The 57671-nt window shown below is 67.7% G+C and carries 41 protein-coding genes and 3 pseudogenes (1 of these 44 running past the window's edge); 30 read left to right on the top strand and 14 right to left on the bottom strand.

Annotated features, from left to right (window positions below):
- Positions 1-819 precede the first annotated feature (819 nt).
- The 4 genes from FHU30_RS42095 (at position 820) to FHU30_RS42080 (ending at position 8454) form a co-directional block, all read left to right on the top strand.
- Entirely contained in the window at positions 820-1482 is a 663-nt protein-coding gene (locus FHU30_RS42095; RefSeq protein WP_253883333.1) for a response regulator transcription factor, read from the top strand.
- Between the two features lie 717 nt (positions 1483-2199).
- A complete protein-coding gene (locus FHU30_RS42090) occupies positions 2200-3360 on the top strand; it encodes a glycosyltransferase 87 family protein (protein WP_253883332.1) in 1161 nt (386 codons plus the stop codon).
- Between the two features lie 496 nt (positions 3361-3856).
- On the top strand, positions 3857-8011 hold the full coding sequence (locus tag FHU30_RS42085) for an RHS repeat-associated core domain-containing protein (protein WP_253883331.1): 4155 nt from the start codon (positions 3857-3859) through the stop codon (positions 8009-8011).
- 80 nt (positions 8012-8091) lie between these two features.
- Positions 8092-8454: a hypothetical protein gene (locus FHU30_RS42080; RefSeq protein WP_253883330.1), complete on the top strand. Its 363-nt coding sequence runs from the start codon at positions 8092-8094 to the stop codon at positions 8452-8454.
- Positions 8455-8483: 29 nt separating this feature from the next.
- On the opposite strand, the gene FHU30_RS42075 is transcribed toward FHU30_RS42080, so the two are convergent.
- The 3 genes from FHU30_RS42075 to FHU30_RS42065 all read right to left on the bottom strand — a co-directional run bounded on the left by FHU30_RS42075 (position 8484) and on the right by FHU30_RS42065 (position 10030).
- Positions 8484-8645, bottom strand: a complete 162-nt coding sequence (locus FHU30_RS42075; protein ID WP_253883329.1) for a hypothetical protein — start codon at positions 8643-8645, stop codon at positions 8484-8486.
- A gap of 258 nt (positions 8646-8903) precedes the next feature.
- Entirely contained in the window at positions 8904-9557 is a 654-nt protein-coding gene (locus FHU30_RS42070) for a hypothetical protein (RefSeq protein ID WP_253883328.1), read from the bottom strand.
- Between the two features lie 251 nt (positions 9558-9808).
- A complete protein-coding gene (locus FHU30_RS42065) occupies positions 9809-10030 on the bottom strand; it encodes a hypothetical protein (RefSeq protein WP_253883327.1) in 222 nt (73 codons plus the stop codon).
- A 58-nt stretch (positions 10031-10088) separates the two neighbouring features.
- On the opposite strand from FHU30_RS42065, the gene FHU30_RS42060 reads away from it, so the two are divergent.
- The 8 genes from FHU30_RS42060 to FHU30_RS42025 all read left to right on the top strand — a co-directional run bounded on the left by FHU30_RS42060 (position 10089) and on the right by FHU30_RS42025 (position 18896).
- Positions 10089-11099 (top strand): hypothetical protein, encoded by a 1011-nt coding sequence (locus tag FHU30_RS42060; RefSeq protein WP_253883326.1) that lies wholly within the window; start codon positions 10089-10091, stop codon positions 11097-11099.
- Positions 11100-11551: 452 nt separating this feature from the next.
- Complete coding sequence (locus FHU30_RS42055; protein ID WP_253883325.1) at positions 11552-11875, top strand: hypothetical protein; 324 nt, start codon at positions 11552-11554, stop codon at positions 11873-11875.
- A gap of 122 nt (positions 11876-11997) precedes the next feature.
- The gene (locus FHU30_RS46705) at positions 11998-12789 is read left to right on the top strand and encodes an RNA polymerase sigma factor (RefSeq protein ID WP_301324433.1); all 792 of its coding nucleotides are present in this window, start codon (positions 11998-12000) and stop codon (positions 12787-12789) included.
- A complete protein-coding gene (locus FHU30_RS42045) occupies positions 12786-14624 on the top strand; it encodes a cyclic nucleotide-binding domain-containing protein (RefSeq protein ID WP_253883324.1) in 1839 nt (612 codons plus the stop codon). Before FHU30_RS46705 ends, FHU30_RS42045 begins: the two co-directional genes overlap by 4 nt.
- Positions 14625-14912: 288 nt before the next feature.
- Positions 14913-15614 (top strand): hypothetical protein, encoded by a 702-nt coding sequence (locus FHU30_RS42040; RefSeq protein WP_253883323.1) that lies wholly within the window; start codon positions 14913-14915, stop codon positions 15612-15614.
- Between the two features lie 374 nt (positions 15615-15988).
- Positions 15989-16591 (top strand): DUF6431 domain-containing protein, encoded by a 603-nt coding sequence (locus FHU30_RS42035; protein ID WP_253875851.1) that lies wholly within the window; start codon positions 15989-15991, stop codon positions 16589-16591.
- 80 nt (positions 16592-16671) lie between these two features.
- The gene (locus FHU30_RS42030) at positions 16672-18084 is read left to right on the top strand and encodes a DDE-type integrase/transposase/recombinase (RefSeq protein ID WP_253875854.1); all 1413 of its coding nucleotides are present in this window, start codon (positions 16672-16674) and stop codon (positions 18082-18084) included.
- Positions 18081-18896: an ExeA family protein gene (locus tag FHU30_RS42025; RefSeq protein ID WP_253875856.1), complete on the top strand. Its 816-nt coding sequence runs from the start codon at positions 18081-18083 to the stop codon at positions 18894-18896. Before FHU30_RS42030 ends, FHU30_RS42025 begins: the two co-directional genes overlap by 4 nt.
- Positions 18897-19243: 347 nt before the next feature.
- Here FHU30_RS42025 and FHU30_RS42020 read toward each other — a convergent pair whose 3' ends face one another.
- Both FHU30_RS42020 and FHU30_RS42015 read right to left on the bottom strand, forming a co-directional pair.
- The gene (locus FHU30_RS42020) at positions 19244-20686 is read right to left on the bottom strand and encodes an AAA family ATPase (RefSeq protein WP_253883322.1); all 1443 of its coding nucleotides are present in this window, start codon (positions 20684-20686) and stop codon (positions 19244-19246) included.
- Positions 20687-21454: 768 nt separating this feature from the next.
- Positions 21455-21655 (bottom strand): hypothetical protein, encoded by a 201-nt coding sequence (locus FHU30_RS42015; protein ID WP_253883321.1) that lies wholly within the window; start codon positions 21653-21655, stop codon positions 21455-21457.
- 250 nt (positions 21656-21905) lie between these two features.
- On the opposite strand from FHU30_RS42015, the gene FHU30_RS42010 reads away from it, so the two are divergent.
- The 6 genes from FHU30_RS42010 to FHU30_RS41985 all read left to right on the top strand — a co-directional run bounded on the left by FHU30_RS42010 (position 21906) and on the right by FHU30_RS41985 (position 35597).
- Entirely contained in the window at positions 21906-22658 is a 753-nt protein-coding gene (locus tag FHU30_RS42010) for a DUF5753 domain-containing protein (protein ID WP_253883320.1), read from the top strand.
- On the top strand, positions 22655-22846 hold the full coding sequence (locus FHU30_RS42005; protein WP_253883319.1) for a DUF397 domain-containing protein: 192 nt from the start codon (positions 22655-22657) through the stop codon (positions 22844-22846). The genes FHU30_RS42010 and FHU30_RS42005 overlap by 4 nt, the downstream gene beginning before the upstream one ends.
- Before the next feature lie 358 nt (positions 22847-23204).
- Positions 23205-23489 carry a hypothetical protein gene (locus FHU30_RS42000; RefSeq protein WP_253883318.1) on the top strand — a complete coding sequence of 95 codons (285 nt, stop codon included), beginning with the start codon at positions 23205-23207 and terminating at the stop codon, positions 23487-23489.
- 1061 nt (positions 23490-24550) lie between these two features.
- Positions 24551-28177, top strand: coding sequence for a LamG domain-containing protein (locus FHU30_RS47500; RefSeq protein WP_253883317.1), 3627 nt, complete (start codon positions 24551-24553; stop codon positions 28175-28177).
- A 184-nt stretch (positions 28178-28361) separates the two neighbouring features.
- Positions 28362-34910, top strand: coding sequence for an RHS repeat-associated core domain-containing protein (locus FHU30_RS41990; RefSeq protein ID WP_253883316.1), 6549 nt, complete (start codon positions 28362-28364; stop codon positions 34908-34910).
- A gap of 159 nt (positions 34911-35069) precedes the next feature.
- Positions 35070-35597, top strand: coding sequence for a hypothetical protein (locus FHU30_RS41985; protein ID WP_253883315.1), 528 nt, complete (start codon positions 35070-35072; stop codon positions 35595-35597).
- Positions 35598-36390: 793 nt separating this feature from the next.
- Here FHU30_RS41985 and FHU30_RS41980 read toward each other — a convergent pair.
- Together FHU30_RS41980 and FHU30_RS41975 are read right to left on the bottom strand one after the other, a co-directional pair.
- Positions 36391-37311, bottom strand: coding sequence for a 5'-methylthioadenosine/S-adenosylhomocysteine nucleosidase family protein (locus FHU30_RS41980; protein WP_253883314.1), 921 nt, complete (start codon positions 37309-37311; stop codon positions 36391-36393).
- A complete protein-coding gene (locus tag FHU30_RS41975; protein ID WP_253883313.1) occupies positions 37308-39071 on the bottom strand; it encodes an AbeC-like domain-containing protein in 1764 nt (587 codons plus the stop codon). Before FHU30_RS41975 ends, FHU30_RS41980 begins: the two co-directional genes overlap by 4 nt.
- Positions 39072-39157: 86 nt before the next feature.
- Here FHU30_RS41975 and FHU30_RS41970 point away from each other — a divergent pair, with 86 nt between their 5' ends.
- Complete coding sequence (locus FHU30_RS41970; RefSeq protein WP_253883312.1) at positions 39158-39904, top strand: NUDIX hydrolase; 747 nt, start codon at positions 39158-39160, stop codon at positions 39902-39904.
- A gap of 81 nt (positions 39905-39985) precedes the next feature.
- Here the strand turns inward: FHU30_RS41970 and FHU30_RS41965 are convergent, their stop codons facing one another.
- On the bottom strand, positions 39986-40423 hold the full coding sequence (locus tag FHU30_RS41965) for a methyltransferase domain-containing protein (RefSeq protein ID WP_253883311.1): 438 nt from the start codon (positions 40421-40423) through the stop codon (positions 39986-39988).
- 425 nt (positions 40424-40848) lie between these two features.
- Here FHU30_RS41965 and FHU30_RS41960 point away from each other — a divergent pair, with 425 nt between their 5' ends.
- Positions 40849-41370, top strand: coding sequence for a hypothetical protein (locus FHU30_RS41960; protein WP_253883310.1), 522 nt, complete (start codon positions 40849-40851; stop codon positions 41368-41370).
- 331 nt (positions 41371-41701) lie between these two features.
- Here the strand turns inward: FHU30_RS41960 and FHU30_RS41955 are convergent.
- The 3 genes from FHU30_RS41955 to FHU30_RS41945 form a co-directional block, all read right to left on the bottom strand.
- Positions 41702-42825, bottom strand: a protein-coding gene (locus FHU30_RS41955) for an IS3 family transposase (protein WP_372504062.1) whose coding sequence is annotated in 2 segments (ribosomal slippage) — positions 41702-42606 and positions 42606-42825 — 1125 coding nt in all. Because the reading frame shifts where the segments join, the coding sequence is not laid out codon by codon here.
- A 129-nt stretch (positions 42826-42954) separates the two neighbouring features.
- Positions 42955-43887 carry a YihY/virulence factor BrkB family protein gene (locus FHU30_RS41950; RefSeq protein WP_253883309.1) on the bottom strand — a complete coding sequence of 311 codons (933 nt, stop codon included), beginning with the start codon at positions 43885-43887 and terminating at the stop codon, positions 42955-42957.
- A gap of 38 nt (positions 43888-43925) precedes the next feature.
- Positions 43926-44858 carry a tyrosine-type recombinase/integrase gene (locus tag FHU30_RS41945; RefSeq protein ID WP_253883308.1) on the bottom strand — a complete coding sequence of 311 codons (933 nt, stop codon included), beginning with the start codon at positions 44856-44858 and terminating at the stop codon, positions 43926-43928.
- Positions 44859-45063: 205 nt separating this feature from the next.
- Between FHU30_RS41945 and FHU30_RS41940 the strand changes: the two genes are divergently transcribed.
- From FHU30_RS41940 to FHU30_RS47840, 6 genes and pseudogenes are all read left to right on the top strand, one after another.
- Entirely contained in the window at positions 45064-45483 is a 420-nt protein-coding gene (locus FHU30_RS41940) for a LapA family protein (protein ID WP_253883307.1), read from the top strand.
- Positions 45467-46069 (top strand): DUF5994 family protein, encoded by a 603-nt coding sequence (locus FHU30_RS41935; protein WP_253883306.1) that lies wholly within the window; start codon positions 45467-45469, stop codon positions 46067-46069. The genes FHU30_RS41940 and FHU30_RS41935 overlap by 17 nt, the downstream gene beginning before the upstream one ends.
- Positions 46066-46635, top strand: coding sequence for an STAS domain-containing protein (locus FHU30_RS41930; protein WP_253883305.1), 570 nt, complete (start codon positions 46066-46068; stop codon positions 46633-46635). Before FHU30_RS41935 ends, FHU30_RS41930 begins: the two co-directional genes overlap by 4 nt.
- A 47-nt stretch (positions 46636-46682) precedes the next feature.
- Positions 46683-47672, top strand: coding sequence for an acyl-CoA desaturase (locus FHU30_RS41925; RefSeq protein WP_253883304.1), 990 nt, complete (start codon positions 46683-46685; stop codon positions 47670-47672).
- An 86-nt stretch (positions 47673-47758) separates the two neighbouring features.
- Positions 47759-48217: pseudogene (locus FHU30_RS47845) on the top strand (TerC family protein); the annotation flags it as partial.
- A 107-nt stretch (positions 48218-48324) separates the two neighbouring features.
- Positions 48325-48792 (top strand): TerC family protein, encoded by a 468-nt coding sequence (locus FHU30_RS47840; protein WP_372504057.1) that lies wholly within the window; start codon positions 48325-48327, stop codon positions 48790-48792.
- Positions 48793-49106: 314 nt separating this feature from the next.
- Here FHU30_RS47840 and FHU30_RS41915 read toward each other — a convergent pair.
- Positions 49107-49508, bottom strand: a pseudogene (locus FHU30_RS41915) (Tn3 family transposase); the annotation flags it as partial.
- Positions 49509-49592: 84 nt separating this feature from the next.
- On the opposite strand from FHU30_RS41915, the gene FHU30_RS41910 reads away from it, so the two are divergent.
- On the top strand, positions 49593-50660 hold the full coding sequence (locus FHU30_RS41910) for a tyrosine-type recombinase/integrase (RefSeq protein ID WP_253883302.1): 1068 nt from the start codon (positions 49593-49595) through the stop codon (positions 50658-50660).
- 629 nt (positions 50661-51289) lie between these two features.
- A pseudogene (locus FHU30_RS47495) lies at positions 51290-52516 on the top strand (tyrosine-type recombinase/integrase); the annotation flags it as partial.
- 221 nt (positions 52517-52737) lie between these two features.
- Here FHU30_RS47495 and FHU30_RS41900 read toward each other — a convergent pair.
- Positions 52738-55686 carry a Tn3 family transposase gene (locus FHU30_RS41900; RefSeq protein ID WP_253883301.1) on the bottom strand — a complete coding sequence of 983 codons (2949 nt, stop codon included), beginning with the start codon at positions 55684-55686 and terminating at the stop codon, positions 52738-52740.
- A gap of 121 nt (positions 55687-55807) precedes the next feature.
- Between FHU30_RS41900 and FHU30_RS41895 the strand changes: the two genes are divergently transcribed.
- Positions 55808-56761 carry an MFS transporter gene (locus tag FHU30_RS41895; RefSeq protein ID WP_253883300.1) on the top strand — a complete coding sequence of 318 codons (954 nt, stop codon included), beginning with the start codon at positions 55808-55810 and terminating at the stop codon, positions 56759-56761.
- A 6-nt stretch (positions 56762-56767) separates the two neighbouring features.
- On the opposite strand, the gene FHU30_RS41890 is transcribed toward FHU30_RS41895, so the two are convergent.
- Positions 56768-57271: an NUDIX domain-containing protein gene (locus FHU30_RS41890; RefSeq protein ID WP_253883299.1), complete on the bottom strand. Its 504-nt coding sequence runs from the start codon at positions 57269-57271 to the stop codon at positions 56768-56770.
- 139 nt (positions 57272-57410) lie between these two features.
- Between FHU30_RS41890 and FHU30_RS41885 the strand changes: the two genes are divergently transcribed.
- A protein-coding gene (locus FHU30_RS41885) for a coiled-coil domain-containing protein (RefSeq protein ID WP_253883298.1) crosses the window boundary here: on the top strand, positions 57411-57671 show its 5' end (the start). 888 nt of this gene lie beyond the right edge of the window; the window shows 261 of its 1149 coding nt (coding positions 1-261); it begins with the start codon at positions 57411-57413; its stop codon lies beyond the right edge, outside the window.

Here is a 57671-nt window from a genome sequence, read left to right as displayed (position 1 = left end):
GCTCTCCTACGGCTGTCGGTTCTTAGACCAGCCTCCTCAACGCGGTGGTCCGGCACATCGGGCGGCGGAACTCTTCGTTCACCCCGTCGCCCGCCCGGCGAACAGACGCCCCCATCGGTCCCCAGACCCACCGATCCGCCTCATGCCGGGGACGGAGGACAAGCCTGCGGCCCGATGGTTAAGGTCAGCTCCGTGAGGTCCCCCCAACAACGGCCACCGGGGATCGGTCGGCCGGCCCCTCCTCGGCGCGTTGCCCGCGCTGCTGCAGGTCGCCCACCTGGCCACCGACACGGACCCACCCACCCCAGTGCCCTCTGCGCCTGTCTGAGCGGCTGCCAGGCTCAGCGCAGCCGCCGGGCGCGGGGTGAAAGCGGACCAACAGCTTCACCGGCCATCGGCTCCGCAGCGCGGCGAAACGACAGACCTCGGCCAGCGGCACGCAACAGGCGCGACAGCCGCGACCATGCCGCGCTCTGGCCGACCATCACCGAACCACGACCCCGCAGGGCCGGTGAACTCCGTGATGCTGCGGCCAACGCCATCAGCACCACCGGCGAGGCAGCCCCGGACGCCGCGTACTCCCCACGCAGCCCGAGCAGGCCGGTCAGTCCTTCGGGACGACCAAGGTGACCTTCGAGACGACCACGGTGACCGGGCGCGCTTTGGCGGGTGCCGCCCAGGTGAGGGGCGTCGTCGACCGAAGCGATCAGGGACGCGGCGATCTGGGATGCGAGACCAGCGCCCCCAGGGGCCGGTCCGAGGCCGGCGCCAGGAACCGCAGGCCATCCGAGCCGAGGCGAGGCCACCGGTGGTGAGGACGTGACCGCGAAGATCAAAGTGGTAGTCGCCGACGATCAGGAGATCGTCCGGACGGGCCTGCGGCTCCTCCTGCAGAGCACCCCCGACATGCACGTGGTCGGAGAGGCGGCAACCGGTGAACAGGCCGTCGCCGAGGTCACCCGGACACGGCCGGATGTGGTGTTGATGGACGTGCAAATGCCGGATTCCGACGGCATCACAGCCACACAGACCATCACACAGACCTACGGCCCAGACCACACCCGGGTACTGATCCTCACCACGTTCAACCTCGACCGATACGTCTTCGACGCCTTGTACGCCGGCGCGAGCGGATTCCTGCTCAAGGACACTCCCGCGGCTGACCTGCTGACCGCGATCCGCATCGTCTCCTCGGGCGAGGCACTCCTTTCTCCCAGCATCACCCGCAAGCTCATCGAGGAGTTCACCCAACGCCCCCAAGAGGCCGTTGGAGCAGCCCAGCGCCTGTCCCTGATCACCCAACGTGAACGCGAGGTCCTCCACCTCGTCGCCCGCGGCCGCACCAACGACGAGATCGCACTCGAACTCCGCCTGTCACGGGCGACCGTGAAGTCTCACGTCAGCAACCTGCTCGCCAAACTCGACGCCCGTGACCGCATCCAGTTGGTGATCTTCGCCTACGAGAGCAACATGATGCGCTGACCCCGCAACGGCACATCACGTTCCCCCTTCCACCGGGGCCCTCCAACCGCCTCCCCTGGTGACAGCCGCAAGGAACGCAGCCCAGTCGACCCGCGCGGCTCGGACCTCGATCGTCAAGGTATCCGCTTCAGACGATGCCGGACGATCCACCCTGCGCTGGCAATAGCTGCCGCGCCCACGCCCGTCCACGACCAGCGAAGACGAAGCCGAACCTCCTTCCGCGGAGGGAGCGGCACCCCTAGTTCCGAAGACGGGCACCGAGGCGAGTACCTCCGCCTGCGGCTGGGCCGAATAAACCCGTCCCTCGCCCGATGGTGCCCTTTCCCGATCACAAGCATGCTGGTGTAGAGGCCAAAACCAGAATCGGCCCGAATGGCAGTGGCGCACATCTAACAGCCGGGCCCGGATGGAAATATCGGTGCCGCCGTGTGCAAACATCCCGAGTCGTCGACCGTGATACCAGCCAAGCCTGAGCAGCCACACCTGAGTGAACTCTTTCCCGATTCAGTCGGCGAGATCATCCCGGTGAACCCAGCGCACTAGCAAGGTTTCGAAATTATCGGCCCCGGCGGGCCTCCCGCCCATAGGGCTTTCCGTCCTGCAGTCATCTGCGGGATGACAACGCCTCAAGCCCCGCAAGTTCGTGGAGTGACGTTAATGCCACAGAGGCCAGTTCTTCAGAAGTCGGCGGCCAGGTCGGGGCGGGAGACGGCCGAGTTGGCCGCCGGCGTCGTGGCCTGGTGCGCGGGACTCGCTGTAGCAGGGAAGGTCGCCTACGCAAGCCTTGCCGGCCCGTCCGGCGGCGAAAGAGTGGACGACCTGAAAGTCTACTTGACCTCCACACGCGGCCTGAACGACGGCGCAGGCCTCTACGCCTACCACTCGGGCATCCAAGATGGATTCACATACCCGCCGTTCGCAGGCATCCTGCTATTTCCGCTCAACCGGATGCCGTTCCTCACGGCTGCGATAACTTGGACCTCCCTCACCTTGGTATCGATAGCCATCCTCGCCGTGACCGCAGGGCGCGCGCTCTCAAAAACCGCCCATGGATTCACCTTGCTCAGCGGCGCAATCTTCGCGGCTCTCGCAGTCAGTGCCCCAGTGGCAAGTGACCTTCGATTCGGACAGATCAGCCTCATTCTCGCCGCGCCCACAGCTCTCGCCATACTCAACGCCGGAAGAAGCCGCGTGCCCGGGCTGATCATAGGGACGCTGTCCGGCATCAAACTGACCCCGTTGATCTACATTCCCTATCTGGTGACCTCAGGCAGCCGCCGCAATGCCGTCACTGCGGCCCTGACGTTCCTTGCCACCATCATCCTCGCCTTGATCTTCCTGCCCCGCGACAGCCTCCACTTCTGGACATCGACGATATTCGACGGCACCAAAGTTCACGCGTTCACCTCCAGTGGCAACATCTCACTGGCCGCAACACTTCAACGACTGGCCATAACCGGAAACCTTGGAACGGCCATCTGGTGCATTACCGCAGCAACCGTCTTCGCGTCCTCGCTTTGGCGGGCCACCTGCGCCGACCGGAACGGAAACCACCTTGCTGCACTGGTGATCATGGGAGCGGCCAGCTTGGCGATCTCACCGATCTCCTGGACCCATCACCAAATCTGGCTGGTGCTCGCCGCCTTCACCCCGGTCCGAGGAGCACGGAACTTCAAAATCCTGTGGACGACAACGGTCCTGGTTGTGATGATCGCACCCCTGGCCGAGGCGCGGCCGGCGCTGACCCTGCTGACCGCAAGCCTCGTGCCCTTCCGCGGCACTGTCGGATGGAGCGCGCGAGACTCCCTCGCCTGGAGGACCGAGGGCAGCTTCTTCCGGATCGGACGATTCGTACCGCGCTTGAAGTATCTGCGTTAGCCAGCCGGCACATCCAGTGCTCGGCCACCGGCGCAGCGGTCGAGCGCTAAGCGCCGATCCAGAAGTGTTGGGCGTAACTCGGCCTGTGAGTGCGAGAGCAGGGAGACGATGAGGCGAGGCCCCGCCGGGAGGAGTTGGAACGAGTTGCCGACTCTGTCTCGCTCCCGGCGAGGTCGCGGTCGGTATGCGCCCGCCCACCGTCTTCGCCAACCCTCAGACCAGGTGCTCAAGCAGGTCCGTGCACAGTCTCGCATGCACGAGAGCACTCGGGGCTGCTGCCGCGGGACCATCCCCGCGTGCGCGGGGAGCACCGACGACTTCCGCGACGCGGACCCAGTTACGACGGACCATCCCCGCGTGCGCGGGGAGCACGTGCAGCTGGCGCTCTCGCACGCCAACGGCCTGGGACCATCCCCTGTACATCCCCTCCACCGGCAACATCTCCGAGACCCGCGCGGCCGTCTACGACCCGGCCACCCAGAAGGTCACCTGGCAGGTGAAGGAGGCCACCACCTACGACGCCAGCGGAATCGCGACCGACACCTGGGACGCCGCCGGCGCGCACAGCCACGTGACGCGCACCGCGGCCAACGGAATCCTCAACAAGATCACCACCACGAACCCGCTCGGCCAGGTCGGCACGGCCGTGCTGGAACCGGCGCACGGCCTCACGGTCGCCTCCACCGACCCCAACGGCATCACCGCCCGCAGCACCTACGACGGTCTCGGGCGCCTGACCGCGGTATGGACCAACTCGCGGCCCACCAGCCAACCCGCCAACCTCAAGTACAGCTACCGGATCACCAACACCGGGCCGTCCTCGGTCACCACGCAGACCGCCAACGACGCCAACGGCTACGCCGTGGCGACCAAGCTCTACGACGCGCTCCTGCGCCCCATCCAGACCCAGCAACCCACACCCCAGGGCGGGCGGCTGCTCACCAACACCTTCTACGACACCCACGGCTGGGTCTGGAAGGCCAACAGCCCCTACTGGGACCCCGCCAGCGCCCCCAACACCACCCTGGCGGCCGCCGACGACGCCAAGATCCCCAACCAGACCGTCACCACCCTCGACGGCCTCGGCCGCGCCATCTTGACCACGTCCTACTACCAGTCCCAGCCACGGGAGCAGACCGCCACCGCCTACCTCGGCGACAAGACCATCACCGTCCCGCCCCCCGGCGGGGTCGCCACCCAGACCGTCACCGACGCCGCGAACCGCACGACCAAGGTCGCCGACTACACCACGCGACCCACCGTCACGGTCACCAACGGGACCGGGACCGCGCCGGTCACCACCGTCACCATCACCGGAGGCTCGACCACCGCCAGCAACGACAACGAGCAGGCCGTCACCTACGGCTACGACGCCCGCGGCAACCAGACCGACCTCACCAACCAGGCCTCCGGCGACACCTGGCACACCGACTACGACAACCTCGGCAGGCCGGTGACCAAGAAGGACCCCGACGCCGGAACCACCACCCTCACCTACGACCAGCTCGGACACGTCAAGCAGACCACCGACGCCAACAACGCCACCATCTCCTTCACCTACGACACCCTCGGCCGAAAGACCGGCTCGTTCCACGGACCCACCGCCGACCCGGCCAAGCAGATCGCCTCCTGGACCTACGACAACCTCACCCCCGACGGCCAGCCCGACATCCCCGGCCTGACCAACCCGATCGGCCACCTGACCTCCTCCACCCGCTACGACGCATCCGGCAACACCACCGTCGGCGGGCTCACCGGCAAGCAACGCGGCTACACCACCCACGTCACCGACGGCTACGACCTGTTCGGCCAACCCCTCGCCAGCACCGTCGCCCTCCCCGCCAGCGAAGGCGCCCTGAAGGGCGACCACACCGTCTGGCACGACTACACCAGCCGCGCCGGACTCCACATCGACGACTACTACAACGGCCAGGACAACGGGCCCCTGCCCGAAGAGACCGTCACGTACGGCTGGACGGTCCTCAACGGCATGGACCTGCCCGGAGCCACCAACGGCGACACCGGCTACGCCAGCGAAGTCCGCTACACCGCCTACGGACAGGTCGCCCAGGTCAAGGCCGGCACCATCAACAAGCCCGCCTTCGCCACCTACGCCTACGACGACCACACCGCCCGGCTGCTGGACCGGCAGTTCACCTACACCGACCGCTCCACCACCCCGATCAACGAAGACCGCTACGCCTACGACCCGGCCGGCAACCCCACCAAGCAAAGCACCACCCGCCAAGGCACCCAAAGCGAAACCCAATGCTTCGCCTACGACACCCTTGACCGGCTCACCCAAGCCTGGACCGCCACCGACGACTGCGCGGCCGACCCCTCCGGCAACAAGGGCGCCACCGTCGGCTCCGGCATCCTCGGCGGCGCCTACTGGACCAGCTGGGACCTGGACCCGCTCGGACAACGCAAGAGCGAAACCCGCCACGGGCTCGCCGGCAACGGCGACAGCGTCACCACCTACAAGTACGCCGGTTCAGGCAACCCCCAGCCCCATACGCTCACATCGGCCACCATCGACACCGCCACCGACCCGACCGCGACCCCGGTCACCACCCAGAAACAGACCTTCGGCTACGACAAGGTCGGCAACACCACCCAGCGCACCACCCTCACCAACCCCGGCCAACCCGACCAGTCCACCGACGACCGGGCACTGGGCTGGACCGACCAAGGCGAACTGTCCACCGTCACCACCACCAACGGCGGCCCCTCCTACCTCTACGACGCCGACGGACACCTCCTCCTCCAAAAAGACCCCACCGCCGCCACCACCACGCTCTACCTGAGCAACGAACAGCTCACCCTCAACACCACCACCGGCAAGACCAGCGGCATCCGCTACTACCCGCAACCCGGCGGCCTCACCTCGATCCGCACCGTCGACGCCACCGGAACCACCAAGCTCACCCTCGAGACCGCCGACCCGCACGGCACCGGCTCCTTCGCCATCGACACCGACTGGAACCAGCCCACCTGGCGCCAGACCACCCCCTACGGCGCCCCCCGCGGCACCAAACCCACCTACTGGCCCGACAACCACGGCTTCCTCGGCGACGTCGAGGACCAGACCACAGGTCTCACCGACATCGGGGCCCGCTGGTACGACCCGGGCCTCGGCCGCTTCGCCAGCCTCGACCCGCTCCTGGCGGCAACCTCACAGCAAGAACAGAACGGCTACACCTACGCCGGCGGCAACCCCGTCAGCAACAGCGACCCCTCAGGCCTGAACATATGCAACGGAGGCACCGGCCCCGACGCCTGCGCCCACAACGGCAACGGCACCACCCAAACCCCCGACGGCCGCACCGTCCCAGACCCCAACTGCTGGGAGACCCACACCTGCGGGCACTCAGGAAACGGGAACCTGCGCGGTGGGGGACACTCGACCTCGACACAGCACGGCATAACCATAACGGTCTATGTCCCCAAGGACTTCGCCGCCGCCTCGCGGAAAATGCAGATCGCATGGCTCGAAAGCCAAGTCAAATGGTCATCAGGCGTACCAGGCGGCAGCCAGATACACGACGAGTACCTCGCCGTCCTCTGCTCGCTCTACCCCGAGGAGCACCAGCTCTGCGCCCCGATGACCGACGCGGACAGACACGAAGCCCTGGGCGCACTCGGCATGGTCCCCGGCCCAGTCGGCTGGGGCGCGACAGCCATCAACGTCACCTGGTACCTGTCGGACGGAGACTGGAAGCACGCGGCCCTCGAAGGAGGCCTGCGGGTAGGACTCGCACTCGCCGGGAAGTTCTTCGGGCGGATCTTGGGCAGGCTCCTTGCCGACGGGTGCCAGAGTTTCACCCCGGGAACGCTGGTTCCAATGGCGGACGGAACCAGCAAGAAAATACAAGACATCAAGGTCGGCGATAAAATCAAAAACGCCGTTCCCGGAGTAAAACCGGGAACAGCCGACCAGGTGCACACGGTAACCGCGATCCACGTGACGCACACCGACCGTCACTACACCGACGTGACAATCGAGGGCGCGCACGGCCCGAAGACGATCGTCGGTACCAGCGGCCACAAGTACTGGGACGTCACGAGGCACGCGTGGGTCCCTGCACAAAGCCTCAAAGCCGGCGAGCGGCTGCAGACCACCTGGGGCGGGTCGGTCCGAGTCCTCACAACTCTGACCTACAGCACGACCGCCGTCACCTACAACCTGACGGTCGACGGCCTCCACACCTATTTCGTGGACGCAGGCGATACGCCGATCCTCGTCCACAACGCCGCATGCGGCCCCCTCGTCCTGGGAATCGGTCCGCACGCCGACAAGCTCACCAAGGAAATTGAAGGCGCCTACAACTTCAATGGCCCAGACTACGAGCAGATTATCGGACAGGCCAACGGACAGCCCCTCGCCCAATGGATGGCCAACGTCACCCAGGCCCTCAAGGATAATTCCAAAGTCGCGGTCGCCTTGGACGGTTTCGATGGAGCCACCCCCGCCGAAAAATTCATGAAAGCCTACACTAATGGAGTAGGCAAGAACTGGCACGCCACAGAATGGGAGATGGGGCAGATCGGACGAATGGTTCAGCGCGGGCGCCTCGACTGGAACAATGTGACGTTCTATGAAGGCGGCAAACCAGTTCCAGGGGGAATTCCGAAGCCGGAAGACTGGTAGGCGCCCTGCAGGCTAGGGCACCCCTCATGGTATCGTGAAGACCTTTCACCTGAACCGCGTCCGTTGATAAGGTGGGTTCGTTGGAGACGTTCTTCGAGTCGCCACGCTACTTTAAAGTTTGGCAGTACACGGTCGGCCATCGAAGGCTGCTGATGCGCAGCAGCAAAGAATGCCCTCCGGACAGCAGGGTCGATGTGCATTTCGGAGGAGTTTCGGCCATGCTGCTCGGGCCGTACTATGATGGCCTTCTGATCCGAAGTCCCAGTGAACAGGAACTCGCCCTTGTCGTCGATTTGAGCGGCCCGGTTCCCAAAGGGGCAGTAGTGCACATCATCGAAGGTGAGAAGATCGGCTTCGTGGTGTCTGGGCGCGTCCAGTCACACGAAGACGATGGAGGGTCGCGGGACCCTTCCTGGTTCGGGCACATGGTGGGTACCCCCTAGTCTTCAGGACGTTCGGCGGTCGCGAAGCGTCACCGCCGATAGCGCCCGGGTGAGTCGAAGCGGCCGTCAGGCAGATGCCGTTGAACGCTCTCTCCGGCCTCGCGGTCGCCGTTGAGGTCGTCCCAGACCGGCCCACGAGAGGCGCCACCCAGGCGGCAGTCACCGGTCGGCAGGTTCTGATGGTCGGCCAAGCGAAACTCCATCGCCCGGGCCTTCGCCGGCACCGATGCGACGGGCTCACTCGGTCAGCTTGGGGCCACTGGTCAGCTTCGCAGCACGTCAGCGCCGCGATGAAGAAGCAGTGCCGGGGTTAGCCGCCTCCACACGCAACCGTCTGCGGACACCCGCCGCCCACCAGACGAGCGTCGCCCGGCCTGTCCAGCCCGGAAGCAAGCGCCAAGAGCGGTCCCAGCGTGGTCAGGTCGGATCTCAGCGAGATCCCGTGACGCTCAGCTGACCTCGCGGTGGTCGGCGACCAGGGACAGCAGGCAGTGCAGCGCTGCACGCGCCTCGGGCGTGCGGGTGCCGGTGATGTCGTCGGTCATGTAACGGACCCGGGCGGCGACGACGCCGAGGCGTTTCACACGGACGCGACCGGCGGCGGCCGGGACCGCCTCGAGCGACGCCTCGAGGTCCTCAAGGTCCTCAGCGATGTCATGCCCCTCAAGCTCATGCCGGTGCTTCAGCAGGTCACGCGTCGCATCTTGGAGCTGCCGACCGTACTTGGCCACCCACTGCTCCTCCGTCAGCGTCGGCGCCGGCGGGACGTGACCACCGGTGTGGGCTGCACGTGCCAGCGACCGTTGCATACGTGCACGCACCGCCTGCCGGGTGTCCAGCCCCAACGGCCGCCCCATCGCGCGGTAGGAGACGCCCGCGGCCTGCCCCGCCCGCAGTAGAGCCCCTTCATGCTTGTCCAGCTCCCACCGCAGATGCGCAAGGACGGTCAACGCCGCGGTGATGTCAGCCGGATGCGGGTCGTCGGCGATCAGCTTGATCAGCGGCAGCGGTTCATCGGACACCTCGTCCAGCCGGTCGGCATGCGCGGCGTTCCGCCGGTCGACGATCGCGGCGATGCTCGCCGCGGCCTGCTGCCAGGTCACCAGGGGGTCTGCACGTCCGGCCATGCGGCAAAGCCTAGGAGCGCCGAGACCTCGACGTCATTCCGCAGCCTCCATCGCGGTGTCCCAACAGGTCGACGGTCGCCACGATGCCGCCAGATGGGCCGGCGCGCTGCAGCGGTCATGCCGCTGAGAACCAGGCCCTATGCCCCTGGGGCTTGTGCGCCCCAGGAGCCTCCCCGGCCGACGACGGCGCGGCACGACCATGTGCCTGAACGTGCCCCGCAAGGGCATCACGGAGTGCTTCTGGTTGCGACGCCGTAGGCCTCGTAGGGCTTGGTGTCAAAGCTCAGGACGGGCAGCTGCAGCGACCGCGCCACCCACACCACAGGTGACAGCAGTGCATACGACGCCGGGTCCGGGAGCGGCTGGTGCCCCACGGTGAAGGCGATGGTCACCGCGTCCGCGGCCGAGACCTCCAGGACCTTGACCACCGCCTGCAGGTCGGGGTGCAACAGCCCCGAACCGACCGAACGGCACCAGCGGCGCCACACCGGAGACTACTGGCCGATCGTGCGCGCGGCACTCCAGGAACCCGCCTGGAGCCAGCTCGGCAAGAAAGCCGCCGACGCTCGCACCAGGCTCTGGTCGGCCGCCATCGCCCAGCTGTTCCTGCAGCGCGGCAACATCCTCTCCGCCGCAGGGCTATTCGGAGTCCCCCACGTCAAGGAAGGCGTCCAGCAAAGCCCCCGCTCGGTCAGGTCGCTGCTCATGGAAGCCGAGTCCGGCGACGGGCAGGCATGGCTGGTGCTGGTCGACCGCATGGTGCCCAACCTGATCCACGCACCCCAACCGCTCATCACCCCCGGTCAGGGCAGTGAGGCAGGCGAGCAGCGCAAAGGCGTCCGCCGCACCCCCGCCAGCGCCGTCGCCGCGCTGGAAATGGCCTTCACACAGGTTCACAACCCGGCAGTCACCCGAGAGATGCTCATCGCCTTCGCCAAGGCGGTCCTCGAGCACTCCGACGCCACCAGGGCCCCGACCGCGCCCGACGGAACCACCCCGATCTGCTACGGCGAACAGGACTGGGAACCCGGCAGCAGAACACCGATCGTCGCAGGCATGATCCTGGTGCCCGGCATCGACGGGAACCCCACCTCCTTCGTCGTGGACAAGGAGTGGTTCGACCAGACCTTCCCTCCCGTCACGCCGCAGACCCCGCGTGGGGCCACGAACCGTGGAGACGACCAGTCCGGCAAGGACGACGACACCAGGCCGGACATCGTGATGAGGGCACCCGACACGGTGGCGGCCGACCCCCGCGCCCGACTCGGTGTGCTGCGACGAGAGCTTCCGGCGCGGATCGAGCTCACCACCGCCGCCTACGAGCGTGCCGTCCAGTCCGCGGACGCGCTCATGGCCGACTTCGAAACAGCCCGGCGGCTGCGCGCCGACCTGGAGGAGCAGTCTCTGTCAGCCGACCAGCGGGTCGAGTGGATGGAGAAGCTGACCAAGGCGCGCGGCGCCGCCGAGGCGAGTGTCGTGGCGCTGCAGCAGGTCGAGGCACTGATCCTTCAGCTCTGAAGCGGCCCGAACCAGCCGACAGAGCCGCGGACGCCCCTCTCCCAACGTGACTGGCGATGAGCAACAGATCTGTTCTCGCCCGTGCTTCCGCACGGGCGAGAACAGATCTGCGGAGGGCCCGACAGAACGCCTGAAGAGCAGGACAGGCGACCAGGCAACGCCCAGCCCGCCGGAAACACAACAGCATCCAGGCCTCGCCGTTCTCAGCAGAGGTGCAGTTGATCGTCCCTCATCCGGGCGTTCTGCCGACGCGGCCTTCCCATCACTGGCTGCCGCCCAGACTCGGTGAACCTCGCCCATCCGGGCTCACGAGGGCCTCACCGAAACCGTGCGCGACAACGGCGCAGAGCTGGCCAGAGCCGCCCCCTGACCTCGCGTTTTCACGTTCGGCCACCGCTATGGACCTCAGTGATGTCTGACGTCACGCTGTCCTCAGCGGAAGGAACCCGCCCATGAGCACATCACCGCTACGCGACCCACACTCCGGTGTCTCCCCCGGCCCGCTGATGAACCCGCCGGCCCTTCCGCTCAGGGACGTCCGCACCATGGACCCGCCGGCGCAACCGCAGCCTCCGACGCAGGAACCCGCAGCCGCCGACGACAAGCACAACGCCTCCGGCGGCCCGGGACAGGGAGGCGGCGACCCGCACCAGGTGTTCACCGGCGTCCTGCTGTCGGTGGTCGGGGCCTACGGCGTCACCGGGTCGGTGCCGCTGACGGTACTGGCCGCGGTCGTCGCGCTACTGGTCACCCTGCTGATCAGCCGACGTCGCTGACCTGCGGCTTCGCCCCGCTGAAAAAAAATCTTGTCCTGGTCTTTCACGCCCGGGCCCTCGCGCGGACCTACCTATAGAGCGAGGGCTTGGGCTGTGGAGGACATGGCGATGGAGGCTTGCCTATGGTCGATGCACGACAGTCACCTGTCACCGGTGCTCCGGCACCCGACCGGGACATACAGGAGCAGTTCAGTGACTTCTTCCGCGGCCACTACAGGCGGGTCGTCCAGCTGGTCATCCTGATGGACGGCACCGTCCAGGAGGCCGAGGACGCAGCGATGCACGCCTTCCAGGACGCCTACGCGCACTGGAGATCCATCCGCTCCCCCGCAGCATGGGTCCGCACGGCCGCCCGTCGCAAGTTCATCAAAGACCGCACCCGCGACCGCGACCGACAACAGCGAGCCGTGCTCTTCTTCCGCCAGCCCGACGACGACGAACCACTCCCCCCCGAAGAAGACCTGCTCGTCCAATGGCAGGAACTGGACTGGGTCAACAAGGTGCTGGACTGTTTGCCGAGCACCCAGCGCAAGGTGATGGCCTGCATCGTCGACGGCATGTCCACAGCTGAGATCGCCGACCTGCTGGGCAAGAACGAGACCAACGTACGCTCGCACCTGCGACACGCCCGCAAACGCCTCCAAGAACGCCTGAGCACCGCCTCTTCCTACGTCGGCCCCGCAGCCTCCTCCACACCGGCACCCGCCGCCGCCACGCCACCCGCACCGACCTCCTCCCCCAGCGCCTCCTCCCCCAGCGCCTCCTCTCATAGCGCCTCCTCTCATAGCGCCCCACACGCCTGCCCTGCAGTAGCACCACCGCGGCGACCACCTGAGCAGGAACAGACACCACCGCCGGCCGGCGACGCCACCGCTCAAGCCCAACCCGGCTCCAGGAAGGGGGAGACGACATGAACATCAACCCCGAAGACCACCAGAGTCGAGACCACCACGGCGAGGAGACCGCTGCCGAACTGCTGGCCGACTGCATGGACCTGATCGAGCAGGCGACCGGTCACCTGACCTCCGACCACATCGAGAACCGGCTCCAGCAGATCCTCAACCCCGCCCCTCAACCCGGCCCCAGCCACGGCGCGCCCCGCACCCCCGCGCCCGCCCAGCAGGACACCGAGGAGGCAGGGACACAGGACCGTGACACCCGCGCCGAGCTCCTCGGCGACGGCGGGAACGGCAGCGCGACACAGCCGGCCTCCCGGCACCGACAGACCTGCCGTGTCAGCGAGGCCCCCCCGCCACCAGGCGCCGACGCCGCCCCCGGCACGCCGCCCCAAGCCGACGCAGCGGCCCTCCTGCACCAAGGGGCCGACAACAGGCAGCCATGGACGAACCTTCGCCGCCGTCTACTCGCACTGGAGCGCCAACTATCGGCCGAGCAGCAAAGCGTTGAGCAGGAGGCGGACCCTGCGCTGTCACGCCCTGGGTTCTGGCGGGCGTTGACGCCCCACGAACGCGAGGCCTTCGCCGCATCGGCCGAGCCGGTCGCCTTCGGCGGCGGCCATCGGCTGTGGCGCGAGCACGACCTCGCCAGCCACGTGCTGGTGATCCAGCAGGGCTGGGTGCGTGTCAGCGTCACCCACCAAGGCCAGGCGAGGGTCCTGGCCATCCGTGGCCCCGGCGACATCGTCGGCGAGCGGGCCATGCTGCTGCTGCGGCAGCGATCGGCGACCGTGGTCGCCTTGGACACCGTCCTCGCCCTGCGCATGTCCGCACGCCGGTTCGGTGAGTTCCTGGCCCGCCACTCGCGGGTCGTGAACGTCGTAGAGGCCGAGCTCCGCCAGCGGCTCGTCGAAGAACCCCACCTGACCGCCGACCCGGCAATACCCGCGCCCCCATCCGCCCCAGCCCGAGCAGCCGGCGCCGCCAGCCAGATGTCCTCCATCGTGTTCGCCGACATCGTCGGGTTCTCCGCCGAGCGAACCGACGCACAGCGGCGGCGGTCACGAGCCGACATGTACCAGATGCTGTGCCGCGCAATGGACCAGGCCCAACTGCCCTGGGAAGCCTGCTACCGCGAGGACCGCGGTGACGGCGCACTCATCATCGTCCCACCGCAGTTCGCCCCCAGCGCGGTCCTCGAAGGGATCACCGTCCACCTCCGCCAGGCGCTGCACCACCACAACCTCACCCCCACCGACGGCCCACGGCTGCGGCTGCGGGTCGCCGTGCACGTCGGACCGGTCATCCTCGACGACACCGGTGCCGCAGGCGCGTCGATCGTCTACACCGCCCGAATGATGGAACTGGCCGAACTCCGGTCCCAGATGGCGCACACCGACACCGACCTTGGATTCATCACCTCCTCGTTCGTCTTCGACAACGTCATCGCCGACCGGACCGGCAGCCGGCTCGACCCACGCGACTTCGCACCGGCACGCGCCCGCAGCAAGGGAACCGACGTCACCGGCTGGATCCACACGGCCGAACCCGCCGCCCGCCCCGCCCTTCCTCCAACCGCGCCACCCCGGCGACGAACCCGGCGCAGGCCAGTGCCCGAACCCCACCCGCTCTCGGTCATGGAAACAGAACTCATCGAACTGATCACACGAGGCCTCACCGACCGCCAGATCGCACAGCACCTCGTCGTCAACGAACAAGACATCAAAGACCGGCTTCGACAGATCCGCAGCAAACTCGCCGCCGGAACCCCGGCCACGGATGCGGCAGATGCACCCTTGTCCGCCAACGCCCTGACCGCGGCCTACCTCGACGACCGCCTGGCTTCCACATGAGACGACCACACGCCGCAACCCCAACCCCCAAACACCGACCGCCAGAACACCGCCCAGCACGAGCACCCCTTGCCACCCAGAAACCGGCAAAGACGCAGAAGCCCCCGCAACCGGCGACCCTGAGCACCGCGGAAGACCCACCGCAGCCTGGGAAGCACCGGGGCGGTGCCGCACCTCGCGGCTGTACGGAGACCTGCGGCTGTACGGAGAACTTGCGGCTGTACGGAGACAATGAGGGGAGACATGAAGGGAGCGCGGAGCGTCCTTGGCAGATGCCAAAGTAGATGCGTGCACGCTGAGGCTGATGACGAGGCGCACTACGGCCAGTGGCGAGCCTCCCTGGCAGCGCTGATCGCAACCCCAGAGGCCCTCATGGAGTGGCAGAACCGGCGTTATCGGTTCGCCCATGCCGTCGGCCGCATGCTGGCCGACCCCGCTTGCGGGCAGCCCGCGCTCCAGGGGCCAGTCCTGTACGGCGTCTACCTCTCAGGGGTCGGGCTCGCCTACGTGGGCCAGACCAGCGATGCCCGCCGCCGTCTCAAAGACCTGCCCATCGGGGAAAGCCACCACCTTGGGATGACAGTCCCCCCGGAACTATGGGAGAAGGTCGTGGTCATTCAGTGGCCCGTCCTCGTGCCGACGCTCGCCAAAGCGCACCAAAGGGCTGTCAGCTCACTCGGTACCGAGGTCGTCGGACTCGCCCTGGAACATCTCGTGCAGGTCGACCGACGCCCGCCCCTCAATGCCCGCAAGCGCGCCCTGGACGGCACCTGGCGCGACCGTCGCCTTGAGACCAGCAAGTCCCGCGGAGCAACGCACGCCCAGCTGGTCGCCCCACTGCACCAGGCGGTCAGCGATGCATGGCAGGCTCTCGAGACGGCCCAGTGCCCCGAGTCGATGCCCCCGGTGCAAGCGACACCTGCAGGTCGAGCGGTGTTCCCCTCCAAGATCATCGATCGAGAGCGCCACGCAGAGCACTGGTCCCGGTGAAGATGTCGCTCACTGGAAACACAGTGTCCTCAGACTCTTCGAGTAGACCTGTGGCCACATCAAGTGGCACCCGACCGGCCGACCGCCGGCCGGCTGTTCAGCGACATTCAGGATGTTGATGTAGAGCGCCTGTGAGTCACTCGGGGCGAGGACGAAGCTCTGTGGCGGGTGTTGCCTGTGTCCGTTTTCGTGTGCGACGACATGGTGGGGATGAACCGTGTTCGTCCTGGGGTTTCGTCGGAACATGGTGACGAAGAGGAATCGATCGGTTCGTTCCGGTTGATGCCGGTGCTGGGCAAAGGTCAGCGTGACCACGTTCGTGGACAAGCCACGGCCCTCCCGCGTCCTCGATTGCTGCCGAGCGCGGGAGGGCCGTGAACGTCGTGCCATTGGAGGCACTGGTGGTCACGGTAGAGGCCGACGCGGGTTGCGTCGAGCGCAGGTTGCGTGATGGTGAGCTGTCCTGCCCGGACTGTTCGGGCGTGCTGGTGGCTTGGGGGCATGGGCGGTCGCGTGGGGTGCGCGGGCCGGACGGGCGGGTGGAGGTGCGGCCGCGGCGGGCGCGTTGCTCGGGTTGCGGGCGCACGCACGTGTTGTTGCCGGTCGGGTTGCTGGCGCGGCGGGCCGACACGGTGGAGGTGATCGGCGCGGCGGTGGAGGCCGCGGCTGGTGGGCGGGGGCATCGGCCGATCGCGAGGTTGCTGGGGCGGCCGGCGGAGACGGTGCGGGGTTGGCTGCGGCGGTTCGCGGCGCGGGCCGAGCGGCTCAGGTCGGCGTTCACCGCGTTGTTGGTGGCGCTGGACGGCGGCACGGCGGGCGCGGGCGCGGTGTTGGTGGCGGTCGCGGTGACCGCGCGCCGCCGCCTGGGTGGCGCGAGTTTCGTCGACACGTTGTCGGTTTGGGCGCTGGCCTGCGCGGTCTCGCGCGGGGGTCTGCTGGCACCGGGCTGGGCGCCCGAAACGATCAACACGAACTGACCCTTGGCCGGGCGGATGCCGACCGGAGATCCTCGACGCCCGCGCATCAACACGCAGGGTGATCATGAAGGGACCCGAAGGTGACCAAGGCCGAAGATGAGGCGCGGCGGCGGGCCGAACGCGCGCAGCAGGTGGCGCTCTGGCGCTATCAGCTGATCAGGGAAGCGGCTGATCCGGAGTTGACGACCCGGCAGCGGGGCCGGTTGGTGCGCGCTTTGGCCGACCAGGCGCACGAGGGGCCGTTCGGTGATCCGGTGACGGTCTCGCGGGGCACGCTGGACCGGTGGATCCGAGCCTGGCGCGAGCGGGGTTTTGAGGGCCTGGTCCCGCCGACCCGGAAGCCCACGCCGCGCACACCGGCCGAGGTTCTGGAGTTGGCGGTGGCGTTGAAGAAGGAGAGGCCGGAGCGGACCGGGGCGCAGATCGCCCGGATCCTGCGTTCGACGCTGGGCTGGTCGCCCAACGAGCGCACGCTGCTGCGGCACTTCGACGGCCTGGAGCTGCGCCGCCCCGAGGGAAGCTCGCCGCAGGCGTTCGGCCGGTTCGAGGCCGACCGGCCCAACGAGATCTGGACCGGGGACGCCTTGCACGGCCCGAAGATCGGTGGCCGCAAGACGTTCCTGTTCGCCTTCATCGACGACCACTCGCGCGCGATCGTCGGGCACCGGTGGGGCTACTTCGAGGACACCGTCCGCCTGGCGGCCGCGCTGCGCCCGGCGCTGGCCGCGCGCGGGGTCCCCGAGGCGATCTACGTCGATAACGGGTCGGCGTTCGTGGACGCCGCTTTGAAGCGGGCCGCGGCCAAGCTGGCGATTCGGATCATCCACTCGGCGCCGGGCCAGCCGGAGGGCCGGGGAAAGATCGAACGGTTCTTCCGCACGGTCCGCCAGCAGTTCCTGGTCGAGATCGCCGCCGACGGGCAGACCTCCGGCACCCGCGTCGCCGACACCGCCCAGCTGAACCAGCTGTTCACCGCATGGGTCGAAAGCCACTACCACCAGCGGGTCCATTCCGAGACCAGGCAGGCGCCGCTGGCGCGCTGGATGACAGGGGCGCCGTTTGCGACACCGACGCCCGCGCAACTGCGCGAGGCGTTCAAGTGGAGCGAGATCCGCCAGGTCACCAAGACCGCCACGGTGAGGCTGTTCGGGAACGCCTACTGCGTTGAGCCGGCGCTCGTCGGCCGGAAGGTCGAGCTGGTCTTCGACCCGTTCGACCTGACGGTCATGGAGGTCCGCTTCAACGGCGAGTCGATGGGCCTGGCCCAGCCCCAGGACATCGGCCGCCACGCCCACCCCAAGGCCAAACCCGAAACCCCCGCCGACCAGCCCGCCGCACCGACCGGGATCGACTACCTGCGCCTGCTGGACGACACCCACACCGCCAGCCTCGCCGGACGCATCAACTACACCGCCCTGACCAGCGCAGACGCCTCTCAAGACAGCGACCGGCAGCGTGACGACGAAGAATCCGACGGGAAGGACCAGCCGTGATCGACCGCCTTCAGGGCTTCTTCGGGTTCACCAAGATGCCGTTCGGCCGGGACCTGGCCCCGGGCATGATGCACCGGCACGCCGCGCACGGCGAGGCCACCGCCCGCATCACCTGGTGCGTGGCCGAACGCAACCTCGGCGTCATCACCGGCGAGGTCGGCGCCGGCAAGACCGCCGCGACCCGCTCCGCGATCGCCTCCCTGGACCCCGCCCGGCACATCCCCATCTACATCGGAAACCCCGACGTCGGCGTTCGCGGCATCCACACCGCGATCGTCACCGCGCTCGGCGGCGTCCCCAAACAGCACAAGGCCACCCTCATCCCCCAGGCGGGCGACGCGCTGGCCACCGAGCTCGCCGAACGCGGCCGCACCCCGGTCCTGATCCTGGACGAGGCGCACATGCTCGACCACGACCAGCTGGAGTCGGTCCGCATGCTCACCAACTTCGAAATGGACTCCACCAGCCCGTTCGCCTGCCTGCTCATCGGCCAGCCCACCCTGCGCCGCAAGATCAAGCTCGGCGTCCTGGCCGCGCTCGACCAGCGCATCTCGGTCCGCTACCACATGAACGGCATGACCCCCGACGAAACCATCGACTACCTGCGCCACCACGCCGCGCTCGCCGGACGCACCGACCCGCTGTTCACCGAAGACGCCGCCGCGCTGATCCACACCGCCAGCCGCGGCTACCCCCGCGCGATCAACAACCTGGCCATCCAAGCCCTGCTGGCCACCTTCATCTCCGACAAGACCATCGTCGACGAAACCTCCGCCCGCGCCGCCGTCAACGAAGTCATCGCGACAGAGTGACCACCACCCCGACAAGCTGCACACCAAGGCCCTGCCCACCACCCCCGGCAGGGCCTTGTTCACACCCCCACATCACCATCGGCAACGACGCGCTCGTCCTCATCTTGAATGACCGCGCACAGCCGGCGAGGCGACGCCTTACCGCCAGCAGAAACACACGACCACGCCGCCTGTACCAGCAGCGTTCCTGAGCGATATCGCCACGGCGGGACACCGACAGCGGCAACCGGACCTCGGCGACCGCGGCGACGGTGAGCCAGGCGACCGAGGCCACCGACCCCAGGCGCGTGCCGCACCCCAACGAGGCTCTGGCGATGCCCGCCACCAGGACCGCCCTGCGGCCTGACCTATCCAGCCCAGGAACCAACCACGTCCCGCGGCGTCCACACCACGGCCCCTGCCGCGTCCACCGAGTCGCTCACCCCGCTCAGGGAAGCGACCACCAACCCCGTCGAGGCCGGATCAAAACCCGGGACCTCCACCGCGGCGCGGCGCAGCGCCGCCAGGTCGTGGTGGTCGAAGGGACTGGCGAGCCACTTGATGGAACCGACGAACCGCACAGCATCGGCGACCGGAGCGCGGTCGGTGCCCACCAGATCCAGCTCGGGATCAAAACGCCGGTTCCACCATCCGCCCACCGCCTCCACCTGAGCCCACGGCAGACGGCCATCGACAGCGGCCAACTCCAGCGACTCGCGCACCAACGGCACCACCGCCCGGCCCCGCCACGCCGACCACCGGCGTTCGACCAGCCGGAAACCAGCCTCAGGCCTGCCTCGCCGCGCCTGCTCCTGCACCGCCCGCAGCACCCCCAGATACAACCGAAGGTTGCTGTCGGCGACTCGATACAGCGCAGGCTTGCCCGGACGGGTCGACAAGGGCTGGTCCATCGCCAGCACCCGCTTATCCTCCGCCAGCCGTCGCAGCAGCGGCGACAACGTCCCCGACGGCACCGCTCCCCCGCGGCTCCCGGCGGCCGCCGCGATGTTGGCACGCGTCCGATCCCCCGCCCCGACGGCCACGATCACCCGCCGCGAGATATCCCGACTAGGAAACTCCGCCAACAGCGCAGCCTCAGGCACACCGAAGACCGCCACGCCCGGGTCGCCGGCCTCCCCACGCAGGAACTCCAGCGCCGGCGCCGAATGCGGCCAGGCCCGCACGATCCCCGGCAATCCCCCGGACACCAGGTGCGCATCCACCGCGTCAGCGGCGTCCAACCCCAACGCCGCACCGACATCGGCGACATTCAGCGGACCCAGCACCAAGTTGTCGGCGCGGCCGAAGAACGGCTGGTCGTAGGCCGTCAGCCGCTCCATCATGTGCAGATCGCTACCGAGCAGCAACAGCAGAACCGGACGAGACGACAGCAGCCGGTCCCACGCCGTCTGCAACGCCCCGTCGAACAACGCGTCCTGCTCGGCCAGCCAAGGGACCTCGTCCAACACCACAATGCACGGAGACGACGGCAGCACCGCCGCCAGCGCCCGCAACGCCTCCGGCCAGCTGCCCGTCGAGACCTCCGGCACCAGCTCTCGGTCGGCGGGCACATCGGACTCGCGCAGGTCATCCAGGAAGGCAGTCACCGCCTCGACCGGCGAGGCCCCCTTGGTCGCAGTGAAGAACACATACGGGGCCTCGGCCCGATCGCAGAACTCCTGCACCAGACGCGACTTGCCGACCTGCCAGCGGCCGCGCAGCGTCACCGCCACCCCAGAACCCGACGACCGCACCCGCCGCAGCCGCTTGTCCAACAACGCTAACTCAGCGGCCCGCCCGATGAGGCCCACGTTTGCCCTCCCCGCTACTAGCCAGGGTCTAAGTTGATCGTGTCTATCAAGGCAAGGATCACGGGCGATGACGTCCGTCCTCTCCGTGAGGACAGTCATGTGACTCCTCCTGAGCCACTCAGGCGCGGCGCCTCCCGCCGCGCTGAACCCCCCGGACGGGCGACCGGCCCTCAGCCGTATTGTCCGTTTCACCCATGGACCGGCCGCCCAGCAGCGTCGTGAAGTGTCCTGTCCCTACCTCTCCTCTCGTCGTGTCCGGCGGGATGCCTTCCAGGCGCGGGTCCACCTGAAGGGGCTTATCGGGCGCAGGTGGTCGAGGGCTCTGCGGGCTGCAACGCGGTAGCCGGCAGCTCCTCCTCGGCTTCCAAGAGCGCAAGGTTGGTGCGAGCGCGAGTGATGATCAGATCAGCAGTGCCTCGCAGCATTCCGTGCTGACGCATGGCGTCCTGGACGGCTGCCAGCGCGACCTCAACGCCGCGGGCCCGCTCAATCTGCTCCGGACTCACAGCTGCTGCCTTCCGTAGAGCGGGGGAGGCGCCGAATTTTGGTACCCCCGGTCCGCCGAAGGCCGAGACGACGACGGACCAGGGGGATCGAGGAAGAGATCACCCGGTTGAGACCTTGCAGGCTCTCGACCAGGCCCTCTGTGGGGAGATCTGGCGCTGTGCCGACCGACCGGCCGACGGGGAAACGCAACTCGGTAGGCGATGACCACCAAGACCCCTGCCAGAGCCCAGCAGGCGAACATGACCAGCCACAACCCGGTGCTCATCCGAGGCCCCGGACGTACCGACGGACGATGTCTTCCGGATCGGCATGGAGCAGGAAGGGGTGCAGAGCCAAGTCGCGGGCAATTTCGTCCTGTTCTTGCTGCTGAGCGGCCAGATCGTTGGGGTCATGGGACGTCAGGACCCACTTGAGACCGGCCGACTCCTGCTCCGGGGTCAGCGCGCCCTTTAACTCGACCACGTACCGGCCTCGGTGGTCCCGAATCGGGTCGTTCCAGCGGTCCCCAGGTGCCCGGTTTGTGACTCTTTCACGGCGTCTGTTCAAGCTCATGACTGCTCTCTCGCAGATCAGTTACGAAGGCTGTGGCGTGAGACACAGAGTCCCCCGTAGAGTCGAGCTGCGGGAGATGTCTCGGCAAATTGACAACACCTGAGGAGATCCAATGCCCTCCGCAGAGTCACTATCAGCCGATGATTCGTTGTGGAACCTCATGGCGGTCTACCTGCGAAAAGAGCGGGAGCGGCGACGTCTGTCACAGTCCGCAGTGGCGAGACTGATTCGAAGTGACAGACACCTTGTTGCCAATGTGGAGGCGGGCCGTCGCCACCTCACCGGACCACAGTGCATCGCCTTGGATGACGACTGGGGGACGATCTTCCGTCACCTTCGGACGTTCGCGGCCAAGATTTCCACCGACGAGGACTGGATCAAGCAGCTTTGGGATTTCGAGAAGAACGCGCTCACGATCAAGACCTACGTTCACGGCCTGGTTCCGGTGCCTCTTCAGACGGAGGGCTACGCCCGGGAACTGCTGCACAGGATGCGGGTCGTGCAGGATGTGGATGCTGCGCTGGCCGAACGAAAGGCGCGTACCGAACTGCTCCTCTCTCAGCTGCCGCGGCTGCAGCTCTGGGTGCTTCTGGATGAGGGAGCCTTGGCTCCACCGCTCGGTGATGGCCTTCGCCGGCAGCAGCTCGAAGCGTTGCTCGACTGGTCCGAGCAGGTGAGCCTCAGAGTGATTCCTGCTGATGAGTGGCACATCGGTCACTCAGGTAGCTACGAGCTGATCACAACAACCGCGGGGCTCGACGTGGGTTACATGTGGGCCCAGCTCGGGGGCAAACTGATACACGAGGGTGCCGAGGTCAGAGACCTGGGACTACGGTGGGACCGCATGGGCGCCGTGGCCCTCACGGAGTCAGCTACACGTGAGCTGATCAAGCAACAGTTGGAGATTAAGTGACAGAGTGGCGCAAGAGCAGCTACAGCGGCGGTGGTTCGTCCAGCGGTGACTGCGTTGAGCTCGCCGACCTCACGTCGGCCGTTGGTCTGCGCGACAGCAAGGCTCCAGAGGTCGGGCACCTCTCCCTCTCTCGGGAGTCTCTGACGAACTTGGTCGAACACATTAAGACCGAGGGCCTGGTCGAGTAGCCCAGAACGAGCTGAACCCCCTCTTCGGAGGGGGTTTCGTGCTTTCAGGGGCTCAGTCGGCTCCACGGGTCGCAGGATTTCGTCAGCCTGCCTGCCTATACGCACAGCACCAAGGCGGAGAACCTCGAGCTACACCAGGGAGAACAACTGCATTCAGGTGGACCGAACCCGCTTCCGATTCATCGCCTCTCGGGAGCCCAAGGACCCCGACGGCCGTTACCCGGCCATTGACCAGCCTGAACTCGTACCCCTCGTCGGCCCATCCAGGCTGGAGAGCTGGTCGGCAATCACGCTCTTCCCGGGGGCCGGGTAGGAAGACTTTGCTTCATGTCAGTGATTTCTGGCATAGTTCCGCCTCGTGGCGATCAAAATGTCCCTTATGTGTGGTTCTCTGGCTCTCCTCCTCGCGGCCTGTGGCTCCTCGGACGAGGGCAAGGTCGTTATGAAGGCCGAGGACGGCAACACAAGGACCTACAAGGAGGTCCGAGACCTGATCGCAGACGGCAGCATCGACCTCCAGGGCGCCGACTGCGCCACCTTCGCCTCCTTCGGAGCCAAGGAGCGACAGATCCGGTTCCCCGCCGGCCAGGCACTCTTCGTCCAGGCATGCGAGGAAGGGCAGCGCAAGGCACAGAAGTCCTGAGAGTCACCTGGGGCCCGTGGCCAGGAGTCCCATCCCCGGATTCACGCCCCGGCTGAAGGCCCTCCACGGCGGCCCACCCGATGAAGCCCCACGCCTTCGCGGCAGGATCGTGGGCGCCACGCCAGGTCCTTGTGGCCGAGGCGACACGCGCCCCGACACGACCTCGGCCTCCGGCAGCCCGCTGCGCCTGCCGCTCAGCCCCCCGCCGCAGGCCGACACCGACAGGGCCGCACCCCACACCCCCGCCAAGAGCATTCCCAACGCTCAAGGCTGTCCGCACCCTGAGGCCGCCGCTGCAGGAGCACCACCAGCGCCCAGCCGGCACGAAACGTCGGACAGAGCCCGGCTCCCGCCCTGAGGCAGCACACCGGTTCCATCGTGCGCGGAGCCGAGGTGGTGACAGGGGAAGGGCCGGGGCACTCGCTGATGCCCGTGCCGACACCTCGGTGCCATTACCAAGAGTAGTGATCAGGCGGCCGAAACGGACGCGCCGAGGACGCACCGACACTCCACGAGCGGCCTTCCCGACACTGAGGACGGGTGACCAGATCGATCACGCTGCGCAGCCGCTGTTGCTGACAGAAAGCTGATCGACTCTTGAAGACGCACAGCGTAAAAGCGTGGTTTACACCAGAAAAACGTGATCCAGATCACTCCGCGCGACCGGCCTGGTGTGCGAAGTGGCATCGAAACCCCATCGACATGCTCTTCATGTCCATGTGCGCTGAATGTCCAAATTTAAGATCACGTTAACGTCGCTCCAAGGTTCCTGTAGGTAGTTGTTGTGATCTGGGTCACCTACTAAACGCTCGTTGACCACTCTCTGTGCTTCTGACTAGCTTCCGCATGATCAAAAACCTTGCTTACAGTTCCCCCGCGACTGTCACTCATCGTGTTCACGGTGCGAGCTGTAGGCCTTCGTGAGGGGGTGGCGCACTGCGCTGTGAACATGGAGAGCCCGGGACGGCGCCGAGCCAGGGCCTTCGACCGTGCGGGTCCGGTCTTCGCCCTCGAGCCCTGACGTCCGCTCGACGCAAGCCCCGCGCCCGCAGGAGCGCGGTGTGAGAGCCCGTCGAAGCCTCGTTCTCGCGATCGCTGCGCTGGCCGCGACCGCGTCACTGCAGGCCCCGCAAGCCGAGGCCCAGCCAAGGCCACCGAAGACCTCGCTCGATGCCTCACCCAAACCCACCGAACAACAGGCGATGGCCGCGGCCCAGGCGACCGGCAAGCCCGTCGAGGTCCTGTCGATGCGCGGCGAGTCCCGTGAAGTGTTCGCCCAGCCGGACGGCGGCGGACTGCTGCTCAGCCAACACCTGCGGCCCGTCCGGACCCGCAAGGCCGGCAGATGGGTGGGAGTCGACGCGACGCTTCAACGCAAAGGCGCAGCCATCGTCCCCGCCGCCTCGACGGTGGAGCTGCGACTGTCAGCCGGTGGAACCGGCCCGCTGGTGAGCATGACCCACGGCGGCCGAACGATGGAACTCACCTGGCCAGCCCCCTTGCCCTCACCGGAGCTGGACGGCGATACCGCCGTCTACAAGGGAGTGCTCGGACCCGATGTGGACCTACGTGTCCAGGCCGACATCGACGGCTTCTCCCACACCTTCGTCATCCGCACACCCGAAGCGGCCAAGGACCCGCGCCTGGCCGCCCTCCAGTTCGGGCTCTCCACACCGGGCCTGAAAACGACACTGGACGCCGAAGGCAACCAGACCATGGTGGACGCCGTCACCGGCGCCGAGGTGTTCAACGCGCCCTCACCGAAGATGTGGAGCTCTGGGACCGCGAAGACCGCGACGCAGCCGACCACCCCGCCCTCCCCGGGAACCAAGGCGGCTCCGACTGCGCCGGCAGCGCCGGATCCGACACCTCCCAGCAAGGACGCAGGACTGCGGGAGGCCACCGACCAGTCGCCCGGCGACCTCGGCAAAGTCGCCCCCGTGAAGGCGAACGTGGCCGGCGGCAAGCTGACCCTGCAGCCCGACCAGACCCTGCTGACCGCTCCTGACACCAAGTTCCCGGTCTTCATCGACCCCAAGTACTACGCGCCCAAGTCCACCGAGGACGGGACGTGGCTGATGGTGTCCAGCAGCGGATCGAAAGACTGGAAGTTCAAAGGCGACGAAGGCATGGGCCGCTGTCCATACAGCCTGCCCAGGGGCTACGAATGCAAAGGCTCCTTCGTCAAGCGGCTCCTGTACAGCTTCCCGACATCCAAGATCGCCGGCGCGGCCGTCTCCAAGGCCGAGTTCGTGGTGAAGGAGACCTACGCGCCATCGTGCACGGCCAAGGAAGTCAGCCTTTACCGCATCAGCGGCTTCTCCAACACCTCCACCTGGAACACCCTGTGGGACAACCCGAAGTACCGGCTCACCGGAACCAAGGACGCCAAGGGATGGAACTCCAGCTGCCCGTCCGACGACCTGCGCTTCAACGTCTCCGACGAGATGCAGAAGGTCGCCGACACCAGGAAACCCACCGTGTCGTTCTATCTGCGGGCCGGGCAGGGCGACGACCTGGAAGGCACCGACGAGGCCTCCCAGTACGCCTGGAAGCGGTTCAGCAACGCGGCGGTGCTGCAGGTCTACTACAACCACAGGCCGAACCGCCCCGCCCTCAGCCAGATGAGCTCCGCCCCAGGCGGAGCCTGCACCGGGCACCAGTGGGGCCACGAAGGGCATATCGCCCAGACTCCGACACTGAAAGTCGCCAACCTCACCGACCCCGACGGCGGCGGCGCTGAAGGGGAGAAACTCAAAGCGAAGTTCGGGGTGCATTGGACGGACAAGGCAGGCGTAAAACAAGACCGCTACTACGAGACACCGATGAAGAACCCCACCAACTCGGTGTTCTCGGTGGCCCTCCCCAAAGACGTGGTTCCGCAGGCCACGATGATCGGATGGGACGTCCAGGCCAGCGACGGCGCCGCCTGGAGCGACTGGAGCTCCAGTGCAGGCATATCGCGCTGCTACTTCATCTACGACCCGCGCGCACTGCCCGCCCCGACGATCACCTCGAACGCAACCGACGGATACAGCGAGGTGGACCCGGCCGACGAGGCGCAGCTTCCCCAGCCCGGCGTCGGACGCTACGGGAGGTTCAGCATCGCCTTTGACGCCCGTGTCACCAAGTACGCCTTCAGCATGGACGTCGAACCATCCGAGGCCGGCGCCAGCCCCCGCAAAGCCGGCACCACGACCGAGGACATATGGGTCATGCCGACCCACTCCGGTCTCAACAAGCTCAACGTCAAAGCCTGGGACGCCGCCGGCGTCGACGCCGACCGCGAGTACGTCTTCAGCGTCTCCGAAGGCAAAGCCCCCGTGGGGCACTGGAAGCTGAACGAGACCGCCGGCGCCGGAGAGCTGGCGGACTCAGGCGAACCCCCGGCAGATCAAAAGAGCCACCCGCTCACCGCCCACGAGGGTGTGACCGCAGGGCAGCCCGGCATGTCAGCCACCGCGATCAAGCTGGACGGGACACCCGGCGCCTACGCCGAAAGCAACGGCCAGGTGGTCGACACCGACCAGAGCTTCTCAGTGGCGACCTGGACCAAGCTCACCGACCTCACCAAGACCTCGACGTTCGTGAGCCAAGACGGCGACGCCAACAGCGCCTTCTACCTCCAGTACCGCGCGGCGCAGGCCGACAAGCCCGCCCGCTGGGTGTTCGCACGCACCTTGAACGACAACGACACCAACCAGGGCTGGGTCGCGGTGGAGTCCAAGAACACCCAGCTCAACTCCTGGGTGCACCTGACAGGTGTCTACGACAAGGTCGCAGGAAAGATCAGCCTCTACGTCAACGACAGCGCGACCGCGGTCGAGACCGCCTACACCAGACCCTGGAGCAAGCCGGGCAACCTCCAGCTCGGCAGAGGCAAGTGGGCCGGTGCCTACACCCAGCCCGCGACGGCCTACCTCGACGACGTCCGCGTCTACGACCGCGTGGTCTCGGCCGCCGAGTCACGCTCGATGTTCACCGTCAGGTCGCAGGTCGCAGGACTGTGGCACCTGAACTCCACCAAACCGGCGGCACCTGGCCTGTCGGAGGACTCAGCTCCCGGCCCGGCCAAGCACGACATGCAGCTGACCGGCAGCGCGGCCATCACCAGCGACGACGACAAGGTGGCCGTCGCCCCCGACGAAGGAGCACGAGGCGCGCTGGACCTCAGCGGCGGATGGGCCGAGACGCAAAGCGCCGCCTTCGACACCGCCGAGAGCTTCACGGTGTCGGCATGGGTGCAGACCCCGGGCGTCGGCGCGACCCGGCCGATGACGGTGCTGCGCCTGGCCGGAGGCGGAGACCCGATCACCCTGCGCTACCGGTACGACGCCGCGACCCAGCAAGGCCAGTACGTCCTGGACGTCAACACCGGCACCACCGACGCACCCCTCATCAAGACACTGGCCGCCTCGGGAAACGACCATCCGATGGGCCACTGGGACCACCTCGCGCTGGCATTCAACGGCTACGAGCACACCATCACCCTGTGGGTGAACGAAACAACGGTGACCCTCACCGAGACCAACCCCACACCTGCGCTGACGCGCCTGGAACTCGGTAAGCCCGCCTCCGGCGACAGCCCCTGGACCGGCCAGATCGACGACGTCTGGCTGCTGCGCGGCGCGGCCGGCGACCCGCAGATCGACCAGCTGGCCACACCGATCGAGCTGGCCGACATCTAGCCCGCTGGAGGGCGGACCGCGGCTCCGCCCTCCAGCCCCCCTTTGCCTGACTTACGCGCAACGCCTCCACATCTGGTGGGGGCGTGATCAGTGATGACCGGAGGAACAGTTGCCCAGCGGCGTTGTGGCGCGGCTTGGAACGACACGACTTCTGCGATACACAGCGGCCCTCGCGGCCGTCGTGATGTCCACAGGACTGGTGTCGGCCCTGCCCGCGCAAGCCCAACCACCCCACTACAACCCCGTAGACCAAGAGCGTGTGGTCCAGGGCCACAAGCTGACCGTCAAGCCTCGTCGCCTAGACGACGCGCTGAACAACCCCGCCCCCGCCCCGAGAACAGCATGGCCGAAGTCCGGCACGGCGGAGGTGGACGTCCCCAAGGCAGCCGGCCTCGACAAGGCCAACAGGAGCCCGGCGGCACGGGCCGGGGACCTGCCGGTCTCGGTGACAGCGCCCGCCGCCCGCCCCGGCCTCCGCAGCAACGCGCACTCCACGCAGACCGCGGGCAAGGTCCAGGTCCGCGTCCTCGACCGCCACGACGCCCAACGCGCCGGGGTCAACGGACTGGTCTTCAGCGTAGGACGCTCCGACGCCCCCACCGCGGGCCAGGTCGGGGTCCAGCTCGACTACTCCGCCTTCGACCAGGCCTTCGGCGGCTCCTACGGGTCACGCCTGCGCCTGGTCCAGCTGCCCGGCTGCGCCCTGTCCACGCCTGAGCGACCCGAATGCCGCACCACCACACCCCTGGCCGCGGCGAACAACACCCAGAACCGCACACTGGCCGGCACCGTGGACGCGGCCCCGGTCCCCTCCGGGCCGCAACAACGACCACACGCCGACCCACACACCACGACCACCACCGCCTCCGCCGCCGGGCCGACCGTCCTGGCCGCGGTATCGGGAACAGGCGGCGACCAGGGCGACTACAAAGCGACCGCCCTGTCGCCGTCGGCCACCTGGCAGGTCGGCACCCAGACCGGCGACTTCAACTGGTCCTACCCCATGCGCGTGCCCCCGGTGCCCGGCGGGCTGGCCCCGGACCTGAAGCTCAGCTACTCCTCGGCCTCGATCGACGGACGCACCTCCAACGCCAACAACCAGTCCTCCTGGGCCGGTGACGGCTTCGAACTGTGGCCGGGATACATCGAACGCAAGTACAAGGCGTGCAAGGACGACGGCGTCCCCAAGGACGAGGAGTACAACGAGTACCCCGCAGACCAGTGCTGGGGCTACGACAACGCCTCGATCTCCTTCGCAGGCCAAGGCGGCGAGCTGATCCCCGCCGGAGGAGACCGCTGGCGCCTGAAGAAGGACGACGGCACCCGGATCCAGAAGCTCACAAGCTCCACGACCGACAACGGCGACAACGACGGGGAGTACTGGAAGGTCACCACCCCGAACGGCACCACCTACTACTTCGGCCTCAACACCCTGGCAGCCGGCAAGACCAAGACGAACTCGACCTGGACCACACCGGTCTTCGGCGACGACGACGGCGAACCCTGCCACAAGGACGCCTTCAAAGACTCCTGGTGCCAGCAGGCCTACCGATGGAACCTGGACAAGGTCGTCGACTCCAACGGCAACGCCGTCACCTACTTCTACCAGCAGGAGAAAAACCACTACGGCCGGAACCTGCGGGCCAAGAAGGAGACCGAGTACGTCCGAGGCGGCTACCTGGAGCGCGCCGAGTACGGCCTGAGGAACGACGACCTCTTCCCGGCCAAGGGAGCGCCGGCCCGCGTCGACTTCAACGTCTCCGAGCGATGCATCCGCGACACCGCCGCCGACTGCGCCGAAGCCAACATCAAGGACCACCCGGCCTACTGGGAAGACGTCCCCTGGGACCTGCACTGCGACCAAGACCAGGAATGCAAGGACGAGCACGGATCGGTCTCCCCGAGCTTCTGGTCCCGCAAACGGCTCACCAACGTCACCACCAAGATCCTCAACAACGACGGAACCGGCTACCGCAGCGTCGACTCCTGGGACCTCAAGCACGCATGGAGCAACGGCGACGTCGACCGGCAGCTCCTGCTGGAGTCCGTCACCACCAAGGGACTGGCCACCACCCCGCCCGTCACCCTGCCACCGGTCACCTTCATCTACACCCAGAAGGAGAACCGGGTCGACAAGCTGGGAGACGACGACGGCCCCTTCGTCAAGTCACGCCTGGGAACCGTCTACACCGAGACCGGCGGCCAGCTCGACATCAACTACACCGATAAGGACTGCACCCCCGGCGACCTGCCCGCCGAAGCCGACAACCACCGCCGCTGCTTCCCCGTCTACCGGATGAAAAGCACCGGCACCGACGAGAACCCGACGCTGGACTGGTTCCACAAGTACGCCGTCGCCCAGATCGTCCAGACCGACCTCACCGGCGGCGCACCCGACACCGTCACCGACTACAGCTACAGCAAGCCGGCCTGGCACTTCGACGACGACCAAGGCCTGCAACCCGACAAGTACAAGACCTGGTCGCAGTTCCACGGGTTCAGCCGGGTACGCACCATCACCCGAGGCGGCACCGGCGGCACCGACGGCCAGTCCGACACCTGGTACTTCCAAGGAATGGACGGCGACCGCGCCGACAAGGAAGGAAAACAGACCAAGACGCCGGTCCCCGTCCCGGCCGACGCCGGCGACGCCGCGACCTACGACGACCACGAGTCCCTCCAAGGCCTCGAAGCGCTCACCATCAAGTACGACAAGGCCGGAGGGACACCGGTCACCAAGACGGCCGTCGAACCGTGGCACAAGCAGACAGCGTCCCGCACCGGCAAATGGGGAACCGTCACCGCCGACTTCGTCGCCCAGCGGACCCAGACCATCTCCTCGCTCATCGACGGCGACAAATGGCGCCGAACCCAGATCAGCAACAAGGAGTTCGACGAGGTAACCGGCAAACCGGTAGTCGTCGAGAACCTCGGCGACACCGACCCCCAGGTCACCAACGACGACCGGTGCACCACCACCTCACTCGTCCACAACACCACCGACTGGCTGGTGGGATTCACCAGCGAGGTGAAAACCGTCGCCGCACGGTGCGGCGAGAAGGCCGACTACACCAAACAGCTCGTCAGCGCCTCCCGCAGCACCTACGACGGCAAGGACTTCGGCCAGCCGCCATCGCGCGGCCTGGTGACCCAGACCGACAAAGTCTCCACCGCAACCACCGTGGACACCCTGGTCTACGTCCCCGAAGGCCGCTCCAAGTTCGACGACTACGGCCGCCCGACCGCGACGACCGTCGTCGACAACACCACCAAGCCCGCCACCGAACGCACCACAACCACCACCTACACCGACACCAACGGCCTGAACACCGCGGTCAAGACCACCACACCCCCCGCCGTCGCCTCAGACGCCACCACCGCCCAGGTCACCACCAAGACCTACGACCCCGCCTGGGCCGGCGTGCTCACCGACACCGACGCCGGCGGCCAGGTCACCCACGTCGCCTATGACGCGCTCGGCCGCACCGCCAAGGTCTGGGGACCCAACCGCACCACCTCGCAGACACCCACCAGCGAGTACGAATACCTGCTCAGCCCGTCCCACATCACCACCATCGTCACCAAGACACTCAACAACGACGACCAGCAAGACCTCTCCTACACCCTGTACGACGGCTGGCTCCGCACCCGCCAAACCCAGGCCCCAGGCCCCGACAACGGCCGGGTGATCAGCGACACCTTCTACACCGCCCGCGGGAAGCCCGCCAAGACCTACGACCCCTACTACGCCGACGGCGCCCCGACCTCAACGCTCTTCGGCGTGGACAAGGCCGGTGACGTCGAGACACAACGCATCACCGAGTACGACGGCCTGGACCGCGTTACCACACAACGGCTCCGCCCAGGCAACACCGACCAGGGCGAACGCTGGAAGATCAGCTACGCCTACACCGGAAACACCGTCACCGTCACCCCACCAGACGGCGGCACACCCGTCACGACCGTCACCGACGCCCTCGGCCGGACGGTCGAGATGCGTCAGCACTGGACCCAGGCGGTCGGCTTCAGCAAGACCACCTACACCTACAACGCCGCCGGCAGCCTCGCCTCGGTCGTCGCCCCCGGCGGCTCCACCTTCACCAACACCTACGACGTGCGCGGCCGCAAGACCACCGCGACCTCACCCGACTCCGGAACCGTCCGCTACACCTACAACGACATCGACCAGCTGACCCAGACCGAAGACCCGCGCACCGACAGCGCAGGCCGAACCCGCAAGCTGCAGTACACCTACGACGGCCTCGGCCGCCAGCGCGTACTGAGCGACGCCACCGCCGGCACCCCGGGCACCAAGCTCGCGGAATGGACCTACGACACCGTCCGCAAGGGGCAGCGCACCGCCAGCATCCGCTACGACGGCACCCAGAAGTACACCTTCCGGAACAAGTACTTCGACGCCTACAACCGGACGACCCAGGCCAACATCCAGGTCGAAGGACTACCTGACGCCGAAAAGAGCCTGGTCCCCACCAACGGCTACACCCTCAGCACCACCTACAACCTCGACGGCACCGTCAAGACCACAGGACTCCCCGCAGCCGGAGGACTCCCCGCCGAAGCCGTCTCCTACTCCTACGACGCCCTCGGCCGCCCCACCACGACGCAGAGCAACCTGTCCTCCTACGTCGTACGGACCGACTACAGCAAGACCAGCAAGCTGCTGGGGCTGCAGATGGCAACCAGCGCCACCGGCAAGAAGGCCGACGTCTCCTACACCTACGAGTACGGCACCCAGCGACTCCGAAACGTCCTGGCACGCCACGACGGCGCCGCAGGCTACGACAGCAGCGCCGACTACTCCTACAACGACGCCGGCGCGGTCACCCAGATCGCCGACACCTCCCGTGACGGCATCGACAACCAGTGCTTCCAGTACGACTACCTGCAACGCCTCACCGACGCCTGGACCCAGAACACCCCCGCGGGCACCAAGCCCACGTGCGCGGACGACCCCGCACGACCCACGCAGGTAGCCCTCGGCGGACCGGCCCCCTACCGGTACCACTACGACTACGACGTGACCGGCAACCGGACCAAGGAGGCCAAGTACGGGTCCACCGGGCTGGTCGAGGCCGAACGCTCCTACACCTACGCCCCCGGAAACGGAGCCGACGGCAAGCAGGTCAACGGCCACCAGCTCGCCAGCGTCACCCGGACCGGCCAAACCAAGCCCGAGGAGACCTACGCCTACGACGTCCTCGGCAACACCACCACCCGAAACACCGCCTCAGGCGAACAGAAGCTGAACTGGGACACCGAAGGCCGCCTCACCAAGATCACCGACAGCAGGGCCGGCGAGACGACCTTCGGCTACGACACAGCCGGCCAGCGCTTCCTCCGCCGCGACCCGACCGGTGCCACCCTCTACCTCCCCGGCCAAGAGGTACGGCTGGACAAGGGCGCGACCACCCCCAAGGCGGTCCGCTACTACCAGCACGCCGACGGGACCGTGGCGAGCAGGACCAGCGAAGGGAAGGTGACCTTCCTCCTCGGCGACCACCACGGCACCGCCGAGATCGCCGTCAACTCCGCCGACGGCACCTACGCCCGGCGCCGCCACACACCGTTCGGAGCCCAACGCGGCAACAACGGCACCTGGCCGGCACTGCACGAAGGCGGCTTCGTCGGAGGCACCCGCGACCCCAGCACCGGGCTGACCCACCTCGGCGCACGCGACTACGACCCCAACACAGGCCGGTTCATCTCACGCGACCCGGTCATCGACGACAACGACCCGCAACAGCTCAACGGCTACGCCTACAGCAACAACAACCCGACCAACCTGCTCGACCCGAGCGGACTGTGGCCGTGGAACTACATCTGGAACGCGCTCGCCGACCCGGGCTCCTACGACTGGAGCGCCGACTACAACTTCATCGGCGGCTGGTTCGACGGCACACTGCAGTCCTTCATCGACCCGTTCCTGCAGCTGTACAACATGCCGGGCGAATTCGCGAACGCCAACGCGAAGATCGTCAACACGGTGACCGGGAAACCCACCGTTCCCGAGGTCGAACCCAAAAAGATCACCGTTCACGTCAGCGGCGCCGACCCCGACACCAAGATGTACAAGGCCGGCCATGTCGGCGGCGAGGTCCTCGGAATCCCGATCCCCGGCGCTGCGGCGGGTAAAGCGCTCGGCGCCCTCAAGGGACTCAGGGAGCTCCGGGAGAGCACGAAGTTCGAGAAGGCTCTGGCAGCCGCCCGCGGCGACAACTGGAAGCCCTTCAGCCGAGGTGACGCCGCACTCAAGGACAATGTGATCCATGAGATCGGCGAAGCGGCTCCCGGTCGTTCAACCGATGAGGCGCTGGCTGACCTTGACTCAGACGTGCAGAAGTTCACGGTCAAGGGATACGAGAAGGGGCAGAAGAAGACGCGGGTTTATGTGGGGGCTCTCAACACCAAAACCAGGCAGACGGTGATCGCGAACTCCGGGACCCTGAAGGGGTGCGCTGTCACGCGCTGCGCGGAAGGTCATTCATTCAATATCATCGTCGAACAGCTGGGAGGAGACCCTGCAGACATTCGCTTCACCAGAGCCTGGACGCTGGAGAATTATGACAATGTGACGAAAACCGGGCCGGTGGGGCTCGTCGCGAAACTCGTCTGCGCCAAATGCCAGCTAGACTTCCCGGAAGCAGCGACGAACTTCGGCGATGCTTCAAACGGGGCCCCGGAAGGGTTCTGGTGGCAGACCGGCCAGCAATAGAATAATGCGCTGGCCGCGATCACGGAACTGAGATGGACGGGCCGCCCGACCGGACGCGGGACCATCGGGCGGCCCGAGTTCCCGAGAAGAAAAGTGGACCTCAGTTCCTAGAGCAGGCCCGGTATCATGTGCCAGTCGAGACAGGAAAAGGAAGCTCTGGTGGATTTTCTGCGCAATGAGATCGATCGCCAGTTGGGACCGAGCGTCAAGTGCTCATGCGGCCGAAACGCTGTCCACGTGGCCGAAGACCTTCTTTATCTGGCCGAGGCCGGTAACGGGTCGCCGCGGGTAAACGCCTTCGAAGGGCACGTGTTCGACGGGGACGTGATATATGAGGTGGCGGTACCCGTCGCCAAGGTCTGCATGGCCGCGTTGACCCAAGAACTCACGATCGACTCTCGTGTGACCTTCATGCTGCTGCTTTACACCATTGTCACCGCTGACGGGCAGGACCTGGACATCGGTATCGCTAACCGGAACATCGTTGAGGAATGCCTGGAGGTGGCCAGGCGGGGGGTATGGCTGCTGTACGCCGAGGTGCTGGCCGGGGTGACGGGCAGCCTCGCCGGCCACGCCTTCATGATCATCCAGACCTTGGGGGACGACCCCGACCGCCTGCGCGCGGTTCACCGCATGGCGCAGCCGATGCTGGACTGGGTTCCGTTGTTGGACGAGAACGACATGTGACAACGCGAGCTGCCGCACAACCGCGGTTGTTCCTGCGAGCATCCGGTGCACGGCGATTCACCGATGCAGCGCAGGCCACCGCGCCCGTGCCGCAGCGAGGAACGGCTTGGGCAGCCTCCCGCTACCGGCAGCCCCGACGAGCCAGTTCACCGACTTGGCGGGCCGGCACTGGATCCGCGTCCTCTGCTGGGCAGTAAGAAACTCCAAGCACGGGCCCGCGCCCAACCAAGGGCGTAGAGCAGTACCTGATCCAGGTTCGGCCGGGCTGAGTCGACAGACCAGGCAACGGCCCGCCCTGAGCGGGCGGGCCGTCGTGTCGGTCGAGCTTTCCCCACTCGCAGTCGCTGCGGCGCTCCGCCGAGGTACCTGGCCACCTCCAACCTGTCCAGCGCCATGCACTCCGCACGGCAGCGAGCCCGCGGCGAGCAGCAGATGATCCCCGCCCGTCCAAGGCCTCTTGGCACGCGGCCTGCACATCGCCGGATACCGCCAGGCTTTCACGGGCGATCGCCCACCATGCCTCAACCGGGACGGAGCCGGCCGGTCACACAAGGCGGAGCACTACCGGGCACAGGCAAGGCGCAAAACGCCGATCCCCAACCTCGAAGTCGTCCTCGACCCGAGAACCGACAGCCGGCAGACGCTCCCGAAGCCCAGGAGTCCCCACCTACCTGCTTTGTCGAATGAGAGCCGCGATACATGCACTCCGAGGCCGGTTCGGAGACCTGTCTTGACCGGTGAAGCCCGCTCCTCTCGGCGGCGCTGCAGCTTGGCGCGGCACCGGCGTGTTGAACTACGACCCACTCGAAGCGACCAGGTATGGCAGGAGCCGGCGGAAAGCCGTGGCTGCATGCCAGGCCGCCACGGCTTGGTGGTCATCGTTCTTGTCCGAGCCCGCGTCATCGGAGATGCCGCGGACGACCAGCCAGCCCTGGAGACGGTCGGAGATCACGGACTGCTCGTGGCAGGCCTGGCTGAGTCCGCCTGCTTCCATGTCCACGGCGAGGATCTTGTCGTTGAAGCGGGACAGATAGCCGATGATCTCCGAGTCCCGGTCGGCGATCACCGCATCCCCTGAGCCGATGAGCCCGCTGAGGATACTGGGCGTTCTGGATGCGCCCCCGGGGTCGGTGATGGCCAACCGGGCCGGCTCGCCGTGGTCGGTGAAGAAGGCATTGACGGCGTGGCCTACGGCGGCAGGCGCCTCCTTCTCCTCGCCTCGATGCTGGGTGTGTTGCGGCAGTTCCTTGCGCAGGTCGTAGTAGACGACGCGGGTGGCTACCACCACGTCGCCGATGCTGGTTCGGGGATGAATGCCGCCGCCGATACCGATCAGGACGACCACCTTGGGGTCGTAGTGGCGACGCAGGTGATCGAAAGCGATGACGGTGGACCGCTGTCCTTGGTTGAGCGTCCGGGTGGCCACCAGCCGCGCGGGTTGCGCGCCTTCGACTTCGACGTGTCCCAGGTCGAAGTTCAAGCCTTGGACGCGCTTTGGACGCAGTCCCAGTGCGAGGCGAACGGCATTGGCCTCCACCGCGAGGACGGTGATGATCCCGACGTCCCACCCGGGTGTTCCGTCGTTGCGGCCGGCCGCCGGGTGCGCCACCGGGCTCAGGTCGACGCTCGCTCCTCGTCCCACCGCCGATTGCTGGATCCGGGTGGAGCCGCCGAAGGTGGCAACGCCCTCGTTGTGTACGGTTTCCGGTTTCATGAGCCGCCTCCCTGTGGCTGCGCACCGGCCTGGGCCTGTACCTGGATCTGGACTTTCGCGCCGCTTCCGACTGCCGAGTTCTTCATCTCCAGGCGACCGCCCATGTTGAGCACGCCGCTGTTGTTGATGATGTTGGCGGCCTTGCGTTTGAAGGCCGAGGTGTCGACCTCGCGGCTGTCGAGGAAGCATTCAGCGGCCTTGAGCAGCCGTTGCTCGACGAGCTTGATCTCGTCCTGGATGCGGGTCTCGTCGAACCGCGAGTCCTTCCAGGACAGCGACTTGTCCTCGCGGATGCTGATCCGGCTGCCGACCAGCAGGCGGCGGCGCGGCACGACAGTGCGGTCTCGGACTACCAGAGCGGCTCGTCCCAGGGTCAGCGGCGCTCCGCACAGCCAGACCAGCTGCGCGGTCTCCTCGGGGAGCCGCCACAGTGCGCGCAGCGCCGCCCGAATGACCGCTCCGACGCCGCTTTCCCCGTAGAGGTCCATCACCTGGTAGTGGGGCGGCGTTCGTGTCAGGGCGCAGGCAGCGAAATCAAGGCTGAGTGAGCGGCCGCGCACCGCGGCTCGCAGGAAGCAGGTGGTCACCAGTTCCCCGTCTGTGCTGACCTGCATCTCGAGGAACTGGTGGGCGTCATGGTGGGCGTCATCGATGATCTGCCGCAACCGGGCCGGCCTCGGCCGTCCTTGCAGGAGGTCGCATTCCGCCGGAATGTCCCGCTCGTTGAGGAAGACCCGGTCGCGGACGTTCAGCCGCAGGCGGAGCGGGTCTTCGGGGTCGGCGGCGCGGCGCATAGCAAGGCGCAGGTGGTCGACGAGTTCATGTGTGCAGAAGGGAGGCTCTTTGTACTCTCGTTCGCGCATGTCCTGATCGCCGGGCCGCAGTAGCTGGACCACCATCGGCGGGAGCCAGCGGTGCACAAGCTGACCGCTCCCGACGAAGATGGTCGGCTCAGGTGCGAACGGGTCGAACTCCTCCCACTTCTCCTCCTCGTTCTTGGGATCAGGGCGGTGGTACACCACCACGGTGTGGGACTGCTGCTCGTCGATGACGGTCTCTCGGCGGTTGAGACGGCCGCTCCTGAGGTGTGCGGCGTGCTGGATCCTGTTGAGGGCCAGTTGCCGCAGCGCAGCGGCCGTGGCGACCACCACGGCGATGGCGAGCAGAAGCCCGAACGCCGCCTTGATCGTGCCGGTGGGGGACCGTCCCTCCCAGCCTGCCGACACCAGTGAGGCCAGGAGGAAGAGCAAGCACGGCACGCAACCCGTTCGGAAGGCCCACAGCTGCCGCTCCAGTCGGTGTTCGTGTTTGAGGTCAGAGAAGTCGCGCACTGTCGGCTTGAGCAGCCGATTGGCCAGTTGCCGCCTCTTCAGCCGCATCGCGTCCGGGGCTGCCGCGACCGCGGTGCGCGCGCAGAAGTGCAGCCCCAGCCAGCACAGCAACGTGACGACGACGGGTTTGCCCAGGTACAGGCGTCCCAGCACGAGCACCAGGCAGAGGGCACCTTGCTGCGAGGTGTCCAGCGACCAAGACCGCCAGGCGTGCTGCACCACAGGCACCAAGTCGAACCCGTAGGACGGTGCGACCCGGTGGCAGGGATCGCTGTGAATCCGGTGCAAGATCTTGCGGCGGAAGGCGCGGTCGGCATAGACCCCGGCGCACAGATGCCTGGTCGCCGCGGTGTCGCGGTCGGCGTGGCCATCAGGCGGCTTGGTCAGCGGCTCCGGTGTGCCGCTCAGGGACATCGGCTCGGTGATCATTTCAACCCCCGCTCCCCTTTTAGGTCATCCTGACCTTAAGGCGGGGACGCGTTAAGGTCAATGTGACTTTTTACAAGGAGGGTGCCGTGATCGAACAGCTCCGCGGACGAGACCACGCACAGGCCGCAGTGACCGTCGACCTCCTCATTTACACCGTGCGCGACGACGAACTGCACGTTCTGCTCATAGAACGCGGGCACGCCCCGTTCGAAGGCCGACCCGCACTGCCCGGCGGCTACGTCCGCACCGGAGAACATCTGGACACCGCTGCACTGCGCGAACTACAGGAGGAGACCGGCATCGACGGCAGCCGCCTGCACCTGGAGCAGCTGCGCACCTACGGCGACCCAGATCGCGATCCCCGCGGCCGGGTCATCACCGTGGCCTACCTGGCGCTCGGACCCGACATGCCGCTCGCCGAAGCCGGCACAGACGCCCGCACCGCCGCATGGGTACCGGTGAGGAAAATCCTGGACGGACACATCGACCTCGCCTTCGACCACGGAGTGATCCTGCGCGAGGGACTGGAGCGGGCACGGTTCCAACTCGAATACACCACGGTCGCCGCGGCCTTCTGCACCGAACCGTTCACCCTCGCCGAACTACGACGCGTATACGAGGCCGTCTGGGGCCTGCAACTGGATGCCAGCAACTTCCGGCGCAAGGTGACCGGCGCACATGGCTTCCTGCTGCCCACCGGCGAGCACCGCACGCAAGAGATCGGCCGCCCGGCCGCCCTCTACCGTCGCGGCCCCGCACAACTGCTGTCGCCTCCGCTGCTGCGCTCAAGCGATGCAGGCGACCCCCAACCCAGCCTGCTGGCCCTCCACTAAGAGTTGCGGCCGCACGCCAGACGAGCCGGTCCCGCACCGACGTTTCCGGGTGAACCGCCGAGACCTATCGCTCAGCGCAACCTACGTCCCGGCACTGCGGCTACAAAGGCGCAGCTCAACGACCCGGCCGCCCCTTCGAGCACCTCGCCACCCACTCAAAAGTCGAACTGTGTCCCGCCTCGCCACACACCGCCACAACCACACCAGACCACCCCCACCGCGGCCCGCCCGCCATGCGCCGGCCGTCCCCAGAACCAGCCGGGGAAAGCGCCCGGCCTTCTTCAGGTTCTCCGTCGCCCGCGCCAGCACATCAGGATCGATCTCGATCAAGGTGACGTTCTCCGCACCGACCCGATGCGAGACGAGAGCGGCTGTCCAACCGGTCCCGGTTCCGATCTCCAGGACCCGGTCACGGTCTCGCAGGCCCAGCGCGGACAGGAAGTCCCGCACCGTGGCCGGAGCCGAGCACGAAGAGGTGAACAGCCCGGTCCCGGTGATGATCGCGGTGTTGGAGTCCACCGCCGCCCGCCACTCCCGCGGCCGGGCCTCCCGGTCGATGCGGTAGTTCGGCTCATCGCTGTTGGGGCCTCGCCAACGCGCGATCCGGAACGAACAGATGCCGGGGAACAGACTCGATCACCTGGGGTCTTTCCCGTCTCCCTTGTTCCCGCCGCCGTCCCACCACTGCCACACCTGCCGCCCTAGAAACTCCTGCCGCCCCTGCGGTCGCCCTTCGGAACGCCCATGTCACGTCGAGTAGCCGCCAATGCGGTGTCTGCCGAGCAGCGAACCCTTTTCGATGACCTCCACCGAACCGGACTGAGGAGGAGGGGCCGCCCGATTAGCCAAGGACCATCCGAGCGGCACGAGTCCCCGAGAAAAACGAATCCCGGCAATACCGGACCCGATATCATGTGTCATTCGAGAAGGGAAAGGAAGCCCTAGTGGATTTTCTGCGCAATGAAATCAATCGGCAATTTGAGCCTACTGCCAAGTGCTCCTGTGGTCGGACCGCCGTCCATGTGGCCGAAGACCTGCTTTACCTGGCGGAGGCGGGTGACGGGTCGCCGCGGGTAAACGCCTTCGAACGGCACGTGTTCGACGGGGACGTGATATATGAGGTGGCGGTACCCGTCACCAAGGTCTGCATGGCCGCGTTGACCCAAGACCTCACGATCGACTCTCGTGTGACCTTCATGCTGCTTCTTTACACCATTGTCACCGCTGACGCGCAGGACCTGGACATCGACCCCGCTGGGCGGAACCTCGTCGAAGAATGCGAGGAGGTGGCCAGGCGGGGGGTATGGCTGCTGTACGCCGAGGTGCTGGCTGGGGTGACGGGCAGTCTCGCCAGCCACGCGTTCATGATCATCCAGTCCCTGGGTGACGATCCCGACCGCCTGCGCGCGGTTCGCCGCATGTCCCAGCCGATGCTGGACTGGATTCCGCTGTTGGGGTCCCGGTAGCAATCGCCGAAAATCCAACGGATATAGGTCTGACCTGCGGCGATGACGTTGTTCGGGGTTCTAGATCAGCGGCGGTGTCGCCTGCTCGGATCTTTGGTTGGCGAGTGCGGCGGCGACGGCTACGGTCGGTGAAAGCGGTGAGATCGCGAGGCTGTGGATGTTCTCGGGTAGGCGCCTGATCAGCCCGCGCCAAGCCGGTGCTTCCCTGTCTGCTGTTTGGCTGGGTCGGCATACCCGGCTGCAAGAGCGGCGATGGTTGGGCTTCCAGGGAGCGATCGCGCTCTGGGGGTGAGGGGCCTCGCGTTTTCCGGACACCTGCTTGATGGGTGATCTACGCGGCTTGCTGCCGGTCCAGGTACTCGTTGTGGACCTCCCATGGGGTCCGGTACCCGTTCGCGGAATGTAGCCTGCGTCGATTATAGAAGCCCTCGATGTAGCGCATGCACGCCCGGCGGGCCTTCGCGCGCGTGGCAAATACCATACGGTTCAGCCACTCGTTCTTCAACGCCCCGAAAAACGACTCGGCCAAGGCATTATCCCAACATACGCCCGTCCGGCCCACCGACCGGCGCATTCCATGCCCGGCCAGGTGCCGACCGAACTCGGCACTCATGTAATTCGACCCGCGATCGGAGTGGAAGACACATCCGGGCTCGATGTCGATGTTCCTTGCGGCCGCATCCAGGGCGTCGGTGTGCAGCGAGGTTTTGAAATGGTCGCCCATCGCCCACCCGACCACCATCTTGGAGTGGCAGTCGATCACCGTCGCGAGATACGCGAAGCCCTCCCAGGTGGGAATGTAGGTGACGTCCCCGACCAGCTTGGTGCCCGGCGCGGCGGCGGTGAAGTCGCGGCGGACCAGGTCGGGGACCGCGCCCGGGCCGTCGGCCCGGGTCGTGACCGGCCGCCACGGCCGCGGCTGCACCGACTCCAGACCCAGCTCGCGCATCAGCTGCCGGACCAGTTCCGGCGACACCCGAACACCCGACCGAGCCAGAACCGCATGCACCCGCCGATAGCCATAGGTCTGGTGGTTGGCCGCAAAGACCGCCTCGATCATCAACTTGAGCCGCTCGCGGCGTTCGCGGGTCGCCAAGGCCGGCCGCCGCCGCCACTCGTAGAACCCCGAGCGCGAAACATGCAGCCAGGCGCACATATCGATAATGCTGTGGTTGGCCTTCTCCGCGTCGATGAACTCGTACTTGGCGGTCACGGGTGTTCCCTGGCGAAGAAGGCCGCGGCTTTTTTCAGGAAGGCGTTCTCCTCGCGCAACCTCCGGTTCTCGCGTTCGAGTTGGAGTTCCCGCTCGGTCCTGCCCTCGCCCGGACCCGATGCGGCCTGCGTGTCGGCGCCGTGCGTCAGCCGATACGCCTTCACCCAGGATCCCAGGGTGGTCTCGTGCACATCCAGGTCTCGTGCCACATGGGTGATGGGCCGCGGACCGTCCAGCACCATCCGGACGGCCTCGTCCTTGAACTCCTGGGAGAAGTACCGCCGTTTACGCCTTGCCAATGACCTTCCTTCCGGTTCGTCCACAATCCTAGCTATGGACGTGTCCGGAAGATCCGGGGCACCTCAGGGTTGTCATGGTGGGGGGCGGCTGAGTTGGGCGTTGAGTTCGGCGCCGAGCAGCACGGCCAGGGCGGTGGCGTACAGGAACAGCAGTGCCGCGGCGGGTGCGGCCAGGACGCCGTAGGCGGCGTTGTGGGTGATCGCTGCTGAGAGGAACCAGCGCAGTGCCAGGCTGCCGCCCAGCCACAGCAGCATGGCCATGATCGCGCCGGGTAGGTCGCGGCGCCACGGGCCGCGTACGGGGGTGGCCAGGTGGTAGAGGGTGACCAGCAGGGCGGTGCAGGCCACGATCAGGAAGGGCCAGTATCCGTACCGCACCAGCGGAGTGAGGGTGGGGCGGGCCGTTGTCGGGGTGGCGGCGATGATCCAGCCGGGGGCGGCGACCAGCACGGGGAGCGTGATGATGCCAGTGGCCAGCGCTCCCAGGTAGAGCCCGAAGGCCAGCACCCGGGCGCGTAGCGCCGAGCGTATGTCGCGCATCTGGTAGGCGATGGTGATGGCGTTGACGTAGGTGCTCATCGCCGCCGACCCGGTCCACAGCGCCACGATGAACCCGGCCGAGACGATGCCGCCGTTGCCGTGCCGCAGCACGTCGGCCAGGACCGGTTTGACGACCTGCTGTACGGCTGAGGGTGCCAGTATCTGCTCGGCGGCGGTCAGGATCCGGGTCTCTACGTCGGTGACCACGTGGGTGCCGAACAGCGGGGTGAGGTAGCCGATGCCGGCGACCAGCACCAGCAGCAACGGGGTCAGCGACAGCAGGGCCCAGAAACCGGCCTCGGCTGACAGGCCCAGCACCCGGTCCGACCATGCCTGTGCGACGGTTCGGCGGGTCAGCCGCCATCCTTGCCGTGTCCGTCCTGCCAAGCGGCCACGCCATCCGCCGGGCGTCCGGTCCGGATGAGTCGGCCCGGGCGGCTCGTTCTGGTCGTCTTTGCTGGTCATGCGTGGCCATACCCCGTGTTAGGTGACGGCTCAGGGGGTTACTGATCGGTGGGGAGGTGGGCGACGGCGTCTTCGAGGTCGGTGGGGGTGGGCAGGGTGTAGCGGCGGGTGGTGTCCAGGCGGGCGTGGCCGAGGAGTTCGGCGACGATGACGATGTCGACTCCGGCGCGCAGGAGGTTGGTGGCGAAGGTGTGTCGCAGGATGTGGGCGGAGACGGTCGGGGTGCCGTGCTCGTCGACCAGGCCCGCCTCGATGGCGATGTCGTCCAGGAGCTGGTCGACGGCGCGTGCGGACAGGCGGCCGCCGCGCCGGTTGAGCAGCAGCGCGGCGGTGTCGGCGCCGCGCCAGTGGGCGCGGTCGGTCTTCCACTCGGCGACGGCGGTGCGGGCGGTGGGGTCGGTGAGCGGGACTTGGCGAGCGAGCTCGCCCTTGCCCGCGCGCACCCGGACGGCGCCCTTGCGGGCCGAGATCGGCACGTCGTCGAGGTCGAGGGCGACCAGTTCGGACACGCGGATGCCGGAGTAGAACAGCAGCCGTCCGATCGCGCGGTCGCGGGCGAGCGGGCAGCGTTCGACGGCGCGCAGGAAGCTCTTCTGCTGGCGGGCGGTCAGGGCGCGGGGGGCCTGGCGGGGGGCGGGGGCGCGGCGGACGCCGACCTTGCCCAGGCCGAGGTGGTCGTAGAAGTGGTCCAGGGCCGTCAGGTGGGCGTTGACGGTGTGGTCGGAGCGGCCCAGCACGGTCTTGAGGTGGGTCTTGTAGTCGCGGGCGGCGAAGTCGCGGGCGTGCGCGTCGGCCAGCGGGTCGCCGCCGTCGAGCTCGCCGGTGGCATCGAGCCAGGCCAGGTAGGCGCGCACCCGGGAGTCGTAGGCGCGGCGGGTGTCGGCGTCCAGGGGCGCCCCGGCCAGCGCGGCGGCGTAGTCGGTGTGCACACCGGCGTAGACGTCGGGCACCTGCTGGCGACGACGGGTCATCGCGTCCTCTCGTGATATCAGAAGTGGTTTCCGGGGCTTCGCCGTGCCGGATCGCGGCGATATCAGAAGCCCAGCTCGGAGTTTGCTTCTGATATTCGACAATATCAGAAGTTTCTGGGGTAGAGTGAAGACATCCGGCAACGACGACATCCCCGCCTTGAGGCTGACTCGCCACACCGGCTGAACCCCCGGGAAGGGGGATGTCATGCCGATCCTGCGATGGTCCCGCACCCCGCAGCGGCCCGCCCCAGCGTCGAACGACCGGCCGCGATCGGTTCCGGTGTCGCGCACCAGCGCGGCGTGGGCGGGCCTGTGGGCCGCTGCGGTCGTCTTGATCGTCTTCATCGTGTTCCTGCTCAGCAACACCGGCAGGGTGCAGATCTCCTTCGCCGGCCTGCACGGCGACCTGCCGCTGGCGGTCGCGCTACTGATCGCGATGGTCACCGGGATCGTGGTCACGCTGATCCTGGGCACCGCCCGCATCACCCAGGTACGCCGTCTGGCCCGTCGGCGTCGCACCGGGGACCAGGCCGGGCAGCAGCCCGCCAACCGCCCGCAGCACAACGGCCAGCCGCAGCAGCCGACCACCAAGGAAGCGGGCCCCGGCCATGTGGACCACCGCTGAACGCGCAACGACGATCAGTCTCTCCCCGCCTTCGACACCACGGCTGCACCTGCGGCCGCCGCTTCCCCCGGGCGCGCCCGGGACGCCGCTGGACGGCGGCTGGTGGCCCCGCTCGGCCGACCCGGTCGCCGAGCTGCCCGGTCTGGTCCTGGCCCTGCAGGCCCACGGCCCGGCCGATGACCATCGGCCCATCGCCCACATCATGCTGTGCGGGGCCGACTGGGACAGCCGGCCCCGGCGGCTGCGCATCGACGCGGACAGGGACGGCCCGGCCGATACCCGGGTGGTGCGGCTCAGCTGGTTCGACAGCCTGCCCACCGGGCTGCTCACCGCGATCTGGGCCGACGGCCGACGTATGGACCTGCTCACCGTCCCGGCCGCCACCGCCCGCGCGGCCGCCCGCGCGGCCCTGGAACTGGCCGCCCATCCCGCCAACCACCTGCGCGCTCCCGAACTGCGGGCCGCACTCACCGCATCGACCGGCCCGCAGTGCCCGGCCGCACCCGAGGAACCCCTTCAGAGCACCTCGGAAGGCACCTGGGAATCTGAAGGCGGGCGACTGCGCGAACACCTGGAAGCGCGGTGACCCGCGCCCGCCGTCCCGTCGACGCCGCCGGGCCCACCTACCCGCCCTACCCGCGATCGGAGATCGCCATGACCGCCGTGTCCACCCCCACCGCCACCACCCCCACCACCACCCCCACCACCATCGCCTCCACCGCGTCCACCTGGTACGCCGGAGCCCCCAGTCTCACCACCGTCCGTCGTTCCCAGGCCCGCACCAAAAGGGGCCTGCCCGGCCACGGGCGGCCCGGCCACACCATCGTCGCCCTGCACGGCGACCTCGACATCGCCTCCAGCCCGGCACTGCGCGAGCACCTGATCGGCACGCTGCACCACAGCAGCCGGATTCTGATCCTCGACCTGGGTGAAGTGACGTTCTGCGATGCGGCCGGGCTGGCCGTGCTGATCGGCACCGGGCGGCGCGCCACCGGACTCGGCATCACCATGCACCTGGCCAACCCCCGGCCGCAGGTCGCCAAACTGCTGCGCATCACCGGACTGGACCGCAGCCTCACCGTCCGCCCCACAGTGCGCGAATCGCTCGCTCCGCCCGCGACGCACACCGGACCCGTGGCGCACACCGGCTGAGGCGATGCCCGCCACGCGCCGAGCAAGCACACTCAGGAAGCATTCTCATGAGCATCGACCAGATCTCCCAGTCCCGTCCCGACGGCGCCGGCTACGACGGCGGCGCCTTCCCCCGCGTCGACGGCCCGCCCACCGCCATGCCCGGCCCGCGCCGCAGGCAGATGGCGCTGACCGGCACGATCGTCGTGGCACCGCTGCTCGGCCTGGCCGCCGCGATCTGGCTGGCCTGGGGACACGCCATCACCTGGACCGACCTGCTGCTCACCCTGACGCTGTACACGGTGACCGCCTTCGGCGTCACCGTGGGCTTCCACCGGCTGCTCACCCACCGCAGCTTCACCGCCCGCCGCCCGCTCCGCCTGGCCCTGGCCGTGCTGGGCTCGATGAGCTTCCAGGGCAACGTGATCGACTGGGTCGCCATCCACCGCCGCCACCACGCCTTCACCGACCGGCCCGGCGACCCGCACTCCCCCTACCGCTACGGCACCGGCCCGCGCGGGCAACTACGCGGCCTGGCCCATGCGCACCTGGGCTGGATGTTCGGCAACGACCCCACCCCCACCGCCCGCTACGCACCCGACCTGCTCGCCGAACCCGCCATGGTCGGTATCGCCCGCGCCTTCCCCGTGCTGTGCGCGGCATCGCTGGCCCTGCCCGCGGCGCTCGGCTGGGCGATCACCGGCACCTGGTACGGCGCGGCCACCGCGCTCCTGTGGGCCGGGCTGATCCGCATCGCCCTGCTCCAGCACATCACCTGGAGCGTCAACTCCCTGTGCCACCTGTTCGGTGACCGGCCGCACCGCACCCGCCGCCACGACCGCTCCACCGACCTGTGGCCACTGGCCCTGCCCTCGCTGGGCGAAAGCTGGCACAACGGCCACCACTCCGACCCCACCTGCGCCCGGCACGGCCGCCAACCCGGCCAGATCGACCTGTCCGCCGACCTCATCCGCCTGTTCGAACGCCTCGGCTGGGCCACAAACGTGCACTGGCCCACCACCAGGCCGCGAACCGGTGCAGCGACCACGGGCCGGTGACCCGCGCGGGCCCCACCGCTTTGGGGGGCCCGCAAGAGCGATGGAGCCCAAGTCGGCGCCACTGAACACCTAGGGAGGGAGGGGCCGTGCTCGATGTCCCGCTGTGGCTGTGGGCGGCGTTCGCCGCCACGGTGATCATCGCGCTGACGGTGGACCTGCTGGCCCACCGCGGCGCGCACATCATCGGCTTTCGCGAAGCCGCCGTCTGGAGCGGGCTGTGGGTCGGCCTCGCGCTGATCTTCGCCGTGGTGGTGTACGCCGTGCTGGGCGCGACCGCGGCGACCGAGTACACCACCGCCTGGCTGCTGGAAAAGAGCCTGTCGGTCGACAACCTCTTCGTCTTCGCATTGATCTTCGCCTACTTCAAGGTCCCCCGCGCCTACCAGCACCGCGTGCTGTTCTTCGGCATCTTCGGGGCGCTGGTGTTCCGCGGGATCTTCCTGGCGTTGGGTGTGGCGGTGGTCAGCCGCTTCACCATGGTGCTGTTCGTGTTCGCCGCGGTGCTGTTCTACAGCACCTACAAGATCCTCAAACATGACCAGAGCAGCTTCGACCCCGGCACCAGCGTCGCAGTGCGGCTGCTGCGCAAGCTGATCCCCGTCCAGAACGAGTACACCGGAACCAGATCATCGTCCGGCAGGCCGGACGGCGCGTGGCGACCCCACTGCTGGCCGTTGTGGTCGCGATCGAGGCTGCCGACCTGGTCTTCGCCGTCGACAGCGTCCCGGCCGTACTGGCGGTCAGCGACGACACCTTCATCGTCTACTCCAGCAACGCCTTCGCCATCCTGGGCCTGCGCGCGCTGTACTTCCTGCTCGCCGGGCTGCTGGACCGCTTCCACCACCTCAGCAAAGGACTGGCGGTCATCCTGGCCTTCATCGGCGTCAAACTCGTCCTCCAGGCCGCCCACAAGACCATCCACCCCGGCGTTCCAGAGATCCCCTCCCTGGTCAGCCGGGCGGTCATCATCACCGTCCTGACGGTGGCAGTAGCCGCGAGCCTGAGACGCCCCCGCCCGCCTGCCCCGCCCGTGACCACCGGCCCGGCAGCGACCGACGCGGCACCCGACATCTGGACAACCGAGGAGCGGCGACCGCGCCAACCCGCGGCGCGACCGTGACACGGCCGAACTGCTGATTGGTGTGCCCCACGGCGGCAAGCTGTTTCAACGCGACGGGGTCGTCATCTCGAAGTGGCCCTCCAGGCGAGCCAGTTTCACCAGCATGTGCATCCGGGCGGGCACTCCGGCCAGCAGCATCGTGGTGTCCTGTCATGCGGCCAGGTTCTGGACGGCCACCCGCGTCCCTAGCCCGCGGCACCGATGAGCAGCCGCCGGACACCGTTGCCCGGTGCCGCCGGCCCACACCCCGGCGCACACGCGCCAGGCCCCGTGGTCGAGGCCAGAGGTTCCGTCGCCGACATCCATCTTCAACGTCACGGATGGAGCATGAAAGTGGTGCCGGCGTCGGTGACGGTGGCGGGGCGCAGCGGCCGCCAGCCGCCGATGAGCTTGGCGAGCTCGGCTTCGATGTCGACGTTGATGAAGCCGAAGAAGTTGATGTTCTCGCGGTGGCCCGGGGCGATGTACGACAGCAGTTCGTCGGGGACGTCGCGGCCCTGGCCGCGTAGTTCGCCGATGGCCATGCCGTAATACTCGGTGGTCCAGGTGATCACCGCGTTCGTCAAGAGGGTGAGGCACCAGGCCTGTTCGGTCTGGTCTTGCAAGTGGGGCCGGACGATGGTGCCCTGCTGGGCGTAGTGCAGGTCGCGGCGCAGCGCGTGCAGGGACTCGCCCTTGTTGAGCTGCCGGGAGATCCTCCTGCGGTACAGCGGGTCGGATAGGTAGCTATCAGTTACGTGGAATCAGGCCGTAGGAGCGATCATGCTCTGCGCGGTCTCACCACGAACTGAGGAGAAGCGTTGCCCCCCGTCGTACTCGAGGAGAAGTGGCCTGTTCTGGGTCGGCATGAGCAGGCGATCGGCTGGTTGCGGATCTGGACTGACCTGGGCCGTGCGCACAGGACGATCGACGCCTATGCCCGAGGACTGGCGGAGTACCTGGACCGGTGCGAGCGGGAAGGAATCGATCCGGTGCAGGCGACTCGGGAGCATGTCGCGGGGCATGTGCGCGAGCTCAGCACGCGCCCGAGTCGCCGTGGTGCCAACGTCGTGTCGATCGATTCGGGGTCGGGGCTGGCCAACGCCACGATCCAGCAGCGGCTGGTGCCGGTCCGGCTGTTCTACGACTTCCTCATCGAGGAGGGCGTGCGCGACTCCAACCCCGTCGGGCGTGGCCGCTACACCCCCGGGCGGCGGTTCGGCGGCCACCAACGCGGGCTGGTGCCGCGTCTGACCAAGCTGCCTTGGATCCCCACCGACCAGGAGTGGCTGGCCTTCCTGGAGGTCGCCAGGGAGGAGCCGTCCCGGAATCGGGTGATGCTGGCGCTGGCCTACGACTCGGCGTTGCGCCGCGAGGAGCTGTGCGCGTTGCGCACCGACGACCTTGATCCCGGGCGCCGTACGGTGCGCGTTCGCGCCGAGACCACCAAGAACCGTTACGAGCGGGTCGTGCCGTACTCGGCCTCGACCGGGGTGCTGCTGGCGTGCTACCTGCGGCACCGGGCGACGATCAGCCGGGCCCGTGGCCCGTTGTTCTTGTCGGAGTCGCGGCGCAACCACGGCGACCCGTTGACGTTGTGGACCTGGTCGAAGGTCGTGAGACGTCTGGCCGTGGCTGCTGACCTGCCCCGTTTCGCCACGCACACGACCCGGCACCTCTGCTTGACCGACCTGGCCCGGATGGGCTGGGAACTACACACGATCGCTTCCTTTGCCGGGCACCGGTCCACCGAGTCCACGATGAAGTACATCCATCTGTCGGGCCGGGACCTCGCTGACAAGCTGGCCAGGGGCATGGAGCAGATTCACGCCTGGCGGATCGCGCAGCTCGCCCAACTCGCGACCGTGTCCTCGGAGGGAATGGCGTGAGCGCCGCGCTCTCCGCGGCTGCCGTCCAGGCGGTCGCCGGCCGTTCCTGGCCTTGGCCCATCGATGTCAGCCGTTACAACCGCCAGGCCGCGCTGACCGCGCGAGAGCTTCAGGCACTGCGGGAGTTGGACTGGCAGGTCCGACGGCGCCGGGGCTATGACCCGGACCTGCCGCAGTGGCCCGTCATCAGCAGACTCCTACGACCGCTGGACGACGCTCGGGCGGTCTTGGGCTGGTGTCCGGATACTTCGACGCATCGGCGGGCGGTGACCGACGCGATCGGTCTGGTCCTGCGCCGCTGCCTGGACGAAGGGATCTCCTTTTGGGGTTGGCCGGCCGAGACCTGGTTCGCGCTGATCGCACCTGGTCACATCGAGTTCGAGGCCGCCTGGCCCGGCTGGATCGACGGGACGGTTCGCCCCTACGTGGCCGCGTTCGCCTACCTCCTCGGCGACTTCACCGACTTTCACCGGATCGGCAACTTCAACCGCCGCTCCCTGGCCTGGAGGATCTTCGGCAAAGAGGTCGTCGAGGACTCCGTCGCCCAGGTCGCAGGCACCCTGCAGGGGTGGGGCTACCACCCAACCGAAGGGGCCGTCGGCCAGTTCCGCACGGTCTTGATCCAGGCGATGCTGGTCAACCGGAGCCCGCTGCTGCAGGACATGACCAGCGAGTCCCTGGACCGCATCCGCGAAGACCCCACCAACACTGCCCACCACCTCCGGGGCCACTTTCGGGGCCTTCACAAGGCTCTGTTCGCACTCGGCCACGCGGGCCCGCCCCCTAAGTCGATCCACGCGGTGATGCCCGACATCGAAGGCGTCTCCGATGCGTGGGCCGAGATGATCGAACGCTGGTACTCCACCTCCACGCTCGCCCACAAGGTCCGGGGCTCCTACCGTTCGATCATGGCCAAGGCCGCCCGATGGCTCGCCGCCGAGCACCCTGACGTGATCGAGCCCAGCCAGTGGACCCGAGAGATCTGCGCCGCCTGGGTGGCAGCCGTCGACCGGATGACCGTGGGCGACTACGTCCAGCGCCGAGCAGGCCTCGAACGGCACGGCGGAAAACCGCTATCTCCCCAAACCAAGGCCGGCTACCTGACCGCCACCCGCACCTTCTTCCGCGACACCCAGGAATGGGGCTGGATCGCCCGCCGATTCGACCCATCCCGCGCTCTGGCCACCCCCAGGAGCGTCGCAGCTCTGATCGCGCCCAACCCCCGCGTCATCGCCGACGACATCTGGGCCAAGCTGCTCTGGGCCGGACTCAACCTCGAACCCGAGGACTGCCCGACCAACACCTACGGCCTGGGCTACCCCATGGAGCTGATCCGGGCGGTCACCCTCACCTGGCTGTTCGGCGGGCTGCGCAGCGACGAGATCGCTCGCCTGCGCGTCGGATGCATCCGATGGCAGCACGACGGCGTTCCGATCTCAGCCGACGCGCGTGACGTGCTGGCCAGCGAGGCCGTCTGCCTCCTGGATGTTCCCACGCACAAGACCGGGACCGCCTTCACCAAGCCGGTCGACCCGCTGCTCGGCCAGGCGATCGAAGCGTGGCAGGCGGTCCGGCCCCAGCAGCCGTCCATGCTGGACCGCAAGACCTCCGAGCAGGTCCACTTCCTGTTCGCCCACCGCGCCAAGCGCATGGCCAAGACCTACATCAACAGCGCGGTCATCCCTTCCCTCTGCCGCAAGGCCGGAGTTCCAAGCACCGACGTTCGTGGCAACATCACCAGCCATAGGGCTCGCTCCACGATTGCCACGCAGCTCTACAACGCCAAGGAGCCGATGACCCTGTTCGAGTTGCAGGCCTGGCTCGGGCACCGGTCAGCTGACACCACCCAGCACTACGCCAAGATCACTCCGAACACGTTGTCCAGGGCCTACCGCGACGCCGGCTACTTCGAACGCAACATCCGCACCATCGAGGTCCTGGTCGACCGGGCCGCGGTCGAGAGCGGGGCTGCGGCCGCCGGCGAGCCGTGGCAGTACTACGACCTGGGGCACGGGTTCTGCAACTACACCTTCTTCGAGCAGTGCCAGCACCGGATGGCCTGCGCCAAGTGTGACTTCTACACCCCGAAGGACTCCTCCAAGGCGCTGCTGCTGGAGGCCAAGAACAACCTGCAGCGCATGCTCGCCGCCATCCCCCTCACCGACGACGAACGGGCCGCCGTCGATGACGGCCAGGCCGCCCTGGACAAACTCCTCGGCCAGCTCGCCGACGTCCCGACCCCGGCCGGACCGACACCCCGCCAGCTCGGGGTCCCTGCCGCCGCGACGATGCTGCCGATCGTCGACGTTCGCCAAGGCCCGCCTGGCTGAACGGCAAGCCACTGACCTGCGGGACTTGACAGCCATTGATTCCACATAAGGGCCGCGTGGATGGTGCGGCGCATCCGTCCCCACTCCTTCAGTGCCGCGGCCAGGGTGTTCTGCCGGGAGGCGGCCGACCACTTCCCGACGATCAGGGAGGCGGTCGCCTCGCCGAACTTCAGCGACCCGGCCATGCGCAGCAGGTCGTCCCAGCAGCCGGCCACCAGGTCCTCGTTCCACCGGTCGGCCAGCAACGGCCCCGCCTGCGGGTACAGCGCGTTCGTCGCCGCCGGCGAGTCGACCCGCACTAGCGTGATCTTCCCCAGATCACGGATCCGCGGGGTGAGCGCCTTACCGACCAGATCGAACAGCCCGAAATTCACCAGCGTCGCGCCGTGAGTATCTGTGGCGTGCTCGCGGATCGGAAGATCGGTCTGGTTACCGAGGAACTCATCCAGCGCGTAGTGGGCCTCGCGATGGGTCGGCACCATCTGCTTGGTGCCGTACGTCGACCACTGGTCCGACACGTGCGTGGTCGTCGACAGCACCCGCCCGCCGTGGATGTTCATGTCGCGGCCGGTCAGCGACTTGCCGCGGACCGGGAACCGCTGCCCGTCCGAGGACGACATGGTGCCGCCGCCGAACTTCTTCGCCAAGTCCAGGGCGTAGTGGTGGTTGACCAGGACGGTGTTGGCGTCGCGGAGGGTCTCCTCCCGCACGTACCACTCCGCGGTCCAGGCGAGCGCGTCGTAGGACACCCCGCACGCCTCCGACATGCGCGTCAGGCCCAGGTTGGTGGCACCGGCGATCAGCACCGCGAGGATGTTGCGTTTGAGCTCAACCGACTGGGTGGTCTTGCGGCCGCCGGCGTGGGTGAAGCACGCCAGGAAGTTGGTGCGGGCGTCCAGCTCGATCAGCAGCGAGGCGATCGGCACGAACGGCAGCATCCCCGACAGCTCATCGCGCAACGCCTTGGCCTCGGCGGGAATGTCCTCGGCTGACAGCGGCGGGATGACCAACCGTCCCTCCGCATCGAGGCGGACCTCGCCGACATCGTTCGGCGAGGCTCCCGACAGCGTCTCCTCCAGGTCACCCAGGGCCTGGTGGAGCTCGTCCTTGACCTGCCCGAGCGCCTCGGCCGCACCGGCCGGTTTGCGGACCAGGTGGCAGAACTCGGCCCGCCGCGGCTCCCACTGCTCCGGGGTGTACAGGTAGGTGCCCGGGTCGGCGTAGCGGCGTGAGCCGGGCACGAACACATCCCCGCTGCGCAGGCCGTCGCGCAACGCCAGGATGGTGCACATCTCCCAGTAGTGGCGGAACGCGGTGTCGTCGCCGCTCTTGCGCGCCCTGGCCAGGTAGTCGGCGTACCGGGCGGGAACGAACGACGTCGGCGCACTGGTGGGCACCTTGCGGCCGCCGACCCTGTTCAGCTCCCTGAGGATCTGCACGGCTTCCATCAGGTCGGCGGTGCCGGGCCCACCATGGAAGTCGATCGCCTCCAGCACCTGCGGGGTGAACTTGCGCAGGTAGGAGTAGGACGCCTCCAGCGCCGACAGCCGGCCGTGGTCACGGGGCAGTGGGTTCCACCGCTCCGCGGCGACCTCGCGGAGCTTTTGCATGCCGATGCCGTTGCGCAAGATGGCGCCGACGTCCTCATCGGGGATGGTGGGGTCGGCCAGCACCGGCAAGATGACGTCCATCAGCAGCTGGCGCGCCTCGCCCTGCTTGGCCCGCTCGGCCAGCGCCTCGTTGGTCTTGGCCTTGGCGTGCGATTCGCGCGCCGACACCGCCTGGTCGAACAGCGCGACGACCTCGTCCAGCTGGTCGACGGCGGACTGGGCGACCAGCGCCAGCAGGATCGGATACCGCCGCTCCCCGCGCCGCTCCAGCCCCTGCACGGTGGACCGGCGGCCCAGCGTCGCCAGGAACCGGCGCCGTTCAGGCGGCAGCATCGACAGATCCAGCGAGTGCGCGTCGATCCCACGCAGGAACTTCAGCTTCTCGATCGCCTGCTTCACCGCCACCGTGGTCGCCTCCACCGCCGGCGTCGTCAACCACGCCAGCCGGGTCATCCCCAGACCCGCGTCCTGCACCAGCAGCCGGTCCAGGTCCCCGCGCATCTGCCCGGTCAGCAAGTGCTCGACCTTCTCCGAGGTCAGCGATCCCGCGCCCGCACGAGCCGCCGCGACCAGCTCCATCAAAGTGACCACGCCGGGCCGGACCACCCGCGCGCCGATCAGATGCTGGGTGGCCTGATAGAACAGCAACGACGGCGTGTCATGCTCCATCGCCCGGTCCAGCAGGAACTGCTCCAGCTCCTTCATCTCCTGGCCGCCCGGCGTCGCGGTCTTCCACCCCAGATACCGCATCACCAGCTTCAGATGATCACTGCGGGTCTGCGGACGCTTCCGGGTGCTCGCCGCGTAGTACTCCAACGCCCCCGGGAACACCGCCAGCTGCGAAGCCAGCCGCAACAGCGCCGCCTGCGGCACCTCCTCAAGGTTGTCCGGAACGAACCCGAGCCACGGCAGCGTGCACAGCTGCAAAGCCAGACCAAGGCGCGCGTCGGCGCCACGGCCCGGCGCGTCCAGGAACGCATGATCCCGCGGCGTCAACGTGAAGTACTTGATCAGCTCTTCCCGGCCGATATCCGGGAACGACCGCAACTGCTCGACCTGCTCATCCGACAGGAACCGGGTCGACATCAACCACCCCACACGCCACAGAACGCACGAACGCTCACGAACCGTAGCGGCGGAGATCAACCCCAGTCAGCAGAACCCGAAGAAACGCAGTTCAGGCCTATATCCGTTGGATTTTCGGCGATTGCTACCGGGACCCCTCCTCGGCCTGGTCGTCATCGCCGCGGCCACCGCGGCTCGCCTCATCGGCGGATCCACCTGGCTGCAGCTGAGCTGCGCGGCGGTCGTCGGCGCCGGGATCGCCATCGCCCAGACGCTGCTGCCCGCCGTCGTCAAGAGCCGCTTCGCCGACCGGGCGGGTCTGGCCACCGGCGTCTACACCACCGGGCTCGGCGCCGGCGGCGCCGTCGCGGCCGGGGTCAGCGCGCCGCTGGCCGACTTCCTCGGCTCCTGGCCCGGGGCGCTGGCCTCCTGGTCGGTGCTCGCGCTGGCCGGGGCGGTGGCGTGGACGGCGTCGCGGCGCTCCCTGGCACTGGACGAGGTGGCCGCCCCCGCTGGCCCGCTCACCACGGGACTGCCGTGGCGGAGCGGTCTGGCCTGGCGGGTGACCGCGCTGTCGGCGGTCAACTCCGCCCTCTACTACTGCGAACTGGCCTGGGTGGTGCCCCTGCTCCAGGAGAACGGGCGCGGCACCGGCGCCGGCGGCCTGCTCACCGTGATGATCTCCATCCAGGTCGTGGCGATGCTCGCCGTCCCGGCACTGCTCGGCGAGCGGCGCGACATCCGCGTGGGTCTCGCCTCGACGGCGGCGCTCACCTCGCTCGGCTTCGCCGGCCTGGCCCTCGCACCCGGGACCGCGACCTGGCTGTGGATCCTCGCCCTGGGCGTCGGGCACGGCGGCCTGTTCACGCTGGTGCTGACCGTCCCGGTCGTGGTCAGCCGGCACTCCGCCGAGGCGGGCCGGATCAGCGCGATGGCGTTCTTCGTCGGCTACGGCTGCGCCGCGCTGGCCCCCATGCTCGTCGGCCTGCTGCGCGACGCCACGGGCGACTTCCGCCTCGCTTTCGCACTCCTCGCCGCAAGCGCCGTCCTGACCCTCGTCCCCATCCTGCGCCTGCGGAAGGCGGCACGCTCATGACACGGCTCAGGTTCCATCAGCAAGGCCGCGGGGCATCACCAGGCGGGCAAGGTGCAGGTCGAGTGAGGCCGTGCCTTCCGGCAGTGGGCCTGTGGGGTCCCACCAGCGGAAAGCCGCGACCTCGTTGTTGTCCCGGAAGGGTTCGGGATGGGCGAGGTTGCCGGTGAACAGCGCCCCGTACTCCACCCGCTGATCGGGTTGAAGGAGGAACTTGGCGTAGCCGGCGAACTCCAGGGGGCCGTCGGCCGTCTGCCCGGTCTCTTCCAGCAGCTCGCGTGAAGCGGCTTCGCGCGGACTCTCCCCCGTTTCGATGATTCCTCCGGGCAGCTCCCACCCCTGCCGTCGCCTGTCGAAGACCAGCAGAACCGAGTCGCCGCGCCACAGGGCCACCAGTGCGAGCGGCAGGGGTGCGTCCTCCGGCGGAGCACCTTCGGCAGCGCGGCTGAACGCGACCAGAACGTTGCCGTGGCGGTCAACGGCAAGCGGCTCGATCGGGGATTCACCTGGCATGCGCGATCCGGACCTCTCAGGTGTGCTGGTGGTTGATAACGGTGATTCTCATTCACTCGTGTGGAGGTGGCGAGTTTTGTTTCATGGAACGCGTAACTGGTTTCGGGTTTTGCGGAATGGTTGGTGTTAGGGTTCGGGCATGGTTGAGGTGCGGGGTGCGGCGGGTGAGGGGACGGCGGACGACGTGGAGGCGGCGTTCGGGCGGTGCAAGGTGTGCCGGCGGGCGCTGCCCGCGCCGGCGCGGCGCAGTGACGGGAAGGGCAAGGGCGGGCGGCGGCGGCTGTACTGTCCCCCGCCCGCCACGTGCAAGGAGCAGGCGGCGGCCGAGCGGGACGCGCGGCTCGCGTCGGCGATCGCCGATCCGCTGGCGCTGGTGGTGGCGGTCGCGGAGGAGTCGGCT

Source organism: Actinomadura rupiterrae (genome assembly GCF_024172125.1).
Lineage (GTDB): Bacteria > Actinomycetota > Actinomycetes > Streptosporangiales > Streptosporangiaceae > Spirillospora > Spirillospora rupiterrae.
The sequence above is the reverse complement of the archived record's forward strand: the minus strand, read 5'-3'. Positions and strand labels throughout refer to the sequence as shown.

What these genes read in the sequence shown, in the direction of transcription:
- FHU30_RS41925 (WP_253883304.1), top strand. Translation starts at nt 46,683, where the DNA reads ATGAGCATCGACCAGATCTCCCAGTCCCGTCCCGACGGCGCCGGCTAC.
- FHU30_RS41940 (WP_253883307.1), top strand. Translation starts at nt 45,064, where the DNA reads ATGCCGATCCTGCGATGGTCCCGCACCCCGCAGCGGCCCGCCCCAGCG.
- FHU30_RS41950 (WP_253883309.1), bottom strand. Translation starts at nt 43,887, where the DNA reads ATGACCAGCAAAGACGACCAGAACGAGCCGCCCGGGCCGACTCATCCG.
- FHU30_RS41945 (WP_253883308.1), bottom strand. Translation starts at nt 44,858, where the DNA reads ATGACCCGTCGTCGCCAGCAGGTGCCCGACGTCTACGCCGGTGTGCAC.
- FHU30_RS41935 (WP_253883306.1), top strand. Translation starts at nt 45,467, where the DNA reads ATGTGGACCACCGCTGAACGCGCAACGACGATCAGTCTCTCCCCGCCT.
- FHU30_RS41990 (WP_253883316.1), top strand. Translation starts at nt 28,362, where the DNA reads ATGTCCACAGGACTGGTGTCGGCCCTGCCCGCGCAAGCCCAACCACCC.
- FHU30_RS41900 (WP_253883301.1), bottom strand. Translation starts at nt 55,686, where the DNA reads ATGTCGACCCGGTTCCTGTCGGATGAGCAGGTCGAGCAGTTGCGGTCG.
- FHU30_RS42045 (WP_253883324.1), top strand. Translation starts at nt 12,786, where the DNA reads ATGAACATCAACCCCGAAGACCACCAGAGTCGAGACCACCACGGCGAG.
- FHU30_RS41890 (WP_253883299.1), bottom strand. Translation starts at nt 57,271, where the DNA reads ATGCCAGGTGAATCCCCGATCGAGCCGCTTGCCGTTGACCGCCACGGC.
- FHU30_RS41980 (WP_253883314.1), bottom strand. Translation starts at nt 37,311, where the DNA reads ATGAAACCGGAAACCGTACACAACGAGGGCGTTGCCACCTTCGGCGGC.
- FHU30_RS41975 (WP_253883313.1), bottom strand. Translation starts at nt 39,071, where the DNA reads ATGATCACCGAGCCGATGTCCCTGAGCGGCACACCGGAGCCGCTGACC.
- FHU30_RS46705 (WP_301324433.1), top strand. Translation starts at nt 11,998, where the DNA reads ATGGTCGATGCACGACAGTCACCTGTCACCGGTGCTCCGGCACCCGAC.
- FHU30_RS42010 (WP_253883320.1), top strand. Translation starts at nt 21,906, where the DNA reads ATGGCGGTCTACCTGCGAAAAGAGCGGGAGCGGCGACGTCTGTCACAG.
- FHU30_RS42055 (WP_253883325.1), top strand. Translation starts at nt 11,552, where the DNA reads ATGAGCACATCACCGCTACGCGACCCACACTCCGGTGTCTCCCCCGGC.